The sequence below is a fragment of the Endozoicomonas arenosclerae genome (assembly GCF_001562015.1).
GTDB classification, from domain to species: Bacteria; Pseudomonadota; Gammaproteobacteria; order Pseudomonadales; family Endozoicomonadaceae; genus Endozoicomonas_A; species Endozoicomonas_A arenosclerae.
This window is the reverse complement of record NZ_LASA01000149.1, coordinates 1-50,273: the sequence shown is the minus strand read 5'-3', so window position 1 is coordinate 50,273 and position 50,273 is coordinate 1. Positions and strand designations below refer to the sequence as shown.

Here is a 50,273-nt window from a genome sequence, read left to right as displayed (position 1 = left end):
ATGCTGTTATAAACCTCGGCTTTCACTGCCCCGGTCAGGACTCGAAACCTGTATTTTGGCACCCAAACTATATGATATTGGCAATGCCAAATGACATGCGTTAACTTTTCAAATCTACTCATGTTACTTCCTATCTCTAGTAGTTGTGGGGACAACTCAGAGATAAGGAGTAGCATGGGTAGTTCATGGCAGGCGAAGCCAACCATTCATGACCACGTCCATAGGACGTGGGTTTTCACGATGCACTAAATACCCCTATAATAAGCGAAAGATCCTCTCCCCCGTCTTCCCCTTAGGGTGAAAAAATCCCCAATATAAGAAAGCACAGATAAAACCGCTGCTATATTAATGAGTCCTTACATTCAGATGCGGCAAGCTACAGCATGAGATTATGTGTATTCCGGTCTCTCATTTTGGCTCTACTCACTGTACTTTTAACTTTGCCACCTGCCTTCGCCTTTATTGGCTTTCTTGATGAATCGGAAAGTTACCACTGTATGAAAACCGGTCCAGTGATGGAAAAACCGGTAAAACACTATCTCAACCAGCCATCGCCGCCTGTAAAAGTTTATATCGGAAAAGCACTTATTCTAATTCTGGATCTGGCTTCCAGTAACAGTCTGCTCTGTTCAAAATCCACACCGTTCCACTTCAGACCCGACGCTATTCACGAAATTGAAACCTTCAAAGTCACTCGAAAACCTTACAACCCGCATTTCAAGCCAAATAACACACAAACAAAGCCGTCTAAATCCAACTGGCCTGACTCTTTTGATAACCCTCCCAGCCAACGAGTTAAACCGTCGCCATGGAAACGGTCTTTAGACAGCTACCGATACCAACTACCTGATGAACTGATACAACGACTCAATCCCAGATCAAATATTGCAATCCTTTTCTCCGACTTTATCGCAGCTATCCCCTCCTCTTTTTTTAACCCGCACGAACACCATAACCCTCAAGGAGAAGGTTTTCCTGATGCCACACCTGTGAGCACCCATACCTTTGTCAGTCATAATGAAGGGGAAGCCACCCATTTTTATGCCAGCAAGGCTTCTGTCCAGGATCAGATTCAAATCAGTCATCTCACAACCTCCATGCTTGAAGACCCCTGGCTTCAGGAACAAGTGAATCAGGCTTACCTTCAGTCACTCTCCCCACCGATGCCTACCAAAGCAGAACGTGATGCCGAGTTAATGGAATTGCAATTCATGGCAGCAAACGCTACAGGTGATTATCGAAGAATACTCCAGGACCTCATCAGAGTGCTGATTGCGGATGATCTGGGAGAGTTTGGAAGGATCGCCACCCCAGAGGAGCTGGAGCAGATCCGACAGCAGCATAGAAGAGCTGAACGAGTGGATTATCTGACACGCAGATACCTTCGAATTCATGAACAGGAAGAAGGTTACAGGATTGAAGTCATTAATCCCCTTCAAACTCTGACACCAGGACAGCAAATTCTCGTCGAAGAATTTCCTGACTGGCAAGCTTTGCTCTCAACCGCGCTGGAAATGATTGAAGCCAGAGAACTGGCAGATCAGATAAACACCTCGCTGTCCACTGAACCGCAGCCCTCACCAGAACCTTCTGACGCAGACAAGGATGACTCAAAGGAACAGACACGCTTCAGAAACCCCAAAGAGGAAAAAAAATCAGACCCTCCCAAGCCTCCTGAAAAGCAGGACAAAGATGAAGAAAACGCTCGCAGACAGGATCATCCTCAGGATACGCCTCCTCCAGTGACAGGAGCTACAAATGTTATCACTGACGGTACTCATCAACCCTTCCGCCACAGGCCCGAGACTTATGAGATGGCCAGACTGCTGATGGGCATTACACCGAATTATAATTTATATCGAACGTTAAGGGGCTATCTGGTAGACGTCGTTGGTCCGGAGAACCTCAGCACATTTATGGAGAGTTGTTACCACGAAATTCATGAATCAATACTCCATTCTCCTTTCTCCCTGAGAGTACCTATTCAGACAATGCTCATGTTCACCACTTTAAAGCGCTTTCAGGAGGAGTATCAGGAGTTGCACAAACAACAAACCCAAAGCCCAAAATCCGACGAACTGGATCACAAAGTCGAGCTGGCCAAACAAAAACTCTTAAAGCAACTTATAGACTATACCGTTTTCGAAGATCGTCCTGCCCTTCTTGTTAGTCAACTTGCCAGACATTTGCCTCCTGTAACATTTGATGAACTACTCGCTCACTTACAAGCGAATCATAGGCTACAGAACAGCCATCATTCACCTATGGACGGAATCAGATACCCATCAGATGAAAGATTGCGCAACGAGGGTGTCACTGTTTACATTACCAATGTTGATGCTGATAACACGCCCATTCGTTGCCTGGTAAGGCAGCATGATCAGGTACTATTGTGCTCATCTGATCTTCCCAGTCCCCCTCAACCATTAGAACCGGCAGCAGCTAATCCAGAGCCTGTTATAGAAACTATTGGCTCATCGCTTCAGAATACCTTGCAAGGGTCAGATGATCTCAAGGTTCTGACTCACCCTGAGAGGAGTGTGGCAGCAAGCGATGAAGCCACACAGGCACAGAAAGAAAAACGTAAAAAGGTTCAGGGCCAGATAGTCAGAGACCTGGTCAGATCCAACCTGTTTCTTAGTGTGACCATAGGTAACGAAACCATTGTCATCTATGACAACAAAAAAGCCATAGCCTCTATTCGTTCTCACCTGATCGATATGACCCCTGCCGCCAGCAAACCCGTTACCCGGCAAAGATCCCAAAGTTTCAGATCCAAAAGCAAGCCAAAAGGACAACAACACAACGCTGATACCAGTATGGATCTGGTCGTCCAGTACCGGCTTATTCAAAGTTTTTTTGATTACATTAACCTCTACCTTTCTTCAGATCCGGCTTTGGCTCTGTCCATTGGTTTTGCCTCGACACAGGCTCTGGGTAACGATGCCTATACCTTCATAATGAGCAACCTTAGAAGAGGTATGGAGCATGCCGTTGCCTCCCCGGAAAATGTAAAACTGCTACTGAACCGGGAAATAGGAAGTATTGATGCAGAATTTATTTATGAATCGCCCTTCCCTGAATTTGCTCCTCCGCCCTGGACAATGGGCGATGTGGTATCACAGAAGCGTCCAAGTATTGGTGGCCTCTGGGTTTCGGGTCAGTTTGTGCAGGGGACTGACAGCATTTGGAGAGCAACAGGCCTTTCCTGGGTTTACGATATTAAGGAAGACAGTATTGATCTGGGTCAGGCTCTGGAGATGACCGATGGTCAACCCGACTCACCTGTGAACCCTTTAATGACCTGGGAACAGGCACTGGCCACACTGACACGCCTGAACAGTAACGACCATTCTTCATCGGGGAGAACATCAGTGGACCTGGAACAGGAATCAGAACCAGCAAGACTGACCCGCTCCCAATCTGATACCGCACTTCATGAAATGAATGGCCGATACCAGGGCTCAACCGCTGTCGCAACCTATCCAGTGCTGGTTTTAAATCAGAGACCGACCTCTAACTTGAGAAGAATTCCTTTTCGTGACCTTTCACTGGAGAGAGACGAGACCCCTGCTTATTCGATTGATCCCATGACTGATACCTGTCCAACGATATCACTGTTCCCTCAGATACCGGGAGCGACATGCCCAATATTCCCGTCAACATCTGCAGGGGCTTATCACGAAAGGAGCCAAAGTGATTCACTGGTACTGGAAAAGAGTTCAAGTACCTCAAGGGGAGACAGTATCGATAGAGAAATCACAGAAAGACAACCCTAGGAGCCTGTCGGACTTAAGACAATTTCGGCCTAAATTCCAGAAAGAACGGCCTAATTATTCGATGAATTCGATTGAATAGGTCAACTATTCGCACGAATCCATCGAATAATTTGACTCGTTCTACTGAAATTTATGCTCGAAAGCATAAGTCCGACAGGCTCCTAGGTGGCTGACCATACCGTTCTGATAAGAATACGTCTGCCGTCTCTTACAACAAGAGACGGCAGACGACAAGATGAATGGTGATATCAAGAGTCCATGATCAAAGTGCCTGACTCAAGCTTGAAAACACGATCCATTTGTCTGGCCAGATTCATGTCATGGGTTACCACAATAAAGCTGGTGGTAAACTCATTACTCAAAGACTCCATCAGCCCATGCACTTTCTCGGCAGTATTGGGATCCAGGTTACCGGTAGGTTCGTCCATAAAAACCAGGTCAGGGTCTGTCACCAAAGCTCGGGCAATAGCCACCCTCTGACGTTCGCCTCCGGAAAGCTCTGCCGGCTTATGTTTTGATCGGGCCAATAAGCCTACCGCATCGAGCATTTTCGCAGCCTTCTCCCGAATCTGTTTGATAGAGGTATTTTTTCTCAACAACAGAGGCATGGAAACATTTTCCAGAGCTGTGAACTCGGGCAGCAGATGATGGAACTGGTAAACAAAACCAAGATGACGGTTTCTCAGTTCATTTTGCTGAGCGTCTTTCATTTCGGCCAGAACATGACCACACACCCTAATTTCTCCGGATGAAGGTCGATCAAGGCCTGCCAGCAATTGCAGCAAAGTGGTTTTTCCTGAACCCGAACTGCCTACCACGGCCACCCTTTCCGAAGGGCCCACCAGCAGGTTCACTTCCTTCAGAACTTCCAGTTTTTCAGGGCCTTCATCAAAGCTTTTCGCTAGTGCCTTGCATTCCAACACAGCTTTAATGGATTCAGTCATAACGAAGCGCCTCTGCTGGCTGGGTTTTTGAGGCTCTCCAGGCAGGATACAAGGTTGCCAGAAAACTCATGGATAAACCTGCAACACTGATTACAGCGACATCGCGCCATTGCAGTTCAGAAGGCAGGTAACTGATGAAGTAAACATCCGGACTCAGGAAGCGAATACCCAACAGGGATTCAAGACCGGAAACAATTTCAGAAACATTCAGGGCCGCAATAATGCCTAGCACAATACCTAACAGAGTACCGACAACACCAATCAATGACCCTTGAACCATAAAGATGCCCATAATCGTTCTAGGGCTGGCTCCCAGCGTTCGTAATATTGCAATATCAGACTGCTTGTCTGTCACTACCATCACCAGCGTGGAAACAATATTGAATGCAGCTACCGCAACGATCAGAGTCAGCAGCAGACCTACCATGGTCTTTTCCATCTGGATTGCCTGGAACAGCTGCCCCTGGGTTCGGGTCCAGTCCTGAACGTAGTAACGACCCGGCAGTTCAATTGCAATATCCCACGCCAGCTTGGGCGCAGCGAAAAGGTTCTCCATCTTCAGACGAATACCTTCCACCCCTTCCGGCACCCTCATAAACCGGGCTCCATCCTTGATGTTGATATAGGCCAGGCTGCCATCCACTTCAGCACCGACCGAGAACATACCAACGACAGTAAATCGTTTAAGACGAGGGAATACACCGGCAAGATTAACGTTGGCTTCCGGCAGCACCATGGTCACTTTATCGCCAACAGTCACGCCCAGGTATTGAGCCATAAGCTCACCAAGAACAATACCGAACTCACCGGGCTTCAACTCATCCAGCCCACCCTGGACCATGTGTTCGTTGACGATGGAGACTTTCTTTTCATAGGCGGGATCAATACCATAAACCATGGCCCCCCGAACCTGACTGCCACTGGCTAACATGCCCTGCCCATCCACAAAAGGGGCTGCGGCTACGATACCTTCGTGCTCAGAAACTTGCTTCAGGACGTCTTGCCAGTCATGCATTCCCCCCGATGCTGAGGTAATGGTAGCGTGAGGCACCATGCCCAGAATGCGCTGCTTCAGCTCACGGTCAAAGCCATTCATGACCGACATGACAATAATTAGCACGCAGACACCCAGCGTCAGGCCAACCATCGACATCAGTGAGATAAAGGAAATAAAGTGATTCCTTCGTTTGGCCCGGGTATACCTCAGGCCGACAAAAAACGGTAATGGTCTGAACATTTAGAATTTTTAAGCAGTCAATGATTGCGAAGTTCGCTATTATAACCCCAACAGCCCGACACGAATAAGGCTGTTTGCATTTCCTTGCAAAAGCTACAGTCTCCCATAACTATAACAGGAGCCACGGAGCTGACCGCTGCATTGCAGCCAATCCATGAGAAGAAGAAAGTATGACTGCCATGAAACGTTTATTATCAGCACCGTTATTGACGCTTTCCATGACCTTAGCGGGTCTTTCCAGCTTCAGCCTGCATGCCTCTGCAGCACCAACCGGTGACACTATAGCAGTGCCCGTTGGCAGTCAGTCGGCTGAACTTCGCAGCACAGTTCTGTTGCCGGAAAGAGGTCAGAGCATGCAGTCCGTAAAGGACCGCCTGGGATCACCTGAAACCTCTGAAACGGTTGGCAAGCCTGCGATTACCAAATGGAAGTACCAGGACATGACAGTTTATTTTGAAGATAAAACCGTCCTGCGAGCTGTGGTACACCCCAATCTCAAAAAGACAGAGCCAACAGCGGTTGCAGCTGACTCTACTGCCAAGCAGCCATGAACCGGGCAAACGGTTTGCCCGATTAACTTTATTTACCTGCGCCGGGTTCTGGCTAAGCTCTCTAKCCTGAGCACACTCCAGTGGTTGTCGGCGTTCTCGATCACGGCCAGGGATGGAAACGTGGTCTGAAGTATCTCTATAGTATGCAGCCCTCCTCCCGCTTCAGTCTGTACAAACTCCCAGGTACCGTCCGCCAGGAAGAGCATTGCCCCACCCCCTTCCCAGGTAGCTGGTGTAGTCACCAATACAGGCGAAGCAAACCACCAGGTTATTAAAGGCAACATGCCGGTATGACCCCACATCTGGACATCCGCGAATTCAACAAACGCCATGGCAGCGAGCTCCTCAATAGAGCCCATCCCGTTTGCCAGGATACTGTTGAGCAGTGTCAGTAATTCTGGTGATTCATTGAGTGCATTCTGAGCCAGAAGGATAATCTGCTGAAAGAGCGCTTCTCCGGTGATTCCCAGCCCCATGGCAAGGGTCAGAGTCTGGTAAAAACAGTAGTTGTCTTTTGCCACCTGACACCGGCAGATTCCGGCAGGCAAAACAGAGTAATCTGCAGAAGTATCTGAGGGGCTGACTCGATTAAAAACATCATCCAACAAGGCAGCTTCTGTAAATAAAGACCTGTCAGCTGTCTGTGTTTCTATAGACTGGGCACCTGCACTTTCTCCATGACTGTTTGATGATGGCAGTAATTTAATGTGCTGAATAACATATTCCAGCAGCTTCCTGGCCGCTTCACGGTATTGATCGGGCAATGACTCCCATTGTTCCGAGCGAAGATCAAAATAATGTCCCTCCTCTTGCCTCATCATGTCCCTGCAGAGCGCACAGAGCCTGGACACTTCTTTTTCCTGAGAGGTCGTTAATGTTCCGAAACGGCTCCCCTGATGCTGCACCTGCATTCTCAACGCCTTCAAATCTTGAGCAAAGGTCTGAATATCACTCTCATGCACCGCCACACTCGCTTCCTTTGTAACTGCAATGCAGTCAGCTTTACCCTCAAAAGAGTCTGCTCATAATCACTTTTCGCAGCAAGCTCTCTTAATATTTGTTTCTCCCGTTCCTTTTGAGCCATATAGGCATGTTGTTGATCTCTAAATCGCTGTTTGGCTTCAGATGTTTTTGCTGCCTCTATTTTTTCTTTGAACTTCTGTTTGGATGGATAAGCCTGGTCCAGGCGATCCAAATGTCTCAGCAGCTCACTATGAAGCTTTTCTGCATCCCCTTTCACTTCCGCGCTCTCCAGAAGTTTGAGGGTTTCCATGATGTCATCCATCAGTTCCCTATTCGATTTAGGAACCTTGGGCGCAGACCAGTCAGGCACCTCTTTCTCTGAATCACGAATCCGGGCATCACGCTCCCGCCCTAACTCAATGATTCTGGTGCGTACCTGACTTTCGGCATCCGTTACCGGCCATTGATCTGAGTGCTGAACTCTCTTATACCTGCTGTAAGCAGCGGGATCATTCATCACTGATGGGGGAATATAAGTTCTTGCCCCCAGCGATTCCGTTCTGAGATCAGGAATAAATTTCTCCAATGTGGATTCGAAACCTTCAACTGAGCCATCGTTGTCCAACAATTGTGAGAAGATCTCACCGCTGCTTCGCCCTCCTTCCAATTGAGACTCCAGCCAACGCTGAAAAGCATGAAGGGAGTGCCCTCTTAAAATGATCAACTCCAGAATTCTCTGACTGAGAAGGCGTTGCTGTGAAACTGTCAATGATTTGATAGCCCCCATAATCAACTGTGCATTGGCACTTGAACGGCCACTGCCAGTCAGCATCATTAGTAATGACAGCACGTTAAAATGCTTTATCAGTTGTTCCAGAGAGAGCTCTTGCTCAACTTCAATATACGGAGCCCTGCTGTACGGTCTCTCCAATAAGAAACTTTCCAAAGCTACTTTAAACGCTTCACCGTCAGGCTTGTCAGAAGGGCTGAGAAGGCTCAAACGATAGGATTCAATAACAAAAAACAATTCAAACAGGATTTCCGCTGGCGTCATTCTTGAGAGCTTTTTTGAATCTCTTTCACCTTCAACAGCGACCAGCTGCTCTTGAGCAATCTTTTCAAGCAAACTCGAATGATTCGACAAGTGTCCGTGCTCACTGTCCACATTCACCAGGTAAACCACCAGATTAGCGAGCAAGGCTTCAACTTCAGGCGAAATCCTTTCCGGTAGCCAGCGATTGATGACCAACACCAACCCGGGAAACCGGCTTTTGAATTCTTCCACTTTCTTTCCCTGCTCGTTGAATCCGGCTTTTTGAAGCTTAGACTGAATGTTATCCAGATGACTGGCATAAGAAGCGCTGGCAAAAACCAGACAAAAGATGAGCGACAGATAGAGAGGACATAACAAGAAGCGAATCGGTTTCATGCATCTGGATCGTTGAGTAAAAGAGATGAAATAATAGTTCAGATTTACAAATGATCTGTCAGCTAACCTCTTCTGACTTTAAAGGGCATTCGTTCAGGTCATTATCCGGCTCCATCATCTCGACATAGCAAACTCCCGGTTTTATCAAAAAGACCAAAGAGGCTAATTCCCTCCAACATATTTCCCATGGCATCGGTTGAAGTGAGCCTGACAAAGCCTCTCCTGCCTGTAGCTGGCTCCACAGCCGAAGTGCGGGCAGGTGAACAGAACATGATGATCATGGAGATGTTGATAAAGTCCAACAATACTAGCTGCCTGATACTGACAGTTCTGATGAGGACAGATAAATAGCATTCCATGGCTGTATAGATGCATCATATGCATCGACATGTGTATGGAGTGATCCACGGAACTCAAAGTCACATGCTGACAAAGATCACAAATAAACTGCACCTGCTGAACCTGAACAGTACCAATAACAGGTTGCACAGCAAGCGCACCTGCAGGCAGAGGCTGATTGGCTGGAACGGTTTGGATCTGATGGGCAGGAACACTCAACAGCCAGACATAACTCAGTTGGCAGGCAACACTGACCTGATTCAAATCGGTAATCACAGAATGAGAATGATGGGTTAAAGCATGATCGGTGGGCAACATCTGATCGCTTGCCACGACTTGCTGGCAACAGGGATGAAACAGGGTAATACCCTGAGCATGTTCATTGAACAAGTGCGATTGCAGCTGATCAAATCCGATACCTGTCACCTCCGTCTTGCAGCCATTCACTCCACAATAACGTCTTGCCCTGTGTCGGCTGCAACAGTAAATACATCGGTTTTCATTCCATTGCCCTGCGCAATCTTTGCATACCCGCTTACCACAACAACTGGTTGTTAATCCGTCTTCACAGACTTCACCACAGATACTACACTCCAACTCCGTTTCATCGGACGGATCAGAAGGTCCTGATCCATCCTCATTGTTCCGGTCATCTGGAGGCTCATCCCCACCCATACAAGCTATTGCAGGATATCTGCCTGCCACAACATCAGCATAAGTTCGATCACCGCCTGATTGCCTGCCCTCTCCGGTTGAACCATTCTTCTTGCTACTGCTTCCCTGACCGCCTGCCGGACAACTTACAGCACAAACCAGAATCGAATGAGACTCATAGCCCTCATCAGACCTGTCTACAGACAAGTCATACTGATCTTCCAATCGATCATGGAAAAGAAATTCAGACCCCTTCTCATAAAGAGGAGAAATACTGGCAAGCATTGCAACCCACATTGTTTGCTGCAACCAGCCAGAATTCACCAGATCAACGGAAGCCCCCTGAACTTGAAGAGCTCTGCATAAAACCCAAAACATCAAAATGAGCTGAAGGGACGATCTGGACATGCTTTACCCAACTGAAATTCGTTTTCGAAAGGTCAGAATTCCTGTTTTCTTCAGCCCTTCTTTTGAACAGATAGAGTAGAACAAACTATTCACTTTTTTCTGGGCAGAGACGCCCTCAGCAAAAATAATCTCCGTTTTAATTTTTTACAGACACAAAAAAGGCGACTGTCCGGGAACAGTCGCCTTTGTATAAGAAGCTGAATTTAGATCAATCAGGCAGTAGCCAGTTGAGCATCCACTTCTTCTTCACGGTTCATCAAACGATTCAGTTTAGGAGCCGTGGCAAACATCACCAAAGCAACAGCCGCCGCAATCAGACCCATGGTCTCAAAGAAGTGGCTGTATACAGGCAGCGTGTCCAGAGCGGTTACAGCAGAGCCCGCATCCACAGCGGTGAATCCAGCTACGTAACCAGCTACAACAGAAGCAGCAGAGGTAGTCAGGAACCAGGCACCCATAATAAAGCCGTGCATACGCTCAGGCACCAGCTGTGCCACCATGGACAGACCCAGACCACTGATCAGCAGTTCACCCAGCGCCTGGGCCAGATAAGTGCCCACAATCCAGCTTGGGTCCACCAGACCTTCAGCGCTTGCGAACTTTGCGGCAACCGGGATCAGCAGGAAGCTGACAGCGGTCAGCGCCATACCAAAAGCAAACTTCACAGGCATGCTCATGGCTTTACCGGTCACACCACTGCGGTTATACATGTAAGCCAGAATCGGGCTGGCAATCATGATCCAGAAAGGGTTCAGAGACTGGAAAGAGACCGGATTGATATCAAAACCCAGCACCACGTGCTCAACATTGTTGATGGTGAAGAAGTTCAGGGATGTCGGCATCTGCATGTACATCACCCAGAAGATGATAGCTTCCAGCATCAGCACCAGGGCAACGATCATCTTGCCACGCTCAGCACCGGAAGAAGCCATGATTTCCTTCAGGAAGATCATAACCACCACACTACCGACAACACCCAGAAGAATGTTGGCAATAATCAGGTGATTGAGAACAAATGCACTGGCAAAGCAAGCAGCAACCACTGCAACAAAGATCAACGCCAGTTTTTGAAGGTTTACAGGCTTGAAGTCAGGCTCAGAACCGTAGTCAGCTACCCAGTGACGAATCATAAAGTAGTTTGCCAGAGCCACCAGCAAGCCAATGGCACTGACCAGGAAGCCCACACTCCAACCGAAATGGTCAGCAATATAAGGCACACCCAGCAGTGAAATGAAGGAGCCGATATTGACTGCCATGTAGTACATGGTAAAGGCACCATCCAGACGGCTGTCGCCTTCTTCATAGCATTTGGCCAGAAGACTGGAAGGATTCGCCTTGAACAGACCATTACCCACGGCAATGGTACCCAGTGCCAGATAGACCAACTGAATATTTTTACCGGCCAGAGCCATAATCAGATAGCCGGACATCAGAACCAGTGCACCAAAAACTATGGTTCGTTTGGTTCCCAGAATCTTGTCACCCAGGTAACCACCTATGGACACCATTCCGTAAACCAGTGCACTGAAGGCACCGAAAATGATAAACGACTGTGACTCAGCTACATCCAACTCACGGACCAGATAGATGGCCAGAAGAGCTTGCAGACCGTAGTAGCCAAAACGTTCCCATAACTCCAAAAAGAAGATCAGGTAAAACGGCCTGGGCTGTTTCAGTACGTTCAAAGATTGTGACATTAAGATGTATCCCCTTGCTCCGGCGTGCGACAGTCAATGACTGTATCCCTGGTATTTTTCGATCTTCCTGATCTGGGCGGGGGAGATTTCAATAAGTTTATGGAAACATTTCCTGTTATTTATAAACTTATTGAGAGCTCTCCCTTTCGTTTTCTGGTTGGTCAAAAAAAAGACCTTTTTTATTAAGTCCTATTGAGCGCCGTTCCAATACCTGTAATTTTCACACTTCGGCAAGGGGATACCGATACAAAACAGGATTAGACACTTATACGACAGTGATCGCTACTTTTGCATAATCTTCCAGCTTCGATGAATACCTTTGCGACGCTGAAAATCACGATCTATGGTTTGGTGAGTGATTTCTTCCACAACAAACTCTGATTCGACCCTTTCGTCCAGCTTGAATTTTCGAAAATTGTTGGAGAAATAGAGAATACCGTCTGCACTGAGTCTTTTTACGGCCAGCTCAATCAACCTGAAATGGTCCCTCTGTACGTCAAAAACGTCTCTAAGTTTCTTGGAATTGGAAAAGGTTGGAGGATCCATAAAGATCAGATCGTACTCATTGATGTCCTTCTCCAGCCATTTCAGGCAATCTTCCCGCTCCATGCGGTGACGACGCTCACTCAAACCGTTCAGGGCCAGGTTCTTTTTACCCCATTCCAGGTAGGTATTGGAAAGATCGACACTGGTGGAGGACAAAGCGCCACCCATGGCAGCATGAACGGTTGCCGTGGCGGTATAACAGAACAGATTAAGAAAACGCTTACCTTCAGCCTCTTTCTGAAGTCTCACTCGCATCAAGCGATGATCCAGGAAGAGTCCGGTATCCAGATAATCATGCAGATTCACCAATAAACGACAACCGCCCTCATTCACCTCCATCATCCTGCCCTGCTCTGCCTGCCTGACATACTGATTGGAACCGGACTGCCGCTCTCGCCGCTTCAGCACAATATTATCATCGGAAATATTCAGCACCTCAGGCGTCACTGCAAGGGCTTCCATCAACCTTTCCTGGGCTTTATCTTCGTTGATGGATTTAGGCGCTGCGTATTCCTGAACATGCACCCAGTCACGATATACATCAACTGCCACGGCATATTCGGGCATATCGGCATCGTAGATACGGTAGCAGTCAATATTGTTCTTTCTGGCCCACTTACCGATCTGCTTGAGATTTTTCTTCAAACGGTTTGCGAACATGTTCGCGCCTTCAGAAATATAGGTAACCGTCCGAACTTCTGACTGATTTCTTTCCTGCTTCTCTGAAACAGCCTCTCTCGCTTCGCGGCTGCGAATATCATAAAGAAAGAGTTTACAAGGCAGGGCACCATTAAACAGGGCATAGCTTTTCCTGGGGCCCATTCCCAGACTTTTCACCAGGCTGGGTGTGCCTGTGAAAATACCTGCTTCCCAGCCGGGACAATTCTGTTTCAGTTTTTCGCCCAGATGTTTATAGAGGTATACCAGACTGGCCTCATCACCCATACGTTCGCCATAGGGAGGGTTACACACCACCAGACCGGGTTCGATATCAGAATCCATTTCCAGATCTATAAGTTCCTGCTGGCGAATGGATACCCGTTTCGCCAGACCCACTCTTTCAAGGTTGCCTTTGGCACGACGGGCCACTGAACCCAAACCTTCAAAACCGATGATGTCTGAATTCATGGATTGCAGACCTTGCTGACGACGCTCTTTCGCCTCTTCAAGCACTTTTATCCAGGTCTTCGGTACATGGCCCATCCAACGATCAAAGCCAAACCGGGCACGCAACAGTCCAGGCGCGATGTCCGCAGCCATCATGGCGCCCTCAATCAAGAGCGTACCGGCACCACACATGGGATCCATTAATGGCTTGCCCTGCTTTGCCATCTCTGGCCAACCAGAACGAATCAAAATGGCAGCGGCCAGATTCTCTTTCAGTGGAGCTTCACCAGACTCCTGACGATAGCCGCGCTGATGGAGGCTCTGGCCGGACAGATCAATGGAAACAAACGCTGTCTTGCCACGAGCATGAACATTGATTCTCAAGTCAGGGTTGGCAGCATTTACCGAAGGACGCCAGCCGTGCTCATCTCTCAATTGATCAACGATGGCATCTTTCACCATCTGGGCACCAAAGCGAGTATGGTTGATATCCGGTGTTGAGCCGGTAAAGTCGACGCGAAAGCTGCTCTGATTGTCGAGGTGGTCATCCCATTCGAATGAGCGAACCCCCTGATAGAGATCATCCTTGGTCTGAGACTGAACCTCACCCAGTCTTAACAAAATCCGGCTGGCCAGTCGCGACCAGAGACAGCTACGATAAGCCACTTCCAGACTGCCAGAAAAACTCACCCCAGCTACGGTTTCCGTGGCTGATTGGGCGCCTAAATCAGTCAACTCTTTGGCCAGCAATGCTTCCAGCCCTTTCGGGCAACTGGCAAAGAGTTCAAGAGAACGCTCAGCAAGAGGCGTGTTCATAACCTATATTCCAAAATCATTTAAAAACTCAATCCTTATTAGGATTGATTTCTCGACAGTCTGATCAAACTTCGTTAGAACTTAGATCGTTAGACTTTTCCTGTACGTACGCTCTCTGGAAGTTTCCAGCTCCCTGGTTGCAGGTAACCCGGGGAGTTTGCCGGAGCTGTCACATCGGACCCAGGAAATTTCCGAGTGCTGTAACAGGGTGCCAGGGAGGCATTGATAAACGAACCAGCAAGAGGCAGTACCACATGATGAAAAGACAAAAAAGGGATATGACAGACAGAGCCTTTACCAAAGGATATCAGACAGGTGCGTCTGGACGTTCGAAGGATATCTGCCCTCATACGGAACCTCAACTTCGTCAGGCCTGGCTTACAGGCTGGCGAGAAGGTCGCGTAGACAATTGGGAGGGCTTGATTGGCATTTCCGGCCTGCAACGGGCCAATAAAGCCCCCTTCCTCTGAGTACCCTATTATTGGAGCCTATAAGCCCCGGAATTTCCGGGGCTTCTTTCATCTCACTATAATGTTCCTGAATCAGGATTCGCTCAAGCTTCTCAGAGGTTAGAGCTTTCAACCATGATCGCAGGAATAAACCGCTTCAGCCGCTTCACGAATCAACGACGGACCTTTGTAAATAAAGCCTGAATATAACTGAATCAGGCTGGCTCCAGCCCTGATCTTGTCTGCTGCAGTGCGCGCATCCATCACACCGCCCACACCAATAATAGGCAGTTTTCCGGAAAGCTCTGCAGAAAGCAGCTTAATCACTTCCGTAGAGCGGTCGCTTAATGGCGCACCACTCAGTCCACCCTGCTCATCTGCATTGGGCAGACCCTGAACCGCATCACGGGACAATGTGGTGTTGGTTGCAATCACACCGTCCAATTCGTAGGCCACCAGCTCTCGGGCAATATCCGCAATTTCAACTTCATCCATATCCGGTGCAATCTTGATGGCGACGGGCACTTTGCGGCCGTACTTATCGGTCAGCAAAGCCTGCTCTTTTTTCAGGGCATCCAGCAAGCTTTTCAAGGCATCGCCAAACTGAAGTTTGCGAAGACCCGGAGTGTTAGGTGATGAAAGGTTAACCGTGATGTATCCGGCGTGAGGATAAACCTTGCGCAGGCAGGTCAGGTAATCACTTTCTGCGTCTTCTACCGGGGTATCAAAGTTCTTGCCAATGTTGATACCTATGATGCCCTTGTAATTGCACTTACGGACATTCTCAACCAGGTGATCAACCCCTTTGTTGTTGAAACCCATTCGGTTGATCAGCGCCTGACGCTCTGGAATACGGAAGGAACGAGGCTTGGGATTGCCGGGCTGGGGACGCGGAGTCACAGTGCCCAGTTCAACGTGTCCAAAACCCAGACTGCCCATACCGTCTATGCAATCTGCATTCTTATCAAGACCTGCAGCCAGACCCACAGGATTTTCAAATGTCAGCCCCATAACTTCTCTGGGACGAGAAGGCACTGAAGGCACAAAAGCATTGGTCAGACCCAGCCGCTGGCCTGCGCCTATCATCTCTAATGCCACATCGTGTGCATTTTCAGCAGAGAGACAAAATAACAACTTTCGGCCCAGTTGATACATGAAAAGCCCCGGATAATTCAGATAAACCCGCGAAATTATACGCGGCTTCATCCTGAAAACCAGTGCTGTTCAAGGTTTTTATGACTCTCGATTCTAAAAGAATGTCCGCTCTACCTGACAAGGCTGTCAGTGATACTGACCAAAAAGGCAATCTACTGGTATGGCTGCTGTCTCAATCTACAAAGGACCCCCCTATCCGAAGTTGGCAGGAGGCCAATAATGTTAGAAGTACTGATGGGAAGTCTTCCCGCAGGCACCAGTTGTACAGGCAATCCTCACGTCAGCCTGAAGCCCATGCAAACCCCTTTAGGGTATGCACGAACCTACTTGTCAGGTCAAAAGGCCGGGAGTGACTCCGCGCTCTTATCAAAACCGATCTCTGAACATGGCGTTACCCAGTCTGTACCTACTGTGATTATTGGCAAAACAACTACGACTGCTGATTCGGACAAGAAAGAAACCTCTCGAGATACAGTGGTTTCCAGCCCAGTCCCCTCAGAAGACTCAATAAAATTCCATTCGGCGACTTCCACAATAACATCCAGGCCAGACTCTGAGACTATTCCCGACGATGAAGACGATGACTTCTACGATGCCGAGGAGAACCACCAATGGATAGAAGAATACCATGCCAGACTGGCAGACGCAGCCACTCAACATCCGACCACCCAAAAGGATCACTGGCACTTCTCAGCTCACGACCGGGAAACCTTGGTCAATGAGTATCCTGATCTGCTGCAAAAATTCAGGCAGGACGGCATGGACGCTGAGGTCATCTCCATGATGCACCCCTACGGCATTCTTGAACTGATTCTGGAGGAGTGCCCGGAGAGTGGTTTTGCCTTGTTAAAACAAAGGTTATTGGCTCTGGCCAATGACGTGGAAAAAAACTGGTGGGGGATCACTTCCAGCAAACCGGAAGCCAGAAAAAAGCTGGAGGCTTTATTCCAGCAACTTGAAGCTCAAGATTACGATGCTCTGCTGGAAGGGTTACTTGAATTCGAAACCCAGCATGGCAAGGCACCTTTTTACCATGTGCTTCACGAGTGCTTTGTACAGAACATTATTACGGACCCATTCAAACCTGAAAGTGCCGGAGCTTACCCACCTGCTGAGGCCCTGACACAAAGTCTTCAGCTGAAGAAAATGAATTCCCAGAAAGCACTGGAAGGCCTTTATTTTCCGCCACCCGGAGACTGGAATAATCGCGCCCAGTTGACCGAGACTCTGACCTGGAGAACTCCGCAAATCGTTCACGACCTGCTTCTGGATCGCTGCAGCGCAGATATCAATGAAGCTCGAAAGAAGATGCGCTCCGGGCAGTGGCAAAGTCGTCAGCAACTGCAGTTATTATCGAACCGTCTCAAGTTTATTACGGTGATGCCCTGTACACCCGAGAACCTGACAGATTTCATTCAGAACCCTTCACATGGAGAGGTTCGTGACTTTCTGGAAATTGAATGCCGAAAGCTTTACTTCAAACAGCGCTATCAACACTTGATGTCGACAGAGTTATCGGAGCTCTCGATCGAGGAACTCAATGATATTGAGCAGCAAGTAGGTTATATGCTGGCCATGGAAGGGCATGAAGAAGTACCTGCTGATTTCTCAGCAGCCATGGTGAAACAGTTAAAGCACTTCAGCCATGCTATTGGACTGGTTCGTTTTATGAAACTGGAACAGGAAGAACCTCTTTCAGAACGGACCTTTATGCTGAAGCCTCCTGCAACCCGGCACCTTATGGAGAGATTAAATTCCGGAAAGGAAGATACAGAAATGAAGCTGTATCACGCCATCGATCAATACAGTGATCATCTGAAGGCTTATCACAAAAACCCCAGTTACTCTTCCATAGTCGCTTACCAGCAGAAACACCATGATCTCAGGCTGGCTCAGGAAGAACAGGTGATGGCAGAAACCAGAACACTGATCGAGCACCCTGAGATGCCTCCCGTGATGACGCCCGGTACTTACCAGGAAAACCTGCGACTGCTGAAAGTGATGGATCAGACGCTTCAGGAAACAGCTCCTGTAAGACCGGTCAACTCCGGTAAAGAGGCTGTCATGGCGGTCGGGTATCAGGTTATCTGGCCGGGCAGAAAACCCCTTAATGACAAACTCGCCGAACTGCAGCACCTGAAAGATCTGAAAGCAGTAGGCTACTCGTTCAAGGAAGAACTTCTGAAAACCTGCGAGGCCATTCCCGGCGCCTCTGCAGGCATTGTTAACAGGGTTTCCAACATAGTACAGCCAGCCGCAAACCAGATTCAGGACTGGTACAGCGGTAAAAGCAGTGCCTGGAGTATCCTGACTGGTGTTCAGGGCAGTTACGCCGAGCTGGAAAGGCAGGCCTCAGAGACGCTGTCGGGAGTGCTCGAGATTGCACAAAGAAACCCGCGTATGTTCCGACGTCTGGTCGGCGACTCTGCCCAGACCGTTGAACAGTTAAAAATACTGGTGGGAGCGAGAAACGCAGGACTGGTCTCACAGCTTCAGGCCAGACTGTCAGCTGAGTCAGCAGCTTCATACTTTGCAGGGGATGAAGCGATCATTGAAGAGTTCGATTACGCTAACAATCCCGAACAGGCTGCATTGTTAAAACAGTTTCAGTTCCTGCTGCATGTTTCAGACCTGGCGCTGAAAGGTTCTGTCGCTCTGAACTTCTTTGTTGATCTGTCCAGCAATACCGCAGGCTCGAGACTGGGGAACGTCATCGGACTCACTGCAGGAACCCTGATTGCCGGACCCGCTGGGGGTGCCGTTGGCTGGACTGTTGGCGGGTTTGTAGGAGCCATTGCCACCGCAACCGCTAATGCGACCGGAGCCATTGCCATTCGTGAAGGCGTCAACCAACTGGATGGTCGTGCAGTGCGAGCCCTCAACATGTTAATCAACTATGGACCGGCTTTTGCCTATGCATCCAGCCCCATGGATGAACTGGCATTGATTGCCAGAGGTGTAGCCAAGAAAGAAGGTCTGGCGAGAAGTGTCTTTAATGTCTGCTTCAACCCCATCCGATTCCGCTACAACCGACTGACAGAAGCCATTCGAGCCTATAACAACAAGGAAGCCGGAGCTTTTGGCCGGCTTGCTGCTGAAGGTGCAAAATGCCTGATCATTCTCGGTGGTTCCGCAGCGGCTGGAGCACTGGTAGCTGGCAGCACCTTCTACGGAGGCTTACTGGCTGTTGCACTGTGGCCCATTGCGGCCTCAAGCTTCGGCTTCATTGCCACAACACTCACGGCAGGCAATGTCATCAGTCGTCTCATCAACTATCTGGATCATACAGAAACTCTGGTTCATTCAGCCAAAGACTTCTATCACTATTACCAGATGCTGCTGCCCGAAGGTACCGATGAGAGAGCCCGTATCGAGGCTCACTGCATGGAATCTTCAAGGCGAATGATGGCTAAAATGACTGCCCAGAGCCCTTTCAAACAGTATCTGCGCGAAACAATCACTGCAGAAGTGGCCAACACCTACTGGGATCAGTGGAGTCAATGGCGTGAGACAGAAGAAGACAGGCAACTGGTTGATTCTGTTAATGCCGGTGTGGAAAAGGAAGTCAGTGAGTTTGCTGAAGTCAGGAAAGAGCTGGCAGAAGAAATTCTGAAACATCAGAAAGCCCTGATGATCTTCCAGAGCTATAAAGGCCGGGTCGATACCCTGACCAGAAATCGCAGGGCTTTTAACACGTTCAAGAGAAAGCTCAAGGAAGTGGGGATTAATCCTCCTGAGATCAGCCGTGGCATCGGCTATTACATTCAGGACCAGTTACTGGAGATTCCTCTGGCCATTACCCGTCATTGTGGAACACCCAACCCGGGAGCCACTCAATCAGCCATTGAGAAGACGCTTGAAGATACTCTGAGACAAACGATCAGGGGTCACTATCTTTTGAAAATGGCTGCTCTGGGCAGACCGATCAAGAGAGTTTTGGAAGATGACGATACCGTTTCACTGCGACCTCTCAGCCGTAATGACTTACTGACCATTAAAAACAGTGTCATGAGCAAGCTGCATAATCATCTGGAGAACGATATTTCATCGGCGGCTCTCGAGAGACTCCACCTGGCCGTCCATACTGCTGCTAAAAGTGTGGAAGAAGACTTCGGAAAGCGCAGAAGGCTGAGTCTTGATCAAGTCAGCACTGCATTAGCCAATCGACTGGAAGAACAGGGCAGAACGATGGAAGAGGTTGAGAGACTTCGGGTGAACCGTTTTCAGCAGCAACTGAAAGAAAACCCTGACTTTCAAAATATGACGGAAGAAGAGCAGGCTCTAATCATCGATCAAGCGGTTATGCCCCTCCCCGGACCCGAGGAAGAGGAATAAACGCCTTAAGGATTTGTCTCAAAATAACTTCCTGATTTACGTACGGATTCCGTTCACCCTGAGCTTGTCGAAGGGTCGTGGTATTGGGCTTCGACAGGCTCAGCCCGAACGGGTTTGAGAAGGGTTTAAAAGGAAATTTTTTCAGGACTACTCCTAAGTCAGAACCTCAGCTGTGGACCAAGGAACACTTCGCCTCGCTGAATAACAAAATCAGCCGTTCTTTGCTGTCTGGTTTCCAGCTCTGTTCGATTGACACTCAGACCAAACGGGTTGGTATCATTGGCTGTTTTATGGGTAAAGTTCTGCAGGTGCAGGACATTTTCTCTGGCGCCGGTCAAACCACTGTAACGCATGAAATGGGGACTGGCTGCAGCGTCACCTGCAACAGTCACAGTCAATTCATGACCATTTTCTTCCCGGGTAACCACATTCTGCTCAACCCGATGTTGCTGAACGGAAAAGGCGGCTGCAAATTTCTGATTGATTTTATCCGGGGTAGCGCCCAGTGATGTTGGGTCATCAATCCCATAATAATGAGCCACCGCCTGGAACCAGGCTTTATGCACCGCCTTCAGAGCCTCTTTGGCTTTTTTCTCAGCCTGCTTATTCGCCTCTTCCGAATTGATAATTTCTGATGAAAAAGCCAGATCAGCCACTACCTTTTGCTTTATCTTCCCTTCAAGTTTTTTACAGTACTGATCAAAGGGTTCTGGCAGCTCCATACCAATATAAACAAGATTCTTGTTCTCAAAACAGCGGGTTTGCATACCTTGATCCAGAGTCAGGTGCTCCAGTTCTACCAGATCTTCAGGGACGACGGCATTCTTTATTGAGTCAGCAGGCTCTGGTAAATCCACCAGTTCGCTGGCTAGTCTATTCCGAAAGTGCTGGTGGAAGTCTTTGTTAAACACCACCATTTCTCTGAAGTCCTGAAAAGTGTCCAGTCCCTCATTAGGTAGCTCCTCTCCTTTCTTTCCTTCCCAACTGCAGACACCATAGGGCTTGGAGTTCGTGACCACCTTATCGGTCATGAACTTGTCCCTCATTTTTGTGTTCTTGCCCCCGGCACAGATCAGCATATCAACCGGACGGTGTTTAACCTCCTCTTCCGGTTTGTAATCCTTTGCCCTGTCCTTTCTAGCTGCATCATAAGCCGGATTATAACGAGCACTGACCGTGTGCCCATCGGGTCCTGACTCAACATTTTCCAGCTCATAAGCGGCCAGACGTTCAAGTGAGTCAGAACTGCCTGAGTCGTGATCATAATTTCGAGCCATCAACTCAGTCAGCCGGTAATGAAGCCCTTCTTCCAGCCTGTGAGTGACTATCTCGCCAAAACCATCTGGACGAACGACGCCCTTGCCCTCCCCCTCTCCAAAGAGGGCGTAATATTGCTCGCCAAGGTAAAACTTCAACATATCCATCCACTTGGGGTCTAACCTGACCACCTGAACCCTGTCGTATTTTGTACTTCGCTTCTCAAAAATTGAAACATCGGCCCCGGCTTCAAACTGAGAAAACGCCAGAGTCAGTCCTGTAGGACCAGCCCCTTCTATAGCTACCCGAGGGTGACTTCTGACATCCTTATGCTGATTGATCAACCAGTCGAGCTGTGCCAGGTCTACTTCTTCACCTCTCAACGTGCCTACTTCCTGAATCTGCAGCAATTTGAAGAGGTATCCCTCCTCTCCTTGCCAATGATCCTGCTGTGACAATAACTTCAGATCCCAACGTCTGCCCGCTGTCAGCTGGATATCCAGTAAGACACGTCTTGACTCTGCTATGAGCTGCCCTTCCTCTTTAGTCAGCTCTCCACCCGTAGCCAAACGTTGTCTAATACCTTCTATATTCAGTTGAGTCACTTCATTACTGAGTCGATCCAGTTCAACTCTGACCTGAGCTTTATCCTGGTTTAACTGACTTTTGAGCTGTTCAATCCTGGCAAGACTAAAACGTGATTTAAGCCCAGGATGACGGGACATTGTTTGTAAAAAACGGTAACTCTTTTCCAGTACCAGCTCTCTGGGATGACCGTGAATTGAAAGCTCTGTTCGGGTGGCATTTTCAAACGTTTTGTCGACAACTCTGGCAAGAGCAATGTCACGGTTTGGATCAGGGAAGTCACTCCAGTTTGCCAATACCTGGCGATACTCTTCCTGGGAAAGACGCTCTGGAAAGGAGTGAACAATTTCCTGGATCACTTCATTGACCAGATCCTGATAGCCATCCGGTTGACGGGTGTCGTTAAAATGACGTTGCAGTTTGAGAAGATCCTGATGAATCTTGCTGGTATCCGGTATTCGTTCAGGAGCCAGAAGCAAAGTGGTGTAGAAGCCTTTCACAGCCTCACGAGCATTAAAAAGGGATACGGATGGAATGCTGCTTGTCAGTCTTGGAAATGCCTTGATTCCATGCTCTGCCTCTTTGAGCATGGTTCCCATGGATTCAGGTCGGTGAACAGCATTCAGACTTTTATCTCTGATTCCTCGTCTTTCCGAACGGCTGAACCCTGGTATAACCCCGGTAGCAACATCTTCTACCAGACGTCTTCTATTCTGTTTATCCAGACCCCTGTCGCCCAGTGCAAGCAGTACCTGATCATGTAGCAGTGTCTTGGCTTCACGTTCTCGTGCTCTGTAGTCTCTGGCACTCTTGGTAGGGGAAAAAAAAGCCACCAGTCGTTTGAGCAGATTTCCCCGGGGTTTAACGCGAACGACCTTGCGACCCCTGAAAGAAACGGATGAATCATTGTCAGCGAAGCCAGAACGTCCACTTACTATTAGTTGGCTCGCCTTCCCGGTTTTGTGCATAGTCTCAAGCGTTTCAACATTCTGCATCAAACCTGAGAATTGTGAGTCCACCCCTCCAGGTCCACCGGTGCTTCCCATACTCATTGCCACAGGCCTCCCTGCCTGAATCGCTTATGACAAGTGATGATGAAAAATACTGCTCATCAACCAGGCATATTAATAGTTGGTCATAGAGTGCATACTGGCCTGGGCCAGATCCATTAACTCCCGGTTAGCCACAGTAAACATAGCCATTTCATGGACACTGGCATTTCGAATCTCCGACAACATACCCTGCCAGCGAGCAACCAGGGCATGATGCTGCATCATCCACTCATCCAGCTTGAGGCTGAGATCGTCCTCATTGCCCTCGGTATTCAGCAAGGCTACGGTCAGGGCTCTCTGCTGCCAGGTTAACTCATCCCGGATACTGTCACGGGCCAGAGACTGCCAGTGATTGACTACTTCTATATTGCCCAGCTGCATGCTGTACCAGTTCAACTCCAAACGCTCACCCACAGCAAAGTATGTTCGGGCTACTTTCTCGATGGGCTGCCCTGTCTGATCAGCAGCCTGAATAATGGGCAGTGCACTTAAGAGATGCCTGAGACCGCAAACGACTTTAGCCAGGTTTTCAGGCACCTGATTACTCACCATTTGAGCCACTTTGCTGTCCAGCTCTTCTCTTTCCGACTCACTCAGATACTCGGTGAATGATTCGGTAAAGCTGCTGATCAGAGGACCAAAATGTTCGATGCACTCTGAAGCTACCAGATCCTGACGTTTCAGGCGGATAAACCAGCGACTGGCCCGACGGGTCAACTTGATCAGAGACACCATCATCTTCTGCTGCATACTGCTTGAAAGTTGGTAATCCAGGTCTTCGATGATGTGCCAGTAATCATTGATATCAAAAACATCGCGACTGACCATAAAGGCCCGGGCAATTTCCGGCGCACTGGCTCCTGTCGTCTGCCTAACTCGCAGCACGTAGGTAATCCCCATCATGTCGATCATGTGATTGGCAATCTGGGTAGCTACTATTTCCCTTCTCAGACGGTGCTGATCAATCTGTTCCGAGAATTTGTCCACCAGCGTATCGGGGAACGAAGTGTGCAGCTCATTGGTCATATAATCTTCATCTATAACATCAGAGCTGATTAATGCTTCCTTGAGATCCGCCTTACTGTAGGAAATTAATAACGAGAGCTCTGGGCGGGTCAAMCCCTGACCCGCCCCAACACGATCCGCCAGGGCTTCATTATCAGGCAGGAATTCAATGGAACGGTCCAGCTTGCCTTCACCTTCGAGATACTCCATGAAGCGCTTGTATTCATCCATCCGGTAGCGCGCTTCAGACTCTGCCAGAGAAAGGGCCTGGGTCTGACGATAGTTATTGGAAAGCACCAGCCGTGATACATCATCCGTCATACTTTCCAACAAAGCATTCCGCTGCTTAACGGTCATGTCACCACTGGCGACAATATCATTGAGCAGAATCTTGATATTCACTTCGTGGTCAGAACAATCAACCCCACCGGAATTATCGATAAAGTCAGTGTTCAGGGCTCCTCCCTGCAAAGAGTACTCAACCCTTCCAAGTTGGCTCAGACCCAGGTTGCCCCCTTCACCCACTACTCTCGCACGAAGTTCACAGCCATTGATTCTCAAGGGATCATTGGCTTTGTCACCGACATCGGCATGGCTTTCATTAATGGCTTTTACATAAGTGCCAATGCCACCGTTCCAGATTAAATCAACAGGTGCTCTTAATAATGAACGAATCAATTCATTAGGCGTCATGCGGCTGGCTTTGATGTCAAAGCGCTCTTTCATCTCGGCAGAAACAGAAACGGATTTGGCATGACGAGAGAAGATGCCGCCACCCTCAGAGATCAGAGAGGCATCATAATCCTGCCAGCTGGAACGCGGCAGGTTAAATAACCTTTGTCGCTCACTGTAACTGCGCTGTACGTCCGGATTAGGGTCAACAAAAATATGCTGGTGGTTAAAGGCCGCCACCATTTCCAGAGTTTCCGATGACAACATGCCATTACCAAACACATCACCGGACATGTCACCGACACCAATGACAGAAATAGGATCTTCCTGAACATTCACGCCCCGTTCCCGGAAATGCCGTTGAACGGAAACCCAGGCGCCTTTGGCGGTAATGCCCATTTTCTTGTGGTCATAACCAACACTGCCGCCCGATGCAAATGCGTCGCCAAGCCAGAAGCCATATTCATTGGCTATTTCGTTGGCTACATCCGAGAAGGTTGCGGTTCCTTTATCTGCGGCCACAACCAGATAAGTATCATCGTCGTCATAAAAAACCACAGATTCCGGATGAACGACATTAGACTCAGAAAGGTTGTCGGTAACATCCAGCAAGGCTCGGATAAAAGTCTGATAACAGGCCACACCCTCTTCCATGATCGCTTCACGACTGCCATTAACTGGAAGCTGCTTGGGTACAAAGCCGCCCTTGGCACCTACAGGAACAATCAGGGCATTCTTAACCTGCTGGGCTTTAACCAGCCCAAGAACTTCAGTACGAAAATCCTCCACCCGATCCGACCAGCGCAAACCTCCACGGGCCACCTTGCCACCCCGCAAGTGCACGCCTTCCACTCTGGGCGAATAAACAAAAATTTCATACAGCGGAACCGGTTTTGGAATGTCCGGAATCTCTCTGGGTGACAGCTTGAAGGAGATATACGACTTTGGATCACCCGCTGAATCCAATTGATAAAAATTGGTTCTTAAAGTGGCGGTAATCACACTCTGGTAGCGGCGAATAATCCTGTCTTCACTGAGCACCGTAACCTGATCCAGTGCATCCAGTATGGATTGCTGAATCTGTTGCTGGCGACCCAGCCTTTGGGTTTTCGAAAGAGACAACGCAGGATTAAAACGAACTTCAAACAGCTCCACCAGCAGACGGGTAATCTCAATATTGTTGCAGAGCGTTTCAGCAATATAACTCTGACTGAAACCCATTCGAATCTGTTTAATGTATCTCGAATAGGCCCTGAGCATGGCCACCTGACGCCAGTTCATACCACAGGCCAGCACCAGTAAATTGAAGCGGTCATTCTCCGCTTCACCGAACCAGACTTTCTCGAAAGCCCCTTTAAAGGTCTTATCGACTTTTTGAATGTTGACTGACTTCTTGGGGTCATAACTCAGTAGAAAGTCGTGAATCCAGATGACCTGCCCATCGTTCTTGCGAATCAGATAGGGGTACTCTGCCAGCACCCTGAGCCCCAGATTTTCAATAATAGGAATCTGATCCGCCAGTGGCAGAGGTTCAACATAATGATAAAGCTTGAAGTGAATGCGCCCGGGCTCATCATCCAGGGAGCGATAAAAGCCCATGGACAGAGACTTTTCATTGTTGATCCGCTCAAAATGCTCAACGTCAACCACAGCGGATTCCGGAGAAAAAGCTTCACGGTAGCCAGCTGAAAAGCCTGAGGCATACATGGCAATCAGCTTGTTGCCCTTGGCTTCACCATAAGACTCCAGCAGGGCTGAGCGAACTTCATCGATCCATGAGCTGGCCGCAAGGGTCAGTTCGTCATTGATGGCTTCAATATCGTATTCGACACGGCCACGGAGTTTAAATATAAAATGCACTCTGGCCAGCACCGATTCAGAAAAGTGCGTGGTAAACTCCGAATCAACGGCATGAAGACGCTCGCAAAGCAACTCTTCCATCTTTTGACGGAGATTCGTGCTGTAAACATCCCTGGGGACAAACACCAGCGCAGAACAGAAAGTGCCGTAAGGATCCTGACGTATATAAAGTCGGATCTTCTTACGCTCCTGAATTCGCAGGATTGACATGGCCGTTTCAAAGAGTTGATCTCTAGGGGTCTGAAACAGTTCATCACGGGGGAACACTTCCAGTATCTGCTCCAGCTCCTTGCCATGGTGGCTTTTCGGGTCCAGCTCAGAGCGTTCAATCACTTCCTGGGTTTTATGATTGATATAGGGAATGGCAAAAGGACTCTGGCGATACACCGGAGAGGTATACAGCCCGACTATACGAGCCTCACCTACCACCGAGCCGTCTTCGGCAAACTGCCTGACGGTTATGAAGTCAGGATACGCCGGACGATGCACACTGGAGCGAACCGCTGCTTTTGAAAACGAGAGCCAGTCTTTCTGCTCAAAAAAGTCCTTTTCAATAAAAGGTTCCAGCTCCAGCTGGCCTATTTCACCTTTATGAGTGGTTCTCAATAAACCCAGCAGGGAATCGGAAGGACGAATAATCTGTCGTTTGCCTTCACTCTCCACCACTTTCAGTTCTTCATAACCCAGGAAAGTGAAGTTGTTGTTCAGCAGCCAGTTGAGGAATTCCTTCACCTGCTCGGCCTGTCCGCCAATCATGGAACTGGCAAGATGCTCAACCCGGCTGTACATGGGTCGGTAATCTTCCACCACCCTGACCACGTCTGCCATGACCGCAGCCACCTGCTCGGCAATAACATCGAGCTCTTCTTCTTTATCCTGGCGATCAATCTCAACATAGATGACCGCCTCACGATGCATGGAGGCTTCTGTATCGACGTCAAAAACCAGATTAAAAGCACTGTCCCGACGATTATGAATCACCGTATTGCGCAAATTATGAATGGTCAGACCACGCTCATTGAGCTTCATGCGCAACGAATCCACCAGAAAAGGCATGTCCCGGTGGACCAGACGAAGAATGGTATGGGTTGAGTGCCAGCCATGATGAGGGTAGTCAGGATTCAGTACTTCGATGCCCGGGCTGTCAGGGTCATGGTACTGGATAAACTTCCAGAAAGAGAGGGTTGAACCCAGCAGATCTCGACGCTTGCACTTATTGAGCTCCCGACGGGTATCCATGGAATAGTATTGATAGACAAACTCACGGAGGGCTTCTAACTGTTGTTCAGGGACTTGAGGACTGAGCTCCTCAACAATCTTGTCCAAATACTCCTTCCGCTCCAATGTCTCGTGATGACCCATGCTGGCATCTCCGGATAAGAAAATGTATTGCCAGGGGCCGTTGACGTCATGCAATGTTAATGCGCCAGTGAATGACTACGTCAACAGCTTCTGTATACTGCTTGATCCTGATCAAGAAACAAGCTGGTAGGGACGGCATCCATAGACAGGACTCCTGCCTGAAAAGAAACTTTTCAGGCTCCCAGCCTCTCTAAAGAAAAATGCACCAGACCTGTTACCAACTTATCGACCTTTGCCCTTTGAGAAAAGGACTACCGGACTCACTGTCCGTAAATCGAAAAGAAGCTGTCAGATAACTGACAGCTTCCCTTGAACTACTAGACCTTGGCGGCCACTAAACCTATATTACAAGGTCTCTACTTGAACTATAGGTAAAGGCCAGACGCTTTGCCCAACTGGACACTCGCAGTGGACAAAAAACGGTCACTGCTCGATAAAAATCGAGCAACAGGTAGAACAGGACGAACCGAGTCAGCGCAACTTTATTGTGCCTGTCGGATACAACAACGAATTTAATCAAAGGCTGCTGTCCCGCAACAGAAGCCAGGAGCCATCCGGGATTCAAGATTCTATGTCTAACAATTCAGTACTGAATGAACTCAGACAATACCTCTGTAGCTGCATTATCGGACAGGAGCATCTGGTTGACCGGTTGTTGATTACCCTGCTCGCCGACGGGCACCTGCTGGTTGAGGGTGCTCCCGGACTGGCCAAAACCCGTGCCGTCAAAGCTCTGGCTGACGGGCTGGAAGCCGGTTTCCACCGAATCCAGTTCACTCCGGACTTGCTACCCGCTGACGTCACAGGTACTGATATCTATACCCCTGAAGACGGCAGCTTCCGCTTCCAGCCTGGCCCTATTTTCCAGAATCTGGTACTGGCGGACGAGATTAACCGCTCCCCGGCAAAAGTTCAGTCTGCATTACTGGAAGCCATGGCAGAACGTCAGGTCAGTGTCGGTCGCAAAACTTATCCCCTGCCCAAAGTCTTTATGGTGATGGCCACCCAGAACCCGATTGAGCAGGAAGGCACCTACCCGCTTCCGGAAGCCCAGCTTGATCGCTTCCTAATGCACGTTCGTGTCAGTTACCCGGATGTTGAAGCCGAACGCAAGATTCTCCGACTGGCCCGAGGGGAAGCCATGAAGCAATCTCCGGTCAAGCCAACTACACCTCTTACGCAGGCCAACGTTCTGGCAGCACGACAGGAAGCCCTGGCCGTTCATATGGAGCCAGTTGTTGAGGAATACATTGTTCAGCTGATCAATGCGACCCGTCACCCTGCTCTCTACAATGACCGCCTGGGTGAATACCTCGATTACGGCGCCAGCCCCCGAGGCACCATTGCCCTGGATCGCTGTGCTCGTGCTCGTGCCTGGCTGAATGGCAAAGACTTTGTGAGCCCTGATGTTGTTCAAGCCGTTGCTCACGATGTCCTCCGGCACCGGTTGCTGTTGACCTTTGAAGCCGAGGCCGAAGGCAAGGATGCTGATCACATTATTGATCAGCTGCTGAACCTGGTTCCCGTTGCCTGAACCAGGAGCAGAAAATGAGTGGAGCATACTCTGAACTGAAAGAGCTGGTCAGCCTTCGTTTCCAGGCCAGGGATCTGGCAATCTTTCGACAGAATCATTCTCGCAGCCTGCTGGCGGGCAGTGGCTACTCGCCTTTCAAAGGCCGGGGCGTCAACTTTGAGGAAGTCCGGGCTTACCAGCCCGGTGATGATATTCGATCCATAGACTGGCGGGTTACCGCTCGCAGGATGAAGCCTCATACCAAACTGTTCCGAGAAGAGCGGGAGCGTCCGGTGCTGGTTCTGGTGGATCAGAGTCATTCCATGTTCTTTGGCAGTCAGCTGAACTTCAAATCTGTCACCGCCGCTGAAACAGGAGCCTTGCTTGCCTGGGCCACCCTTCAACACAGCGACCGTATTGGCGGTCTCATATTTGATGAGCAAAGCCTCAGCGAGATTCGTCCCAAACGTTCCAAGAAAACCCTGATGCATTTGCTCAACAAACTGGAGCATCACAATAAAAGCCTCAGTGCAGAAAGCATTCCTCATCAGCATCAGGACAATTATTTAAATAAAGCCCTCAGGCATGCCCGCAGGGTGGCTCACCCGGGTACTAATGTCTTTGTGATCAGCGATTTCCAACAACTGGATGAAGAGAGCTTTCGCCACCTGTCTCGACTGTCGAGGCATTGTGAACTGATGGCCATTCAAATCAGTGACCCTCTGGAATCGGAACTGCCAAGACCGGGTCGGTACGACATCACGAACGGCATGCACCGCAAAACTATCGACACCCGTTCAAGAGATCTTCGTCAGAAATACCGCTCCCAGCACCACCAGTTCCAGACTTCACTGAAAGATCAACTGGCCAGTCTCAGAGTCCCTCTGCTGGAACTCAGTACGGATCAGGACACAGGCAGCCAGCTACAAGCCTGCTATGGCTCCCGGGCAAATCCCAGGAGGACGGTATGACACAGAATCCTCTGGATCAGCTTCGACCCAACCATCTTCCGGACCCGGTCAGTTACTGGCCGCTGGCGCCCGGCTGGTGGATATCAGCCATTCTTATCATCACGGCGGTAACATTAATCACCCTGTTTGTGATTCGTTACATCCGCCGGAACCGCTATAGAAGACAGGCAAAGCATCAGGCCAATGAAATCTTCAGCGCCTTTCAAAAACACCAGAACGCCCTGCAGTTTGCCAATGACTGCAATCGCTTGCTGAAGCAAACGGCACTGCATGCCTATCCTGCCGAGCAGGTTGCCCCTCTTTACGGCAACTCCTGGCTGGACTTTCTCGCTCGCAAGAGCGGGATCAAGGAGTTCAGCGGGAAGTCCGGACAAGCTCTGGGTGAAAACCGTTTTAAACCAATGCCCATAGCGAAAGAACAACAAGAGGTCGATGTGGATCATCTCCATAAACTGACTGTCAGCTGGATCAGGAAACACCATGCTTGAGTTGCAATGGCCCTGGATGTTATTGGCCGCCCCCCTGCCCTGGCTGGTTTATCGTTTTGCCAGTCCGGCTACCCGCGCCTCGGGCGCAGCATTAAGAGTCCCGTTTTACCGGGGACTGGCTGACATTGCCGGTGAACATTCTGAACATCGGGAAACTCTGAAACGCTGGCAATCCCTCATGCCCTGGATCATCTGGCTGCTGCTGGTACTGGCCTCTTCAAGACCCGTCTGGCTGGGAGAACCGGTTCAGATTGAAGGATCAGGCAGAGACCTGATGATGGCCGTTGACCTCTCAGGCAGTATGGAAATCTATGACATGGAGTTGAACGGCGAGTCCGTTGACCGACTGGTGGTCACCAAACATGTTCTGACAGACTTTATTGAAAAGCGAAAAGGCGACCGATTGGGTCTGATTTTGTTTGGAACCCAAGCCTACCTTCAAGCCCCGCTAACTTTTGACCTGAAAACCATTGGCACATTGATGGATGAGTCAGAGATTCGCATGGCCGGTAATAAAACCGCCATTGGCGATGCACTGGGTCTGGCCGTCAAGCATCTACGCAAGCGTCCACAGGACAGCAGGGTTTTGATACTGCTGACCGATGGAGCCAATACAGCCGGTGAAATCACACCGATTCAGGCCGCCAAACTGGCAGCCCAGGAAAATATTCGTATCTATTCCATTGGATTGGGTGCTGAAGAAATGGTTCAACCGGGCCTGTTTGGTTCATCCATTGGCGCAAGAAGAATCAACCCTTCTGCCGACCTGGATGAAAAAACACTCAAAGAAATAGCAGAACTGACCGGCGGCCAGTACTTCCGGGCAAAAAATACCGAAGAACTGGAAAAGATATACGACGTGCTCGACAAGCTTGAACCGGTCAAACAGGAAGAGGAAAGTTTCAGACCCAGCATTACCCTTTTCTACTGGCCTCTGGCTCTGGCCCTGATCATCAGTCTGCTGGTGGCCACCCTGAGAGCCTTCCCTGAAACTGCAGTAAATCCAGCAGGGAGGAATCGTCAGTGAGTGAACTCATCAGTCAATTCCATTTCCTGCGCCCACTCTGGTTACTGGCCATTATTCCCTGCCTGATATTGCTGGCCATCCTGTGGCGACAGCAACAACAGACCGGCGACTGGAAAAGGGTTATCGCACCTGAATTGCTGCAGCACCTTTTACAGGGACGCAGTGAGAAACAAAGCAAATGGCCTTTATACCTGCTGATGGTTGGCTGGATTCTGGCGGTACTGGCCATGGCTGGCCCCGCCTGGCAAAAAGTACCTACGCCCGTAAACAAGAGCCTGCAACCCCTGGTCGTAGTCGTTGATATGTCATACAAAATGTATGCTGAAGACGTTAAGCCCAACCGACTTTCAAGGGTTCGCTACAAGCTGCTGGATCTCTTTAAAGAGCGAAAGGATGGACTGTCAGCTCTGGTCGCCTATGCAGGTTCTGCCCATATGGTTTCACCGCTGACTGACGATAACCGGACTCTGGCCAATCTGGTACCCGCTCTCAGCCCTCAGATTATGCCGGAACAAGGTGACAGCCCACTGAAAGGCCTTGAGCTTGCAGTACAGCTGCTTGAGCAAGGGGCTGGTGAAGCTGGAGACATTCTCCTGATTACGGATCAGATACCAGGTCGACAGCTGAATGACATTCGTTCGCTGTTGAAGAAAAAAGGCAGCCGTCTTTCCATTCTGGGCATTGGCAGTGAAAAAGGCGCCCCCATCAGCCTACCGGGCGGAGGCTTCCTGAAAGACAGCCAGGGCACCATCATTGTCCCCCAGAAAGCGCGCCAGCAACTGACCAGCCTGGCTCAATCAACAGGCGGTGTTTATTCAGACATGTCATTGGACGACAGTGATTTGAAATCAGTTTTGCCCAAGGCAGGGGTGAACGACAATACCGTGAAGGTTGAACGTCAATTCGATCAATGGCAGGACACCGGCTTCTGGTTGGTCCTGTTACTTCTGCCGCTAGCTCTGGCTGGCTTCAGAAAAGGTTGGTTAACGGTCATGCTGGTAGCAGTCTTACTGCCATCCCCCCATGCAGAAGCTTTTGAGTGGGACAGTCTCTGGAAAAACAGCAATCAGCGCGCCATGGAAGCTCTCAACAACCAACAAGCCGAACAGGCCGCAGAACAATTTGTCCGACCGGACTGGAAAGGGGAAGCCCTTTATCAGGCTGGCAAGTTTGAAGAAGCTGCCAGTGAATTTGGCCGCGCCAATACTGCTGATGGTTTTTATAATCAGGGTAACGCTTTGGCCAAAGCCGGAAAGCTGGATGAAGCCGTGGCCGCTTACGACAAGGCATTGAAACTGAACAGTAATATGGAAGATGCCAAGGCCAATAAAAAGCTGATTGAAGACCTGAAGAAGAAGCAGCAACAAGAACAACAGCAAAGCCAGAATAACGATCAACAGAATCAGCAACAAGACCAAAACAACCAGGGTCAGGGGCAACAGAATCAACAACAGGATGCCCAGAACCAGCAACAGAACTCTGGCGATTCGTCTGAAAATCAAAACCAATCCTCTCAGAACCCGCAAAATTCGGATCAGCAGAACCAGGAAGAGAATCCGTCGTCTCAATCCCGATCTTCTGAAAACCAGCAGGGAGAAGATCAGGATCAACAATCCGCTGCCCGTCAACAGCAGCAACAGAATCAGTCTGAAGCCAACCAGCAGCAACAGGCTCAGGCCGGAGACTCAGAAGAGCTGACTGATGAGCAACAGCAGGCCATGCGCTCTCTTGAAGAAGAACAAACTACCAGTCCCGATCAGCAGGCCATTGAGAACTGGCTGAAAACCATACCCGACGACCCGGGTGGTCTGTTAAGGCGTAAATTCCTTCATCAGCAACAGCAGAGAGAGCAGAGAAGACAACAGGAGCAGTCATGGTGAACGTTATTTTTTCCAAACTGAGTCGAATACTGGTCCTGCTGGCTGGTCTGATTCTTTCCAGCCAGGTTCTGGCCGCTCTCACTGCCACTGTTGATCGTACTCAACTGGCTGAGTACGAAACACTGGAACTGACTATCAGAACAGACAGTGATACCAGTGCCGCACCCGACCTGTCACCGCTGGAAAACGACTTTGACATTCTGGGTACCCGGCAGAGCCGCCAGATCAGAATCGTCAACGGGAACAGTGAATCCTGGCGAGACTGGATCGTTACCCTGTCTCCCAAAAAGTCAGGCCGCCTGCTGATTCCAAGCCTCACACTCGACAATATGACCTCCAAAGCCATCAGGCTTGAAGTTTCCAAAACGGCTAGCCAGCAAAATACAGCCGGTTCCGGAGGCATTGGTCCGGTCTTTATTCGCACAGAAGTGAGTAATGAAACCCCCTATGTTCAGGAAGAAGTCATCCTGACCCTGAAAATCTACTATCGAGTCCAACTTTACGACGATCGTCGACTGTCACCCTTGAATATTGATGGAGCCATTGCTCAACAGCTGGGTGAAACCAGGAGCTATGAAACCGTATTAGAGGGTACCCGCTATGGTGTCTTTGAACTCAATTTCTCCATTCACCCTCAGAAGCCGGGTATCATGGAGATTCCCGGTCTGACATTCTCGGCTTCTATGCCTGATCGCCGGGATACCTTTGGCAGTATCTTCTCAATGAGTGGCAAGCCCGTTGCAGCACGCTCTTCGGAAATCACTCTGAATGTTAAGCCTCAACCAGATAATTTCAGCGGCCCGGTCTGGTTACCGGCACGCAATCTGACCCTGACTGATGGCTGGAGCGCCCCTCTGGATCAGGTTAGAGTGGGTGATGCCATTACACGAACCATTGTCGTAGAAGCAGAAGGCTTGACCGGTGTCCAGCTGCCAGCCATCAATATGCCCAAACCCGCTGGCGTTAACACTTATCCCGACAAGTCGACAACAGATGATCACGCTTCTGACTCCGGTGTCATAGGCAGTCGTATAGAAGCCATTGCCCTGATTCCCACTCGCCCCGGGAAAATAGAATTGCCACCGGTACGCTATAAATGGTTCGATACCGACACCCAGACTGAAAAAGTCGCCGTGATACCGGCCAAAACCATTACCGTCCTGCCTTCTGAAAAAGGTGAAGTGGTTGCTTCTGCACCCACTATACCCACACTGAAAGAGGAAGAGCCCAAAGCACCTGTTTGCCCTCCCGCTCCCGAAAACACGGTCGTAACTTCAGGTTCTGGTTGGTTATGGCCTTCGGTATCCGCTGTTTTTGCATTGCTCTGGCTGCTGACACTGGGGGCCTTATGGCGATGCAAGAGGTCAGAAAATACCAGCATTGAACAGCCTTCAGAATCTTCAGCATCCTCAGGCTTTAACGAGAAGAAAGCCTGGCAGACGTTTGAGTCGGCCTGCAAAGCATCGGATTTAAACCAGATCCGTCAGAGCTTTATTCAGTGGACACAATCTCTGCGGGAAGACTCCTCCCTGGTCACAACGGACAAATGTCTTAGAAGCTTCAACAGCAAGGCATTAGGAGCGTTGTTCCAACAGCTGGAGTCCAGCCTCTATTCAGGGCAGAAGCAAAAGCTGGATACATCAGCCCTGATCAAGTTATGTGGTCAGCTGCGCAAGGATCATAAAGGTAAGTCTTCTGACACCGAAGACGGCCTGAACAGCCTTTATCCCGGTTAAGACTGAGGGGGTTCCCACCCAGGTGGGGCCCCTTTCACTCACACTTCTCTTTTGCTTTATCTGACTTCGGCACCAGCTGCAGATCCGGACATTCCTTCATGGCTTTTTGCCATTGATAATCGAAAGCATTCTTGTACATTTTCAGGGTTCTTTCTGGCCAGTCCTCCGCCTCATTTTCAAACATGATGTTCAGATCCCTGTCTGCCGTTACCTGAAAATCCCTGCTGGCCCCTTTTGCGGTTTCCAGAACACACTGAGCATCAAAACAGCCTATCGGGACGACATCAGTCACCTTTTCTTTAAGAAGTGCCGGAGCCAGCTCACCCTGAATGACTCCCTGAGCCGAATCCGGATCTTGAAGCTGAACCCTCTGATCAAATGCGCCCTTGGTGCTCTTAAGAAATATCTGGTACTGCTTGCTTTTCATCATTTCGAACAGTAAATCGGGAAGCGTCTCACCGCCTCCCCGCCAACGAACATCAATGAAGTGAACACTTTCGTTGTCTGCAAAATGATTGATCAATTTGATCTGCTCCTTAATCACGCGCTGCTTTTCACTGACCATAAAAACCCTGTCGTACTTAGGCTGCATGTCAATGACCAGAATCGCGACTTTTTTGCCTTCACTCAAAAGCTGTTCAATATAAGCGATGGAATCGTCGCCATTGGCCAGTGCAAGAGAAGAATAAAACTGAAGAATGATAAGCAAACCTGAGAGTCTGTTCATGGTAGTGCTACGTCTTAAAAACCTGAACACTATAGCCAAACAGATATCAGAAACGAAAAAACCGGCCACCCTCAATGAGAATGGCCGGTTTTCAAAAGAACCGAATGATCAGGCAGTGGTTAACTTACCTTCAGTTTCAGACTTTTTTTCGCTGGAACCCTCCAGATTCTCGGACTTGATAAAGAACCGAGCCAGAGCAGGCAGCAGCCAGATAGCGCCTATCATGTTCCAGATGAACATGAAGGTCAGCAGAATACCCATATCGGCCTGGAATTTCAGTGGCGAGAAGATCCAGGTACCGACACCAATCGCCAGAGTCATACCGGTAAAGGTCACCGCCTTACCCGTGATCTGAAGCGTCTTGTGGTAGGCTTCCTGCAGTGGCATACCCTGCTTGAGATAGCTTTCCAGACGACTGTAGATATAGATACCGTAATCGACACCAATACCCACACCCAGAGCGATAACCGGCAGCGTGGCTACTTTCACGCCAATGCCCAGATACGCCATCAGTGCCTGACAGAGAACCGAAGTCAGACCCAGTGGAATAACGATACAGAACACCGCCCTCAGGGAACGGAAGGTCAGCAGACACAGCACACTGACAACAAAGTAAACCCAGATCAGCATTTCCGCCTGAGCCTTGCCAATGACTTCGTTGGTCGCGGCTTCAATACCGGAGTTACCGGTAGCCAGCAGGAACTGCATGTCATCATTATTGTTGGCTTCAGCAAAGTCTTTGGTGGCTGCTACAACCCTCTCAAGCGTCTCAGCCTTGTGGTCATCCAGATACAATACAACCGGAGCCATTGAGCAGTCTGAGTTAAAGAGTTGAGTAGCATTGGAAACAGAGCTGTTCAGAACATAAGGGTTTCTGGACAGAGTCTGCCACTTGATGTTGCCTTCGTTCAGACCGGTGATTACACGCTTGGAAACAGTTACCAGGGAAATGGCTTTCTGCACCCCTTCAACGTTTTCCATTCTCCACATGTAGCGGTCAATGGCTTCCATTACAGGATAGGTTGAGCAGTTTTCCACACCGGTTGTCACCATCACCACAAACTGGTCGGCACTGGTGGAATAGTTACTGGTGAGGAACAGGTTATCCATGTTGTAGCGCGAGTCCGGATGGAACTCCGGAGCCCCCGGATCCAGGTCACCGATCTTCAGATCCTGAGCCTTGTAGATACCAAAACCAAAACCGAGAATCGCAATCACCACCGAAACTGGAACTACCTTGGGGTGAGCGAAGTTAGACAACAGACTCCAGATACCGCCTTCATCCTGCTGCTTGGCACGGATTCTGGCTACAGACTTCTCACTGGAACCGGCAAAGGACATCAATACTGGCAGCAGAACCAGGTTGGTCAAAATAATCGCAGCTACACCGATACTGGCAGTAATCGCCAGATCCTGAATCACCTGGATCTCAATAATCAGCAGGGTCAGGAAACCAATAGCGTCGGAAGCCAGAGCCACCATACCCGGAATATAAAGACTTCTGAATGCACGACGAGCAGCAGTCAGTTTGTCAGCACCAGCAGCAGCTTCAACCCCCACACTGTTGATGATCTGTACACCATGACTGACACCAATAGCGAAAATCAGGAACGGCACCAGTACCGAGTACAAGTCGAGACCGTACCCGAAAGTGGCCAGCAAACCGATCTGCCAGACAACCGCAACCAGAGAAGTAAACAGAGGCACCAGAGTACTGCGCAGGCAGCGTGAGTAAAGGAACAGCAGCACAGCGGTAATGGCTATTGCCATCACAAAGAACATAACAATGGCTTTCACACCGTCGAACAGATCACCAAACACCTTGGCAATACCGACAATATGAATGCTTACGCCCTGTTCATTATACTTTTCACGCAGTTCTTCCAGTTTGTCTGAAAGACCACGGTAGTCCAGCGCTTTGCCGGTTTCCGGATCACGTTCAAACAGGGGAGCACTGATGATACTGGAGCCAAAGTCATTGGCCACCAGCTGACCCACCTGACCGGAACGCAGAATATTCTGCCTCAGTTCCTCCAGGCTTGCCTGGGTACCATCATAAGTTTGCGGAATGACCGGGCCACCGTTAAAACCTTCTTCCGTCACCTGGGTCCAGCGAACACTGGGGGTCCAGAGTGACTTGAGTTTTGAACGGTCCACACCGGGCAGGAAGAACACCTCATCATTCAGGTTCTTGAGAACCTCCATGTATTCGGCGTCAAAGATATCCCCATTATTGTTGGAGACCGCAATCCGGATGGTGTTACCGGAACTGCCAGACTCCATATTATTCAACATGTTCTGAATATAGGGGTGTTTCAATGGGATCATTTTCTGGAAGCTGGCATCTACCCGCAACCCAGTGACCATTTTCCAACTGAGAAAAACCGTTGCCAGCAGGAATAGCAGGCAGATCAGCATTCTATTCTTGAAGATGAACCTTTCCAGAATAGGTTCTGTGCTGAAATGATTCGACGACATAAGCTACAGCCTCTGGTTTTTATTATTGTTCTTGTTCTGGATGGGTTGAAGTGCTTTTTTTCAGCACCTCACCGGTCGGGCTCATTCTGTGGATGCCACCCTGTCCGACTACGACAATGTTTCCGTCCGCGCCCGGAGCCAGGGCACTGAGAGATACCCTGTCACTGCGATTGACGGCACTCCACTGACCCGCCTTACCGGACACAAATGAACCGGAGGTTCCAACAAGAATACTTTTACCATTGCCCATCACGGCAGAACCGAACAGGGTCTCACCTGTTCCGGAGCTCATAGCCCGCCAGCTTTTACCCTGATCGGTGCTGCGAAAAACATTACCCCTCAAGCCATGAATCAGGACTTCTCCCTGACCTGCAGAAACGCCAAACAAGCTACCTTCATAGGGGCTTTCAAGGGTGTTCCATGTCCGTCCACTGTCGGGCGAATGAAACAGGATTCCGGCTTCTCCGGCAATGTAGACATTCCCATCCCCGTCTCCGGCAATGGCATTGTAATGAAACTCTTCTTCATTATTGATGCGATCACGGATGTCCACCCAATCCTTGCCACCGTTGCGGGTTTGCAGAATGGTGCCGTAAGCCCCCAGGGCAATACCGGTATTCACATCATCAAACCAGACATCCAGCAAAGGCGCCTCAAGACCGAGATCATCATATACCCGCTCCCAGCTTTCTCCACCGTCTGAAGTTTTCAGGATGATAGCGTCGTGACCGACCGCATAGCCGACTTTGTCAGAAGGGAAATAAACAGCGGTGAGCATCTGAATGGTAGGCACTTTGGCCTGATTCCAGCTTATACCGTTATCATCAGAGAAGAGTATGTGGCCACGGTCACCCACTGTGACCATGCGTGGAGATTCTGCTGCCCGGGTAACATCCAGCAACAGAGACTTGGAAGCCATATTGCTCATTTTGGCAAACTTGGGCTCTGTCGTTTTGGCATCCGCTGCCTGACTGACTGCTGCCAGCATCAGGCCTGCGGCCATCACACAATGCTGAACAGCCTGCAACGCGGGACTTCTTTTTCCTGTTTGGACATTCGGTGATTGCTCACCCTTCCTTTCGGAAAACTGTCCGTTCCAATCCTTGTGTAACTTCGTCTTACGTCCAGGGTACAAAGACATGCAGCTCCCCTCAGTCATTCTTATTATTTGTTGAAAAAGTGTCTCGGGCTGAGGTCCTGACCATCAGGGCAGGCCATTAGACGACACTTTTTTATCAGGGCTGATTTATTATTTGTCTTAGCTCAAGGCTGTTTTAGTCTTAGCTCAAGGCTTTTTCCGACTTGTAGTTTGCTAGCGATTATAAACAGACTGTGAAAGCCTCGCCAAACCTTTCCCATTGGCAAATTGCAAAATCGTCCGTTAAGACTACAAAAAATGTCGAATCATCCCACTATAAAAGAAAAACAGCCTGAAAAAGGAACATTTTCCAGGCTGTTTTTTTGGATGACAGATTTTTAACGACGCCCGCGCCGCCTTAAGGCAGAAGGCTTAAAATAATTCTTGGGAGGAACTGCACGCTCAAAATCAATATACGACGCTTCTTCGTTAGCAAGTCCCTGAACATGATAGCGCCTGGCCTGAAGATCGTGAAAAACATCCAGCCCGGTCCAGACTGTAGGTCGGTCATAATAGTTAATCAGATAAGCCATGCTGACCCGCCACAGGTTACCCCTGCTGTCATATTGATCCAGTACTGCCGCGCCCCAGCTGTCCTCATCCAGATAGAGCACCCGCTTGGAATACACATGCCTTGAGCCGGGTTTTAAAGTCCCTTCAACCTCCCAGACACGATGCAACTCATAGCGCGTATGCTCGGGATTTATATGCCCTTGCTTGAGAATGTCTTCGTACTTCAGCTTGGGACTGATCAGCTTATAATTATGGTAAGGGATGTAGATCTCCTTCTTACCCTTCAAAACCCAGTTGTAGCGATTGGGAGCACCGTTATAAATATCCGTATCGTCTGCTGTTCTCAAACCGTCCGACGCGGCTATAGGTGTATCATAAGAAAGGTTTGGGGCTCGTCTTACCCTTCGTTGACCGGCGTTGTAGCCCCAGGCCTGCCTGGGCTGCTTGATCTGGTTCAGAGTTTCATAAACCAGCACAGCACCACCAGCCAGTCGTGCCGGCGATTTGGTAAACGACAGATAATAGAAAATGATGTTATCGAGGCTTTTCTCTGAGCCACCCGGCAGGTTGTAGTTCAATACAGCTTCCTGCTGAGAAGTCACCAGTGAATAGGCACCACTTCTTTGTACCGCTACTTCAGAGGCTCTTCTGACAACGTATTCACCGCGATAGCGAACGATGTGATTCCAGATGGCTTCCAGACCATTCTGTGGGATAGGAAAAGGATAAGCATCGTAGGCCCCTTTGAAACCATTACCACCATCAAGAAGCTCTGCTTTCGTAGCAGCCGCACGAGTATTGTAATAAATACGTTCGGGCTGCTTTGCCGTACGACGTGTTTTATAAACCGGCATCTTGAAAGTATCAGGATAAGTCTTGAACAAGGCTATCTGACCGTCCGTTAGATGATCCTTGTACTTTTCCATGTTGCTCTTATCAATGACAAACAGAGGCTTGTCATCGGGAAAAGGATTGATGTAGTGCATGCCCGGCTTGAAGGCCTTGGGAATTTCACTGTCTTTTATCCCTCCGGTCCAGTCAGGAATCGTGCCTTCCTTATTGCCCGCCTTTTCAGCCCCAATGGGTGTCAGATCCTTACCCAGTCTTTGTGCAGACTGTTGAGAAACTGCAGCCAGAGCAGTAGCAGGCAGGGTGAGTAACAACCAGCAGGCAGCCAGTGCAAAGGTTTTATTATTGTTCATTATGAGCATCCCTATCCCGTTCAGAATGAGTACTTCATATTGAATGCGACATTATCTCTGTCGTTAATGGCGTTGGTTCGCTCCGAACCATAAAAGGTGGTGTAAGCCAGCCCCGCCTCAAAAGCATTCAGGTACAGACCTTTAACGCCCAGCGTGAGCGCTTTCCTGCCAGCCAGAAAATTACCGGTCCGTCGTGAATTCCCACTGACATCATGCTTGTAAATGGCATAAGGATTCAGATTGATACCGGCAAAGACATCGTTCAACTCTCCAGAGAGAACCGCCGTGAAACCCCAGCTGAATTTGTCCAGACGGTCACGAGCCGGTGTGTAGTCATCCGCAAAAGAAGCCCCATAAGCACCGGATGCGGTAGAGACATACCTGTCTTCATCATCCAGATCCTGAATGTATTCAAAGGAGGGTTCGAGAATACCGTAAAGTCCGTCAAAGCCGAGTCGAGGGCCAAAGTTTTCAACAAACACCAGTGATCCGGTCCAGAGCTTTATTTCCTTGAAATTATTGTAAGCCCCTGTGCTCAGACAGTACTCCAGATCGGGACTGGCCTGAGAGAAATTGGTGAAACAGTCGGCCCCTGCCAGAATGGCGGGAAGATTATCTTTAAACCCATCCACCAGATCATCAGGATGATCGATCCACATGGGTGCATTGGGTCGATAGGCCAGCTCACCCGCTACCGACGTGCTGCCAAAAGCACTGTTAAAACTGATGCCGTACATCTGGATATCTTCAGGAAACACCCGGGTTGCCCTGAGACTGTTCGACAACACATGAGCACCTGCCAGACTGCCGATCACCGCCTGCTTGGTCTGACCCGTTTGAGCGGCAATACCGGTGTAATAACCATCCAGCGCCGCTGCCAGTTGAGCATTCCCCGCTCCAGTGACTGCCGCCAGAGCGGATTGTGCAGCACCCTGATCCATACTGGCTTCTATAAAGGGAACATGAGAGTTGTAGTTAACAAAGTAGAAACCAAATTCAGTGTCATTCAGCTCTTCAGCAAAGTATTTAAAGTTAAAACCCCACTGACCATCATCACTGGCGTCTTTCTTTCCTGAGGTATCCGCGACCACAATATAATCGCCGTGTACATTAATACCTGTGGTTTGATAGAAGTCGCCAAAGACCTGCCCCAGAGTCAAAGAACCCACCCCGGAAGGGGTTACACCCCAGGTGCCATCAATCAACTTCAAACCCGGGGTCACTTCGTTGTACCCCTTGGTGCCACCATCCACAAAAAGATCATTGGTGCTGAAATAGGTGCCCCTACCAGGCAGGACCGACTCTTCCCACTGGAACTGGTAATAAGCGGACATGGAGAGGTTGTCGGTGATGCCCAGGCTGAACGAGATGGCGTTTTGGGGAATCAAAAGATCTTTCACTTCCGAGCCTGGCAACACATAAGAAGCTGCATCCAGAGCATTAATGGTATTGATACCATCGCGGTAGAACAGACCTTCTCCCCAGTTCATAACCTGTTTGCCGAACCGGACATCCAGAGGCATATCGCCAATATCCCAGGCCCCGTAGAAATAAGCGTCCTGAATTTCAGCGTCGTGACCCTGCCCGTCTTTTACATCATTCGCCCAGTCATTACCGTAGGGGTAGGTGCCTGTCTGGTCAGGGTACCCGGCAGCCAGAGCATCACGATTGGCACTGTTCCAGTCATTATGGTTATCCATCATGACCGTGTCGTAAAAGGCTGTACCGCGGATAAACACCCCGTACTGTTCCTGCCAGTCAATCTCCAGATCAGCTGAGATCTTGATGACCTGGGAAACCAGACCTTTATCAAAAGCCCGGTTACCGTCATTAAGATTGACGTCATCATGGTTGGGTGTGCTACTGCCCCGGTAACGGGTGTTGTCCCGCCCTTCTACCCGCCACATGGCACCGTAGGAAACAGTAGTGTCCAGGGCTCCGGTAATATTGCCATCTTCCGAAGCAAACTCGGCGGCCCGGGCAGAGGTGGATAAAGCTAGAGAGAAAGTGGCTGCAAGTGCAAAGCCTGAGCGCCAGGCCGCGAGCCGCAGTGAATGAGGTTGGGTAATCGCCATAGCTGGAAGACTCCCTGTCGGTGCTGGTTTTTATTATTTTGACTTCCCGCCGTCACACTCCCTGACCGCGTACAAACGCCCCCTGAAACTTCTTATATTAATGTTGTGATTTTCCTACCTTCCAACAGAAAGACCGGAAAATCAACTTTTCCGGCCTTGATAGATTCAGTTAGATGACAGAAAGAGGATTATGAGTGATTCATTCTGAACCAGCTTCTTTCAACCACAGAGATAGAAACAGCCAGAAACAGGATATCCTTAACCAGAAAGAAGTTACTGACCAGAATGCCGTCGGAAACTTTCCAGGTATTGGGTGTGGTGATCAGAAAGCTGAGCGTAGCCAGGAAAATCAATGCGGCGGCTATGCCAGAGTAAAAGCCGACTTTGGGACTTTTTAACCCGATAATCAAACCGGCAGCCACAATAATTTCTACAGCTCCAATAATGCCAGACACGGCTTGCACTGATAAAACATCGTACAACCAACCCATCGCAAAGTGATTAGCGACCAAAGGCTCTATCAGCTTGGCTTCTGTAGGAGTGAACTTATAAATCCCAATCCAGAGCAGTACTAATACGGTTCCAAACAGGCCCAGGTGATAACCTATAGACGACTCTCTTTTCTCAACGCTGCTACTCATATCTTAAAATCCAAACAACTTAACAAGGTAAAAAATAAATTAGCTATATACTGCAGATACCTGCCTGACCAACATATACGCCCTGGCATAAATTTCGGATTCAAATGATTCTGTAATTGTATACTGCGGACAAAGTCACAGAGAAAAACGACTCATTCTTTTTGAACGTCACAAGTTATTGATGCTCACAGCAGATAAGGTGATGGACTTAAAAACCCACCAAAGAAATGCTATAAAACGGCTATAACAAGAATAATAAAAGGGTCTCCTGCATGTTTTTGAGTGCAAGAGTGGCGATAGCGAAACCGGGCAGATTTTATACGCTCTGTTCCTTCTTACTGCTCCTTTGCCTGGGCATCAGCCTGTCCATGACAAACAACGAAGTCCTGTTCGACAGTCACGCTGATTACTCCGTTTATCGTTGCTCTACCAACGGGGACTCATCTCTCAGCACCCTTAAAGTCCTCACTATCACCTCTGCCGGTACCAAAAAACTGACCGACACTCTCTGCAGCTCACCGACTATTGCGGCCCAATACAGTAATGTGGAAACGTCATGGCAACCAAGGGGTTTACTGTCTTCAAAAGACCTGTTGGCAGAACAGTTTGATCTGTTGTGGAGTCGTGAATATCGTCTTCTGGGGCTGCTGCCTGATCTATACGACTATTACACACTGCTGGTTCACACCCCCAAATATGATGTTTACTGGATGAGCCTGAAAGACAAGCCGGAAAGAACCCAAACCTACTTTTCCAATAAAACCCTCGGCCTGCTGGATGACAGCCAAAGCCGATCAGGGTTTATGCTGCCTCTGAATGATCTGCGCAAAGCTTCCATTATCGTCTCGGACGAACAGAAACGTTTCTACCCCAGCAGATCGGCACTTTACAAAGCCCTGAGCACTGGCGAGGTGGATGTTATCAGTGGCATATCGGGTTTGGAGGACAAAGGCATTTCACCGGAAAATCGCCTGCTGATTGCCAGCAACGCGTCCACCGGCAGCTGGTTCATAAAATCTTCACTGCTGAACTCCAACATTCACTGTGAGTTGATGCTTTCAGTAAAAGGAATGATCTCAGACTTTCATCCTTTAAAAACATCGTCAGACGAGTTCAGTCAGTGTGGGTAGTATGAGTAAGTTAACGCGTTTCAGCCTTGCCTGGCTCTTCCTGTCATTGATACTTCTGGCCATTGGACTGGTGTCGGCTTTTTCTTCCATCACCTCCCAGGTTGAATCCCTGCTGGTTGAAACATTGCCTGCAAAGGTGTCCCAGTCACTGAAAAACAGAATCAGTGGAGATGCACTGGATACGGCCCTGATCCGCACAATCGATAACGACCTCTCCACTTTAGTTATCGGCACCGATTCTTCAAGATCACTCTCATTAACCAGTTTTCAAAGTTGCATTGCCTATGTTCAGCAGTATAAGGGTTATGTCACGGGAAATTCAGAAATGGGTTTACACCGTCTGATTGATATATTCATTCCGGATGAGGCTGAAGCGATCACGGTCAGCCTTTCCTGCCAGCTGTCCCCCGTTTATATGCTGTCTCAGGTAACCCTGGCATTTATTTTTGTCTGTCTGATCACAGCACTGCCACTGCCATCCAGGAACAGCCGGTTTATATGGTTTGAAAAGTTACAGGAGTCAGGAACAGAGAGCGAACAGGCCTGGCAGGCGTCCGGAAGGATTGACCGTTTAAACGACAGTCAGCGCTTTATATTCGACAAGCTGCAAACCAACACCACTTTGCCTTTACCAGAAATACTGGAATTGACCTTTGATGATCGTATGACGGAACTGAAGCCTGAGCAGTTGCCATGGTTTGAACTGGGGCTTAAACATTCATCCAACGACATTGAAAAGGCATTCTCTATAGCCTGCTCCGAAGCACATATGTTTTTTGATGTATCCACTCACAGTGTCATCATTCATGGTGTTCAGATCAAACTCCCCAGCACCCCCTTCTTTTATTATTACTGGTATGCCAGTCTGCTGAACCATCACACTGGCTGGTATATCAATCCAGCTATTAACCGCCCAGACCTTGAGCAGGGACAAAGGCTTGCTGAAATCATCAGTGCTGGCTCCGGTCATGGCAAGGCAATCAATGACTTGAAAAACAAAGGTCTGAGAGCCAAAACCCTCGACCAGAACAGAAACAAAATTAAAGAAGAAATCACTCGGGTTCTGGGCAGTGAGCTGGCAGAACTTTATCTTTTTGTCTGTGAACGTGACCCAAAAACCATGAGGTTTAAGTACCGATTACAGATCAATCCTGACAAAATCACTTTTTCAGAGACAATCTAACCAACTGATATATATAGTTTTTATTTTTATAGATATCTCCAAAAGCTCACCTCCCCCCTTTACTGGCATCAATTCGATAAGCTGAATCTTCCTCGTGGTCATTAACCACTGACTCCCTAAATCAAGGAAGTACAAAAGCTATGACAACAATAAAAAAAGCAAGACAACTTCTATTGACCGGTGCACTGGGTTGCAGCCTGTTTGCAAGCCAGGCCAGTGCCCTGAACATCGTCCTGACGAACGACGATGGTTGGGAAACCCCAAACATTACCGTTATGGCCCAGAAGCTCAGAGAAGCAGGGCATCAGGTTATTCTTTCCGCCCCGTGCACGGGCCAGAGTGGCAAAGGGGGAGCCATGACCTTCCTGCGTGGTGTTGTGATTGACAAGAGTAAAGCTGATCAGGATGAGTACTGCGTGGGGGATACGGATACCAGCAAAGCGCACGAAGATTATGTTGAAGGCACGCCGGTTATGGCAGCGCTTCACGGTATTGATGTGCTGGCTCAGAAGAAATGGGGCAGCCTTCCAGACCTGGTAATTTCTGGCCCAAATGAAGGCAATAACCTGGGTTACATGAATAACAACTCAGGCACACTCGGTGCGGCGATGATCTCTATCATCAGAGGAGTTCCAGCTATAGCCGTTTCAGCAGGTCGCGGCTCTACTCAGGAAGGGTCTGCACAAGCAGCCATTGCTGACATTGTGCTCAACCTGATTGCAAAGCTGGAAAGCAGGAAGGGTTACAGCAACAAACTGCTTCCTCCTTTTATGGGGCTCAACGTCAATATTCCCGATAACCTGGATGACAAAGGCTACAAATTTACCAATGTCGGTTGGAATCCGGGTGAAGCGAATGTGGTTTTCCGTGAAGACCTGTCCCAGGATCCGGTAGCCATTCAATATGTTGCCGGAGGCATTGCTGCCAGAGGCGTACCTTTTGAACAGGCAAAAATCATGGCCCTACAAATGCTGACCGGTCAGCCCGGATTATCTTTTGACACCAGTGGCTACCCTCTTGATACCCATGAAAGATCGGAAGGTGTAGCGCTGGCCAACGGATACATTACCATCAGTACCATTGATGCCCATATTCAGGCAGGCATTGCCAAAAAAGCCCTTACCAGGGCAAAGCTGGGTCCACTGCAGTAACAGATTAATCACCAATCTGTCTCTCTGGCTATCGCTGAAAGCTTTTAGATAAGCGACAGTGACAGCCAGAGAGATTAATCACTCAGTATTCGCCCACATTAAGTCAACTATCAAACCTATAAGAATATCCCTGCAAGAATGGTCATAAGAAGTAACGACACACTGTATGTCACGACATTGGCTGACGAATATTGCTGACCTGTTACCTCTGTTGGATCAGGGGGCTCAGACGTAGGAAAAGTCCCGAAATCTGCAGTCACCTCAGAACCCTGGGTGGATCCAAGTTCAGTTAATAAGCGGAATGCCCGGAAACTGTCATAAACAGCTCTGGATCCCATAGGCTGATCGGATCGTTTTCTCCGCACAGGCGGAACGGTGGCAGCCTCAGGCACAGCATGTGAAGTGACGCAATCAAGAGGACCCATCCCCAAACTAATCTGCAAAGTGCCAAGGTATCGAACACTATCAATCAAGCAATTGCCCAGGTGAGAGTCTATCTGATTACTTGTGACATTTGTTGTTATGAAATTATCGTAAAAGCTGTGAGCCAGGTATTCCCAATGCCCCCCCAGATGATTGTCGCTGAATTCAAGATTATTATTTTTACAGTAGTCATCAATATCCCTGCAACTGGTGAAATAGGAGTAATCGCTTCCACTGGGAATATCCAGGTAGTATTCACTGACCCAACAATAGTCGGTGGGATTACAAGATGAACACTGTGACGCTACCGATTGAATATCCTCGTGATTACAGAAACCCCGGTAACTCTCATCAAGAATCTTGTACTCATCGTGGGTGTCAATCAGTACAGGTCTGCTCTGGTTTCTCTCAAAACCCGTCAAAGACGACTGATGAACAGTGAGACTTGAATAATAAGAATAAAAAATCCAGGTGCGCTCATAAGGAGTCATTTCAGTCCCATCGATGAAGGACATATTGGATTCAAAACCGTTGATCATAGATCCAGTATCGGTATCCTGCTTCAGACTGGATTGGGAGAAATGTAAATAAGAGTAATCGAGGTACACCAGTCCGTATTCAACAAAGCCAGAGCTCTCAGAAGCTTCTGCTGATGAACTGCCCCTGGTGGTCATAATATTGCCCGCTCGAATAAAAGCTACGTTCCTGCCAATCAACCTGGCTTTGTAAAGAATAATGCTGGACTGCTGGCCATGCGTCTGAGAGCCATCCAGAGTCAGGTTGTAAAGCTCAAGCTGGGTTTCAGAAAGTTTGATCGGAGCATCACCTTCATTGCCATCTTCTATCGTGTTTGCGGTTCCACCTTGGAGTTGAATAATAACCTCACTGCGACTATCGGACCCCAAACCCAATCCACACAAACCAATTCGGGGAGCCATAATTCTGCTTTGGTGAGACCTCTTAGAGCGACTTCCTATCGCTCTCTTTTTTCTCGAAGAAGTGGCAACTGCATGATCAGAAATATAATTCTGGATCACATAGTCACTGCCAGGAGGTAACAGGTATAACACCCCTCCTGCTTCCGAGTTTGAATTCCATGGAAGAGCCGGACAATCTACCCACCGACAGTCTTCTTTGGACAACTGCACCCAGTTCTCCGAGTTCTGTTCACTGATCGCCTTGATCACAGGAACCAGTTGCTCAGGAGAGGTGATCTCAACGATGGAAGAGTAAGAACTCCCCTGGCAGTTTGTTCGGGCAAATTGCAGTAAATCCGCTGCAGGTGTCAGATTCACACCTTCAACAGGTGTTGATGTTGTGAATTCAGGTGTTGGGGTGGGAGTTGACGAAACAAAAGGAGTCGTGGGAGTACCAGGAGCCCTTGTTGTGGGTGCAATATCGGCTGAAGGAGTTGAGGTGCTTTCTAGTGTACTAGGGAACCTGCGAATAACCTCTAATTTACTTCCCTTCTTGAATCGAGTTCGAAGTAGGACTGAAATCAGAGGTCTCAACCCCTTATTTGTATGATATTTAGCCACTTTCGTGACTTCAGGGCGGACTAACCCTGTGCCCGGATCATTTGATCCAGTCGAACAATATTCGCCAGGGCAAATAAAGTAGACAGTTTATTGTCATTCTTCTTCAAACCTCGATACCTGGCTTTTATAAATCCAAATTGACACTTMATGATTCTGAAGGGGTGTTCGACTGCTGCTCTCAGACTGGCCTTGGTAAATTCCAGTTTGATGGGCACCTTATTTTTTCGGGGATGCTTCTTCAGCTCTTTCACGATGCT

At 49.0% G+C, this 50,273-nt stretch carries 32 protein-coding genes; 13 read left to right on the top strand and 19 right to left on the bottom strand.

The window, feature by feature from the left end; genetic code table 11:
• On the bottom strand, positions 1–122 hold a 122-nt coding region (locus tag WG89_RS29620), incomplete at its 3' end, for a transposase (protein ID WP_172806660.1).
• A gap of 375 nt (positions 123–497) precedes the next feature.
• Between WG89_RS29620 and WG89_RS22820 the strand changes: the two genes are divergently transcribed.
• Positions 498–3,779, top strand: coding sequence for a hypothetical protein (locus WG89_RS22820; RefSeq protein ID WP_153301769.1), 3,282 nt, complete (start codon positions 498–500; stop codon positions 3,777–3,779).
• Between the two features lie 248 nt (positions 3,780–4,027).
• Here WG89_RS22820 and WG89_RS22815 read toward each other — a convergent pair whose 3' ends face one another.
• Complete coding sequence (locus tag WG89_RS22815) at positions 4,028–4,723, bottom strand: ABC transporter ATP-binding protein (RefSeq protein ID WP_062270015.1); 696 nt, start codon at positions 4,721–4,723, stop codon at positions 4,028–4,030.
• Positions 4,716–5,960: a lipoprotein-releasing ABC transporter permease subunit gene (locus WG89_RS22810; RefSeq protein WP_062270014.1), complete on the bottom strand. Its 1,245-nt coding sequence runs from the start codon at positions 5,958–5,960 to the stop codon at positions 4,716–4,718. Before WG89_RS22810 ends, WG89_RS22815 begins: the two co-directional genes overlap by 8 nt.
• A 170-nt stretch (positions 5,961–6,130) precedes the next feature.
• Here WG89_RS22810 and WG89_RS22805 point away from each other — a divergent pair, with 170 nt between their 5' ends.
• Complete coding sequence (locus tag WG89_RS22805) at positions 6,131–6,511, top strand: hypothetical protein (RefSeq protein WP_062270013.1); 381 nt, start codon at positions 6,131–6,133, stop codon at positions 6,509–6,511.
• A 32-nt stretch (positions 6,512–6,543) separates the two neighbouring features.
• On the opposite strand, the gene WG89_RS22800 is transcribed toward WG89_RS22805, so the two are convergent.
• The 5 genes from WG89_RS22800 to rlmKL form a co-directional block, all read right to left on the bottom strand.
• The gene (locus tag WG89_RS22800) at positions 6,544–7,479 is read right to left on the bottom strand and encodes a hypothetical protein (RefSeq protein ID WP_153301768.1); all 936 of its coding nucleotides are present in this window, start codon (positions 7,477–7,479) and stop codon (positions 6,544–6,546) included.
• Positions 7,434–8,903, bottom strand: a complete 1,470-nt coding sequence (locus tag WG89_RS22795; RefSeq protein WP_062270011.1) for a hypothetical protein — start codon at positions 8,901–8,903, stop codon at positions 7,434–7,436. The genes WG89_RS22800 and WG89_RS22795 overlap by 46 nt, the downstream gene beginning before the upstream one ends.
• 162 nt (positions 8,904–9,065) lie before the next feature.
• The gene (locus tag WG89_RS22790) at positions 9,066–10,304 is read right to left on the bottom strand and encodes an RING finger protein (protein ID WP_062270010.1); all 1,239 of its coding nucleotides are present in this window, start codon (positions 10,302–10,304) and stop codon (positions 9,066–9,068) included.
• A gap of 212 nt (positions 10,305–10,516) precedes the next feature.
• Positions 10,517–12,001: an oligopeptide:H+ symporter gene (locus WG89_RS22785; RefSeq protein WP_062270009.1), complete on the bottom strand. Its 1,485-nt coding sequence runs from the start codon at positions 11,999–12,001 to the stop codon at positions 10,517–10,519.
• Between the two features lie 282 nt (positions 12,002–12,283).
• Positions 12,284–14,470: a bifunctional 23S rRNA (guanine(2069)-N(7))-methyltransferase RlmK/23S rRNA (guanine(2445)-N(2))-methyltransferase RlmL gene (gene rlmKL, locus WG89_RS22780; protein ID WP_062270008.1), complete on the bottom strand. Its 2,187-nt coding sequence runs from the start codon at positions 14,468–14,470 to the stop codon at positions 12,284–12,286.
• Between the two features lie 254 nt (positions 14,471–14,724).
• On the opposite strand from rlmKL, the gene rmf reads away from it, so the two are divergent.
• Entirely contained in the window at positions 14,725–14,940 is a 216-nt protein-coding gene (gene rmf / locus WG89_RS22775) for a ribosome modulation factor (protein ID WP_434000746.1), read from the top strand.
• A gap of 108 nt (positions 14,941–15,048) precedes the next feature.
• Here rmf and WG89_RS22770 read toward each other — a convergent pair whose 3' ends face one another.
• Positions 15,049–16,125 carry a quinone-dependent dihydroorotate dehydrogenase gene (locus WG89_RS22770; RefSeq protein ID WP_245662963.1) on the bottom strand — a complete coding sequence of 359 codons (1,077 nt, stop codon included), beginning with the start codon at positions 16,123–16,125 and terminating at the stop codon, positions 15,049–15,051.
• A gap of 168 nt (positions 16,126–16,293) precedes the next feature.
• On the opposite strand from WG89_RS22770, the gene WG89_RS22765 reads away from it, so the two are divergent.
• A complete protein-coding gene (locus WG89_RS22765; RefSeq protein ID WP_062270006.1) occupies positions 16,294–20,409 on the top strand; it encodes a hypothetical protein in 4,116 nt (1,371 codons plus the stop codon).
• Positions 20,410–20,567: 158 nt separating this feature from the next.
• Here WG89_RS22765 and WG89_RS22760 read toward each other — a convergent pair whose 3' ends face one another.
• Positions 20,568–23,303, bottom strand: a complete 2,736-nt coding sequence (locus tag WG89_RS22760) for a Rossmann-fold NAD(P)-binding domain-containing protein (RefSeq protein WP_062270005.1) — start codon at positions 23,301–23,303, stop codon at positions 20,568–20,570.
• Between the two features lie 72 nt (positions 23,304–23,375).
• Positions 23,376–28,256: an NAD-glutamate dehydrogenase gene (locus tag WG89_RS22755; protein WP_245662962.1), complete on the bottom strand. Its 4,881-nt coding sequence runs from the start codon at positions 28,254–28,256 to the stop codon at positions 23,376–23,378.
• Between the two features lie 517 nt (positions 28,257–28,773).
• Between WG89_RS22755 and WG89_RS22750 the strand changes: the two genes are divergently transcribed.
• The 6 genes from WG89_RS22750 to WG89_RS22725 are packed head-to-tail and all read left to right on the top strand — an operon-like array spanning position 28,774 to position 35,817.
• Positions 28,774–29,736, top strand: a complete 963-nt coding sequence (locus WG89_RS22750; RefSeq protein WP_062270004.1) for an AAA family ATPase — start codon at positions 28,774–28,776, stop codon at positions 29,734–29,736.
• Between the two features lie 14 nt (positions 29,737–29,750).
• Positions 29,751–30,686 (top strand): DUF58 domain-containing protein, encoded by a 936-nt coding sequence (locus WG89_RS22745; protein ID WP_062270003.1) that lies wholly within the window; start codon positions 29,751–29,753, stop codon positions 30,684–30,686.
• Positions 30,683–31,174: a DUF4381 domain-containing protein gene (locus WG89_RS22740; RefSeq protein ID WP_062270002.1), complete on the top strand. Its 492-nt coding sequence runs from the start codon at positions 30,683–30,685 to the stop codon at positions 31,172–31,174. The genes WG89_RS22745 and WG89_RS22740 overlap by 4 nt, the downstream gene beginning before the upstream one ends.
• Positions 31,167–32,201: a vWA domain-containing protein gene (locus WG89_RS22735; protein WP_062270001.1), complete on the top strand. Its 1,035-nt coding sequence runs from the start codon at positions 31,167–31,169 to the stop codon at positions 32,199–32,201. The genes WG89_RS22740 and WG89_RS22735 overlap by 8 nt, the downstream gene beginning before the upstream one ends.
• A complete protein-coding gene (locus WG89_RS22730) occupies positions 32,198–34,081 on the top strand; it encodes a vWA domain-containing protein (RefSeq protein WP_062270000.1) in 1,884 nt (627 codons plus the stop codon). Before WG89_RS22735 ends, WG89_RS22730 begins: the two co-directional genes overlap by 4 nt.
• Positions 34,075–35,817: a BatD family protein gene (locus WG89_RS22725; RefSeq protein WP_062269999.1), complete on the top strand. Its 1,743-nt coding sequence runs from the start codon at positions 34,075–34,077 to the stop codon at positions 35,815–35,817. Before WG89_RS22730 ends, WG89_RS22725 begins: the two co-directional genes overlap by 7 nt.
• A gap of 34 nt (positions 35,818–35,851) precedes the next feature.
• On the opposite strand, the gene WG89_RS22720 is transcribed toward WG89_RS22725, so the two are convergent.
• The 6 genes from WG89_RS22720 to WG89_RS22695 form a co-directional block, all read right to left on the bottom strand.
• On the bottom strand, positions 35,852–36,544 hold the full coding sequence (locus tag WG89_RS22720; RefSeq protein WP_062269998.1) for a cysteine hydrolase family protein: 693 nt from the start codon (positions 36,542–36,544) through the stop codon (positions 35,852–35,854).
• Positions 36,545–36,652: 108 nt separating this feature from the next.
• Positions 36,653–39,022 (bottom strand): efflux RND transporter permease subunit, encoded by a 2,370-nt coding sequence (locus tag WG89_RS22715; RefSeq protein ID WP_062269997.1) that lies wholly within the window; start codon positions 39,020–39,022, stop codon positions 36,653–36,655.
• Between the two features lie 22 nt (positions 39,023–39,044).
• The gene (locus WG89_RS22710) at positions 39,045–40,163 is read right to left on the bottom strand and encodes a WD40/YVTN/BNR-like repeat-containing protein (RefSeq protein WP_172806897.1); all 1,119 of its coding nucleotides are present in this window, start codon (positions 40,161–40,163) and stop codon (positions 39,045–39,047) included.
• A 335-nt stretch (positions 40,164–40,498) separates the two neighbouring features.
• A complete protein-coding gene (locus WG89_RS22705; protein ID WP_062270018.1) occupies positions 40,499–41,875 on the bottom strand; it encodes a DUF1329 domain-containing protein in 1,377 nt (458 codons plus the stop codon).
• 20 nt (positions 41,876–41,895) lie between these two features.
• Positions 41,896–43,950, bottom strand: a complete 2,055-nt coding sequence (locus WG89_RS22700; RefSeq protein ID WP_062269995.1) for a DUF1302 domain-containing protein — start codon at positions 43,948–43,950, stop codon at positions 41,896–41,898.
• Between the two features lie 188 nt (positions 43,951–44,138).
• Positions 44,139–44,591 (bottom strand): DUF417 family protein, encoded by a 453-nt coding sequence (locus WG89_RS22695; protein WP_062269994.1) that lies wholly within the window; start codon positions 44,589–44,591, stop codon positions 44,139–44,141.
• 368 nt (positions 44,592–44,959) lie between these two features.
• Here WG89_RS22695 and WG89_RS22690 point away from each other — a divergent pair, with 368 nt between their 5' ends.
• The 3 genes from WG89_RS22690 to WG89_RS22680 all read left to right on the top strand — a co-directional run bounded on the left by WG89_RS22690 (position 44,960) and on the right by WG89_RS22680 (position 48,055).
• The gene (locus WG89_RS22690) at positions 44,960–45,721 is read left to right on the top strand and encodes a hypothetical protein (protein ID WP_153301766.1); all 762 of its coding nucleotides are present in this window, start codon (positions 44,960–44,962) and stop codon (positions 45,719–45,721) included.
• A 1-nt stretch (position 45,722) separates the two neighbouring features.
• Positions 45,723–46,904, top strand: a complete 1,182-nt coding sequence (locus WG89_RS22685) for a hypothetical protein (protein ID WP_062269992.1) — start codon at positions 45,723–45,725, stop codon at positions 46,902–46,904.
• Between the two features lie 140 nt (positions 46,905–47,044).
• Entirely contained in the window at positions 47,045–48,055 is a 1,011-nt protein-coding gene (locus tag WG89_RS22680) for a 5'/3'-nucleotidase SurE (RefSeq protein ID WP_153301765.1), read from the top strand.
• Positions 48,056–48,171: 116 nt separating this feature from the next.
• Here the strand turns inward: WG89_RS22680 and WG89_RS22675 are convergent, their stop codons facing one another.
• Together WG89_RS22675 and WG89_RS31320 are read right to left on the bottom strand one after the other, a co-directional pair.
• Positions 48,172–49,773, bottom strand: coding sequence for a hypothetical protein (locus WG89_RS22675; protein ID WP_062269991.1), 1,602 nt, complete (start codon positions 49,771–49,773; stop codon positions 48,172–48,174).
• A gap of 263 nt (positions 49,774–50,036) precedes the next feature.
• Positions 50,037–50,273, bottom strand: a 237-nt coding sequence (locus tag WG89_RS31320; protein ID WP_342669272.1) for a transposase, incomplete at its 5' end; no start/stop codon positions are given.

Bases quoted from the DNA above. Each gene is read 5' to 3' on its own strand.
- WG89_RS22820 (WP_153301769.1), top strand. From the start codon at position 498: ATGAAAACCGGTCCAGTGATGGAAAAACCGGTAAAACACTATCTCAAC.
- WG89_RS22815 (WP_062270015.1), bottom strand. From the start codon at position 4,723: ATGACTGAATCCATTAAAGCTGTGTTGGAATGCAAGGCACTAGCGAAA.
- WG89_RS22810 (WP_062270014.1), bottom strand. From the start codon at position 5,960: ATGTTCAGACCATTACCGTTTTTTGTCGGCCTGAGGTATACCCGGGCC.
- WG89_RS22805 (WP_062270013.1), top strand. From the start codon at position 6,131: ATGACTGCCATGAAACGTTTATTATCAGCACCGTTATTGACGCTTTCC.
- WG89_RS22795 (WP_062270011.1), bottom strand. From the start codon at position 8,903: ATGAAACCGATTCGCTTCTTGTTATGTCCTCTCTATCTGTCGCTCATC.
- WG89_RS22790 (WP_062270010.1), bottom strand. From the start codon at position 10,304: ATGTCCAGATCGTCCCTTCAGCTCATTTTGATGTTTTGGGTTTTATGC.
- WG89_RS22785 (WP_062270009.1), bottom strand. From the start codon at position 12,001: ATGTCACAATCTTTGAACGTACTGAAACAGCCCAGGCCGTTTTACCTG.
- rlmKL (WP_062270008.1), bottom strand. From the start codon at position 14,470: ATGAACACGCCTCTTGCTGAGCGTTCTCTTGAACTCTTTGCCAGTTGC.
- rmf (WP_434000746.1), top strand. From the start codon at position 14,725: ATGATGAAAAGACAAAAAAGGGATATGACAGACAGAGCCTTTACCAAA.
- WG89_RS22770 (WP_245662963.1), bottom strand. From the start codon at position 16,125: ATGAAGCCGCGTATAATTTCGCGGGTTTATCTGAATTATCCGGGGCTT.
- WG89_RS22765 (WP_062270006.1), top strand. From the start codon at position 16,294: ATGTTAGAAGTACTGATGGGAAGTCTTCCCGCAGGCACCAGTTGTACA.
- WG89_RS22760 (WP_062270005.1), bottom strand. From the start codon at position 23,303: ATGAGTATGGGAAGCACCGGTGGACCTGGAGGGGTGGACTCACAATTC.
- WG89_RS22750 (WP_062270004.1), top strand. From the start codon at position 28,774: ATGTCTAACAATTCAGTACTGAATGAACTCAGACAATACCTCTGTAGC.
- WG89_RS22745 (WP_062270003.1), top strand. From the start codon at position 29,751: ATGAGTGGAGCATACTCTGAACTGAAAGAGCTGGTCAGCCTTCGTTTC.
- WG89_RS22740 (WP_062270002.1), top strand. From the start codon at position 30,683: ATGACACAGAATCCTCTGGATCAGCTTCGACCCAACCATCTTCCGGAC.
- WG89_RS22735 (WP_062270001.1), top strand. From the start codon at position 31,167: ATGCTTGAGTTGCAATGGCCCTGGATGTTATTGGCCGCCCCCCTGCCC.
- WG89_RS22725 (WP_062269999.1), top strand. From the start codon at position 34,075: ATGGTGAACGTTATTTTTTCCAAACTGAGTCGAATACTGGTCCTGCTG.
- WG89_RS22720 (WP_062269998.1), bottom strand. From the start codon at position 36,544: ATGAACAGACTCTCAGGTTTGCTTATCATTCTTCAGTTTTATTCTTCT.
- WG89_RS22715 (WP_062269997.1), bottom strand. From the start codon at position 39,022: ATGTCGTCGAATCATTTCAGCACAGAACCTATTCTGGAAAGGTTCATC.
- WG89_RS22710 (WP_172806897.1), bottom strand. From the start codon at position 40,163: ATGTCTTTGTACCCTGGACGTAAGACGAAGTTACACAAGGATTGGAAC.
- WG89_RS22705 (WP_062270018.1), bottom strand. From the start codon at position 41,875: ATGAACAATAATAAAACCTTTGCACTGGCTGCCTGCTGGTTGTTACTC.
- WG89_RS22700 (WP_062269995.1), bottom strand. From the start codon at position 43,950: ATGGCGATTACCCAACCTCATTCACTGCGGCTCGCGGCCTGGCGCTCA.
- WG89_RS22695 (WP_062269994.1), bottom strand. From the start codon at position 44,591: ATGAGTAGCAGCGTTGAGAAAAGAGAGTCGTCTATAGGTTATCACCTG.
- WG89_RS22690 (WP_153301766.1), top strand. From the start codon at position 44,960: ATGACAAACAACGAAGTCCTGTTCGACAGTCACGCTGATTACTCCGTT.
- WG89_RS22685 (WP_062269992.1), top strand. From the start codon at position 45,723: ATGAGTAAGTTAACGCGTTTCAGCCTTGCCTGGCTCTTCCTGTCATTG.
- WG89_RS22680 (WP_153301765.1), top strand. From the start codon at position 47,045: ATGACAACAATAAAAAAAGCAAGACAACTTCTATTGACCGGTGCACTG.